Origin of the sequence: Kosakonia sp. BYX6, from assembly GCF_038449125.1 — a bacterium.
Lineage (GTDB): Bacteria > Pseudomonadota > Gammaproteobacteria > Enterobacterales > Enterobacteriaceae > Kosakonia > Kosakonia calanthes.
Map to the genome: position 1 here is coordinate 913595 of NZ_CP151800.1, position 57379 is coordinate 970973.

At 53.1% G+C, this 57379-nt stretch carries 49 protein-coding genes and 2 pseudogenes (1 of these 51 only partly in view); 25 read left to right on the forward strand and 26 right to left on the reverse strand.

The window, feature by feature from the left end; all coding sequences use genetic code 11:
- Window positions 1-108: 108 nt before the first annotated feature.
- From AAEY27_RS04315 to AAEY27_RS04335, 5 genes are all read left to right on the forward strand, one after another.
- Window positions 109-801 carry a hypothetical protein gene (locus AAEY27_RS04315; protein ID WP_342323685.1) on the forward strand — a complete coding sequence of 231 codons (693 nt, stop codon included), beginning with the start codon at window positions 109-111 and terminating at the stop codon, window positions 799-801.
- Window positions 802-1039: 238 nt separating this feature from the next.
- Window positions 1040-1519 (forward strand): Hcp family type VI secretion system effector, encoded by a 480-nt coding sequence (locus AAEY27_RS04325; RefSeq protein WP_342323687.1) that lies wholly within the window; start codon window positions 1040-1042, stop codon window positions 1517-1519.
- 557 nt (window positions 1520-2076) lie between these two features.
- Window positions 2077-2646, forward strand: coding sequence for a hypothetical protein (locus tag AAEY27_RS22400; protein WP_425294655.1), 570 nt, complete (start codon window positions 2077-2079; stop codon window positions 2644-2646).
- Between the two features lie 530 nt (window positions 2647-3176).
- A complete protein-coding gene (locus tag AAEY27_RS04330; protein ID WP_342323688.1) occupies window positions 3177-3611 on the forward strand; it encodes a Panacea domain-containing protein in 435 nt (144 codons plus the stop codon).
- Complete coding sequence (locus tag AAEY27_RS04335; protein WP_342323689.1) at window positions 3612-4220, forward strand: hypothetical protein; 609 nt, start codon at window positions 3612-3614, stop codon at window positions 4218-4220. It abuts the gene before it with no gap.
- Here the strand turns inward: AAEY27_RS04335 and AAEY27_RS04340 are convergent.
- A pseudogene (locus tag AAEY27_RS04340) lies at window positions 4175-4413 on the reverse strand (hypothetical protein); the annotation flags it as partial. The gene AAEY27_RS04335 and the pseudogene AAEY27_RS04340 sit on opposite strands and share 46 nt — an antisense overlap.
- A gap of 523 nt (window positions 4414-4936) precedes the next feature.
- Here AAEY27_RS04340 and AAEY27_RS04345 point away from each other — a divergent pair.
- Window positions 4937-5830 carry an oxidoreductase gene (locus AAEY27_RS04345; RefSeq protein ID WP_425294656.1) on the forward strand — a complete coding sequence of 298 codons (894 nt, stop codon included), beginning with the start codon at window positions 4937-4939 and terminating at the stop codon, window positions 5828-5830.
- Window positions 5831-5852: 22 nt separating this feature from the next.
- On the forward strand, window positions 5853-5981 hold the full coding sequence (locus AAEY27_RS04350) for a hypothetical protein (protein ID WP_342323690.1): 129 nt from the start codon (window positions 5853-5855) through the stop codon (window positions 5979-5981).
- 39 nt (window positions 5982-6020) lie between these two features.
- On the opposite strand, the gene AAEY27_RS04355 is transcribed toward AAEY27_RS04350, so the two are convergent.
- Together AAEY27_RS04355 and uxuA are read right to left on the reverse strand one after the other, a co-directional pair.
- On the reverse strand, window positions 6021-7355 hold the full coding sequence (locus AAEY27_RS04355) for a gluconate:H+ symporter (RefSeq protein WP_342323691.1): 1335 nt from the start codon (window positions 7353-7355) through the stop codon (window positions 6021-6023).
- 60 nt (window positions 7356-7415) lie between these two features.
- Window positions 7416-8483: a mannonate dehydratase gene (gene uxuA / locus AAEY27_RS04360; protein ID WP_342323692.1), complete on the reverse strand. Its 1068-nt coding sequence runs from the start codon at window positions 8481-8483 to the stop codon at window positions 7416-7418.
- Window positions 8484-8844: 361 nt separating this feature from the next.
- Here uxuA and cspE point away from each other — a divergent pair, with 361 nt between their 5' ends.
- Both cspE and AAEY27_RS04370 read left to right on the forward strand, forming a co-directional pair.
- Window positions 8845-9057 carry a transcription antiterminator/RNA stability regulator CspE gene (gene cspE / locus AAEY27_RS04365; protein ID WP_023480861.1) on the forward strand — a complete coding sequence of 71 codons (213 nt, stop codon included), beginning with the start codon at window positions 8845-8847 and terminating at the stop codon, window positions 9055-9057.
- Window positions 9014-9256: a cold-shock protein gene (locus tag AAEY27_RS04370; RefSeq protein ID WP_425294670.1), complete on the forward strand. Its 243-nt coding sequence runs from the start codon at window positions 9014-9016 to the stop codon at window positions 9254-9256. The genes cspE and AAEY27_RS04370 overlap by 44 nt, the downstream gene beginning before the upstream one ends.
- A 43-nt stretch (window positions 9257-9299) precedes the next feature.
- On the opposite strand, the gene AAEY27_RS04375 is transcribed toward AAEY27_RS04370, so the two are convergent.
- Entirely contained in the window at window positions 9300-10079 is a 780-nt protein-coding gene (locus AAEY27_RS04375) for a helix-turn-helix transcriptional regulator (RefSeq protein ID WP_342323693.1), read from the reverse strand.
- A gap of 108 nt (window positions 10080-10187) precedes the next feature.
- On the opposite strand from AAEY27_RS04375, the gene AAEY27_RS04380 reads away from it, so the two are divergent.
- Complete coding sequence (locus AAEY27_RS04380; RefSeq protein WP_342323694.1) at window positions 10188-10949, forward strand: class I SAM-dependent methyltransferase; 762 nt, start codon at window positions 10188-10190, stop codon at window positions 10947-10949.
- Window positions 10950-10989: 40 nt separating this feature from the next.
- On the opposite strand, the gene AAEY27_RS04385 is transcribed toward AAEY27_RS04380, so the two are convergent.
- Window positions 10990-11871 (reverse strand): alpha/beta fold hydrolase, encoded by an 882-nt coding sequence (locus AAEY27_RS04385; protein WP_342323695.1) that lies wholly within the window; start codon window positions 11869-11871, stop codon window positions 10990-10992.
- 138 nt (window positions 11872-12009) lie between these two features.
- Here AAEY27_RS04385 and AAEY27_RS04390 point away from each other — a divergent pair, with 138 nt between their 5' ends.
- Window positions 12010-12582, forward strand: a complete 573-nt coding sequence (locus tag AAEY27_RS04390) for a CGNR zinc finger domain-containing protein (RefSeq protein WP_342323696.1) — start codon at window positions 12010-12012, stop codon at window positions 12580-12582.
- A 44-nt stretch (window positions 12583-12626) separates the two neighbouring features.
- Here AAEY27_RS04390 and AAEY27_RS04395 read toward each other — a convergent pair whose 3' ends face one another.
- Window positions 12627-13694 carry an SDR family oxidoreductase gene (locus AAEY27_RS04395; protein WP_342323697.1) on the reverse strand — a complete coding sequence of 356 codons (1068 nt, stop codon included), beginning with the start codon at window positions 13692-13694 and terminating at the stop codon, window positions 12627-12629.
- 103 nt (window positions 13695-13797) lie between these two features.
- Between AAEY27_RS04395 and AAEY27_RS04400 the strand changes: the two genes are divergently transcribed.
- Entirely contained in the window at window positions 13798-14730 is a 933-nt protein-coding gene (locus tag AAEY27_RS04400) for a LysR family transcriptional regulator (RefSeq protein WP_342323698.1), read from the forward strand.
- A 65-nt stretch (window positions 14731-14795) separates the two neighbouring features.
- Window positions 14796-15917 carry a cupin domain-containing protein gene (locus AAEY27_RS04405; protein WP_342323699.1) on the forward strand — a complete coding sequence of 374 codons (1122 nt, stop codon included), beginning with the start codon at window positions 14796-14798 and terminating at the stop codon, window positions 15915-15917.
- Window positions 15918-15995: 78 nt separating this feature from the next.
- Here AAEY27_RS04405 and AAEY27_RS04410 read toward each other — a convergent pair whose 3' ends face one another.
- The 3 genes from AAEY27_RS04410 to AAEY27_RS04420 form a co-directional block, all read right to left on the reverse strand.
- On the reverse strand, window positions 15996-16712 hold the full coding sequence (locus AAEY27_RS04410) for a nitroreductase family protein (protein ID WP_342323700.1): 717 nt from the start codon (window positions 16710-16712) through the stop codon (window positions 15996-15998).
- 161 nt (window positions 16713-16873) lie between these two features.
- Entirely contained in the window at window positions 16874-17878 is a 1005-nt protein-coding gene (locus AAEY27_RS04415) for an ABC transporter substrate-binding protein (protein WP_342323701.1), read from the reverse strand.
- 9 nt (window positions 17879-17887) lie between these two features.
- Window positions 17888-20017, reverse strand: coding sequence for a TonB-dependent receptor (locus AAEY27_RS04420; RefSeq protein WP_342323702.1), 2130 nt, complete (start codon window positions 20015-20017; stop codon window positions 17888-17890).
- A gap of 485 nt (window positions 20018-20502) precedes the next feature.
- Here AAEY27_RS04420 and AAEY27_RS04425 point away from each other — a divergent pair, with 485 nt between their 5' ends.
- Window positions 20503-20955, forward strand: coding sequence for a hypothetical protein (locus AAEY27_RS04425; RefSeq protein WP_342323703.1), 453 nt, complete (start codon window positions 20503-20505; stop codon window positions 20953-20955).
- Here AAEY27_RS04425 and oxyR read toward each other — a convergent pair.
- From oxyR to AAEY27_RS04470, 9 genes are all read right to left on the reverse strand, one after another.
- A complete protein-coding gene (gene oxyR, locus AAEY27_RS04430) occupies window positions 20930-21844 on the reverse strand; it encodes a DNA-binding transcriptional regulator OxyR (RefSeq protein WP_342323704.1) in 915 nt (304 codons plus the stop codon). The genes AAEY27_RS04425 and oxyR overlap by 26 nt on opposite strands.
- 117 nt (window positions 21845-21961) lie before the next feature.
- A complete protein-coding gene (locus tag AAEY27_RS04435) occupies window positions 21962-22972 on the reverse strand; it encodes a glycosyl hydrolase family 8 (protein ID WP_342323705.1) in 1011 nt (336 codons plus the stop codon).
- Window positions 22973-23015: 43 nt separating this feature from the next.
- Entirely contained in the window at window positions 23016-23945 is a 930-nt protein-coding gene (gene galU, locus AAEY27_RS04440) for a UTP--glucose-1-phosphate uridylyltransferase GalU (RefSeq protein WP_342323706.1), read from the reverse strand.
- 38 nt (window positions 23946-23983) lie between these two features.
- Window positions 23984-24943, reverse strand: coding sequence for a sensor domain-containing diguanylate cyclase (locus AAEY27_RS04445; RefSeq protein ID WP_342323707.1), 960 nt, complete (start codon window positions 24941-24943; stop codon window positions 23984-23986).
- Between the two features lie 45 nt (window positions 24944-24988).
- The gene (gene bcsD, locus AAEY27_RS04450; RefSeq protein ID WP_200552588.1) at window positions 24989-25447 is read right to left on the reverse strand and encodes a cellulose biosynthesis protein BcsD; all 459 of its coding nucleotides are present in this window, start codon (window positions 25445-25447) and stop codon (window positions 24989-24991) included.
- 15 nt (window positions 25448-25462) lie between these two features.
- Entirely contained in the window at window positions 25463-29161 is a 3699-nt protein-coding gene (locus tag AAEY27_RS04455; RefSeq protein WP_342323708.1) for a cellulose synthase subunit BcsC-related outer membrane protein, read from the reverse strand.
- The gene (gene bcsB / locus AAEY27_RS04460) at window positions 29158-31452 is read right to left on the reverse strand and encodes a cellulose biosynthesis cyclic di-GMP-binding regulatory protein BcsB (RefSeq protein ID WP_342323709.1); all 2295 of its coding nucleotides are present in this window, start codon (window positions 31450-31452) and stop codon (window positions 29158-29160) included. The genes AAEY27_RS04455 and bcsB overlap by 4 nt, the downstream gene beginning before the upstream one ends.
- On the reverse strand, window positions 31442-33559 hold the full coding sequence (bcsA, locus tag AAEY27_RS04465) for a UDP-forming cellulose synthase catalytic subunit (RefSeq protein WP_342323710.1): 2118 nt from the start codon (window positions 33557-33559) through the stop codon (window positions 31442-31444). Before bcsA ends, bcsB begins: the two co-directional genes overlap by 11 nt.
- A gap of 163 nt (window positions 33560-33722) precedes the next feature.
- Window positions 33723-34112: a hypothetical protein gene (locus AAEY27_RS04470; RefSeq protein ID WP_342323711.1), complete on the reverse strand. Its 390-nt coding sequence runs from the start codon at window positions 34110-34112 to the stop codon at window positions 33723-33725.
- 509 nt (window positions 34113-34621) lie between these two features.
- On the opposite strand from AAEY27_RS04470, the gene AAEY27_RS04475 reads away from it, so the two are divergent.
- Together AAEY27_RS04475 and AAEY27_RS04480 are read left to right on the forward strand one after the other, a co-directional pair.
- Complete coding sequence (locus tag AAEY27_RS04475; protein WP_342323712.1) at window positions 34622-36277, forward strand: sensor domain-containing protein; 1656 nt, start codon at window positions 34622-34624, stop codon at window positions 36275-36277.
- A gap of 871 nt (window positions 36278-37148) precedes the next feature.
- Window positions 37149-38486: a GGDEF domain-containing protein gene (locus AAEY27_RS04480; RefSeq protein WP_342323713.1), complete on the forward strand. Its 1338-nt coding sequence runs from the start codon at window positions 37149-37151 to the stop codon at window positions 38484-38486.
- 114 nt (window positions 38487-38600) lie between these two features.
- Here AAEY27_RS04480 and AAEY27_RS04485 read toward each other — a convergent pair whose 3' ends face one another.
- Both AAEY27_RS04485 and AAEY27_RS04490 read right to left on the reverse strand, forming a co-directional pair.
- Window positions 38601-39743 (reverse strand): trans-sulfuration enzyme family protein, encoded by a 1143-nt coding sequence (locus AAEY27_RS04485; RefSeq protein ID WP_342323714.1) that lies wholly within the window; start codon window positions 39741-39743, stop codon window positions 38601-38603.
- A gap of 32 nt (window positions 39744-39775) precedes the next feature.
- A pseudogene (locus AAEY27_RS04490) lies at window positions 39776-40738 on the reverse strand (PLP-dependent cysteine synthase family protein); the annotation flags it as partial.
- A 393-nt stretch (window positions 40739-41131) separates the two neighbouring features.
- Here AAEY27_RS04490 and AAEY27_RS04495 point away from each other — a divergent pair.
- The 5 genes from AAEY27_RS04495 (at window position 41132) to AAEY27_RS04515 (ending at window position 46143) form a co-directional block, all read left to right on the forward strand.
- On the forward strand, window positions 41132-42154 hold the full coding sequence (locus tag AAEY27_RS04495) for a methionine ABC transporter ATP-binding protein (RefSeq protein WP_342323715.1): 1023 nt from the start codon (window positions 41132-41134) through the stop codon (window positions 42152-42154).
- The gene (locus AAEY27_RS04500; RefSeq protein ID WP_342323716.1) at window positions 42147-42815 is read left to right on the forward strand and encodes a methionine ABC transporter permease; all 669 of its coding nucleotides are present in this window, start codon (window positions 42147-42149) and stop codon (window positions 42813-42815) included. The genes AAEY27_RS04495 and AAEY27_RS04500 overlap by 8 nt, the downstream gene beginning before the upstream one ends.
- Window positions 42816-42833: 18 nt before the next feature.
- Window positions 42834-43646, forward strand: coding sequence for a MetQ/NlpA family ABC transporter substrate-binding protein (locus AAEY27_RS04505; protein WP_342323717.1), 813 nt, complete (start codon window positions 42834-42836; stop codon window positions 43644-43646).
- Window positions 43647-43800: 154 nt separating this feature from the next.
- Window positions 43801-44982 carry an acetyl-CoA C-acetyltransferase gene (locus AAEY27_RS04510; RefSeq protein ID WP_342323718.1) on the forward strand — a complete coding sequence of 394 codons (1182 nt, stop codon included), beginning with the start codon at window positions 43801-43803 and terminating at the stop codon, window positions 44980-44982.
- A 480-nt stretch (window positions 44983-45462) separates the two neighbouring features.
- Window positions 45463-46143 carry an oligogalacturonate-specific porin KdgM family protein gene (locus tag AAEY27_RS04515; protein WP_342323719.1) on the forward strand — a complete coding sequence of 227 codons (681 nt, stop codon included), beginning with the start codon at window positions 45463-45465 and terminating at the stop codon, window positions 46141-46143.
- Window positions 46144-46479: 336 nt separating this feature from the next.
- Here AAEY27_RS04515 and AAEY27_RS04520 read toward each other — a convergent pair whose 3' ends face one another.
- Window positions 46480-47655, reverse strand: a complete 1176-nt coding sequence (locus AAEY27_RS04520; RefSeq protein ID WP_342323720.1) for an oligogalacturonate lyase family protein — start codon at window positions 47653-47655, stop codon at window positions 46480-46482.
- Window positions 47656-48152: 497 nt separating this feature from the next.
- Between AAEY27_RS04520 and kduI the strand changes: the two genes are divergently transcribed.
- From kduI to araE, 3 genes are all read left to right on the forward strand, one after another.
- Window positions 48153-48989 carry a 5-dehydro-4-deoxy-D-glucuronate isomerase gene (gene kduI, locus AAEY27_RS04525; RefSeq protein WP_342323721.1) on the forward strand — a complete coding sequence of 279 codons (837 nt, stop codon included), beginning with the start codon at window positions 48153-48155 and terminating at the stop codon, window positions 48987-48989.
- Between the two features lie 60 nt (window positions 48990-49049).
- Window positions 49050-49811: a 2-dehydro-3-deoxy-D-gluconate 5-dehydrogenase KduD gene (kduD, locus tag AAEY27_RS04530; RefSeq protein ID WP_342323722.1), complete on the forward strand. Its 762-nt coding sequence runs from the start codon at window positions 49050-49052 to the stop codon at window positions 49809-49811.
- Between the two features lie 319 nt (window positions 49812-50130).
- On the forward strand, window positions 50131-51549 hold the full coding sequence (gene araE, locus AAEY27_RS04535; RefSeq protein ID WP_342323723.1) for an arabinose-proton symporter AraE: 1419 nt from the start codon (window positions 50131-50133) through the stop codon (window positions 51547-51549).
- 105 nt (window positions 51550-51654) lie between these two features.
- Here the strand turns inward: araE and AAEY27_RS04540 are convergent, their stop codons facing one another.
- From AAEY27_RS04540 to AAEY27_RS04560, 5 genes are all read right to left on the reverse strand, one after another.
- The gene (locus tag AAEY27_RS04540; RefSeq protein WP_342323724.1) at window positions 51655-52944 is read right to left on the reverse strand and encodes an ABC transporter substrate-binding protein; all 1290 of its coding nucleotides are present in this window, start codon (window positions 52942-52944) and stop codon (window positions 51655-51657) included.
- Between the two features lie 140 nt (window positions 52945-53084).
- A complete protein-coding gene (locus AAEY27_RS04545; RefSeq protein WP_342323725.1) occupies window positions 53085-54212 on the reverse strand; it encodes an ABC transporter ATP-binding protein in 1128 nt (375 codons plus the stop codon).
- 12 nt (window positions 54213-54224) lie between these two features.
- On the reverse strand, window positions 54225-55127 hold the full coding sequence (locus AAEY27_RS04550; RefSeq protein ID WP_342323726.1) for a carbohydrate ABC transporter permease: 903 nt from the start codon (window positions 55125-55127) through the stop codon (window positions 54225-54227).
- The gene (locus tag AAEY27_RS04555; RefSeq protein ID WP_342323727.1) at window positions 55120-56010 is read right to left on the reverse strand and encodes a carbohydrate ABC transporter permease; all 891 of its coding nucleotides are present in this window, start codon (window positions 56008-56010) and stop codon (window positions 55120-55122) included. Before AAEY27_RS04555 ends, AAEY27_RS04550 begins: the two co-directional genes overlap by 8 nt.
- Window positions 56011-56476: 466 nt before the next feature.
- Entirely contained in the window at window positions 56477-56803 is a 327-nt protein-coding gene (locus AAEY27_RS04560) for a cupin domain-containing protein (protein ID WP_342323728.1), read from the reverse strand.
- Window positions 56804-56952: 149 nt separating this feature from the next.
- Here AAEY27_RS04560 and AAEY27_RS04565 point away from each other — a divergent pair, with 149 nt between their 5' ends.
- Window positions 56953-57379, forward strand: the 5' portion of a protein-coding gene (locus tag AAEY27_RS04565; protein ID WP_342323729.1) for an aspartate/glutamate racemase. The gene runs 266 nt beyond the window's last position; only the first 427 of its 693 coding nucleotides appear in the window; the start codon lies at window positions 56953-56955; its stop codon lies off the right edge, out of view.

Below are 57379 nucleotides of genomic sequence, written 5' to 3' on the forward strand. Positions count from 1 at the left end.
AAACTTTGATCTCCAGCGTGACTCTAAATGCGTGGCATTTACTCACCAGCTCGGAACGTCTACCATTTAGCCGCAACAGGGACTTAATGGAAATTCACAAGGAGCGTTATGTATTACAGCAATGAAGTTATCAGTTATTTGCAGGCTAATAAAATCCTCGCATTGAAACTCGATCATGCATTAACTGGCGTTGGAAAGGCGGTATCAGACCAGATTGGCACAATAAGCGCTGGAGCAAAACGTGCGTTGTATTACACATCCTGTTTTACTTATGAATATCAGGACGTCTGCCAGCAACAAAAGACCGAGGATATTCGATTTGCTAAAGGGGTTTACCATCTTCTACAGCATGAAGATGTTGTATATGAAATGCTTAAAATCTATTTTGAAGAAATATTTAAATATAAAACATCCGATCAATTAGAGTATATCAAACAAAGGCTAATGGCTGTGAATGTACATATTGCCGCCAATTCTTTCACCAGTCATGGGTTTGCCTTAGCAACAGCCATGTCGGTAGCTGTTGGCCTGAACCTGAGCCTTAACATGAGCGCTTTAGCTGGACGTGCGGCAAATACGGTTACGGTGGGTGCTGGACTGTATGGCGTCGTCCAGAAGGCAGCGGATAGTGCCCATCGACTTCATTTTGCTTATCCTGCTTACTATTCTGCTCTATACGCTCAAGAGCTGGAAATGATGTATTTTCTGATAGCTCCATTATTTGAGCGGGCCGAAGCGTTTAAAGCTCAATGGGCATCGGATAGTGATATTGCAGACATCATTACCAGGATGACCCGATAAAAATGATGAATTTGATCAGAAGGTTTTTTAAGAGATTGTTCAGGTCATTATTTTCGACATACGCTCCCGCATTACTAACACTTTTGTTCGCTGTTGTCTTGGTACAATTTTTCCCAGATGGCCCGATCTGGCCGGTAGGTGTTTTCTTCATATTCATGGTGTATGTATTTGCCCGTTACGTGAAATAGTAAACACCTGGCTATTACCGCTATAGAAATCTCACTGATAAGGAAATTACATGTCTACTCCCGCTCATTTATGGCTTGAAGATGAAAACGGCTCCCCTATTGTTGGCAGTTGTTTAATGCCACTGCGTTTAGGCTCCATCGAATTAAAATCATTTTCGCACGGTGTCACCATTCCTGTTGACCCCAGTTGGGGCAAACTCACCGGAACGCGTGTCCACAGCCCCATAACGATAGTGAAAGAATTCGATCAGACAACACCACTTCTGTATCGCGCTGTATGCGAAGGCCGCACGCTGAAAAAAGCAACGATCAAGATGTACCGTATTCTGGAGGCAGGCATTGAGTCTGAGTATTTCAATATCATCCTGGAAAACGTCAAGATAACGACTGTTGCGCCGCACCTATCACCTAACGGTATGAGCAGCACCCATCTGGAAACGCTTGAAATGCGCTATCAGGCGATCACCTGGAAGTATATAGATGGAAATATTATCTACCGCGATTCATGGAATGATCGCTGCGTTGCCTGATACGCTTCCCGACGAGGGACGAAAGTCCCTTAAATTTTTCTCCGAAGACAGGCTGCGAAAGCCGCTCAAGAACAGGCGATCCCATCTCCAATACATCCCGACCATCTGGAGCAAATTAGCGAATAGTGGAAAATTCCCCCATATTTTTCGGTGAAGGATACGCATTGCGCAGACTTTGCACCTACCCCATGAGATGCTTAGAAATGCTAAGATCTGGTACGTAGTTTCACCAACTACGCAACTTATTCGCAGTTGTGTACCAGCTTCAACGCCTTGTCATGACTGGTTTTTGCGAAAAGCACGCAGTACGCACATCAAAAATTCGCAGATACGAAACCCGAAAATTGTGAATTGCGCAGTTCGTAAAATGACTGCGCAGAACGAAACAGATAAACGGCCCGTAGCACTCGCCATCACTGGTGTTTGCCAGTGCTGATTTGCAAAATTCTCGCGCAATTTGCAGTTAAATACGCATATTATTTCGTATTCATTTTTGCGCAGCTGTGAGCAAAAGTCTGTACAGGAATGTACAGGCTGCGCATTAGAGAGGGCAGCCGGTGAGAAACAGAACTCGCAGTTATACAACTGACTTACCCCGCATTGGCCTGCAATTCCTTGCGCACATCCGTAGCGAGCTGGTGGACGCTGTACCGGGTACGCAGCTTTACTGCCAGACAGAGAGCGGAACCCTGTACACACTCCGGCAGGCCGATGGTTACGCCATGACAATAAACGGCATTACGCGGGTTATTCGAACTGACACAACGCGGGCAGGCTACGGTGTGCGGCAATGGTATGTCTGCCCTCACTGTGTAAAGCGGGTGGCTAAGTTGTATATCGGTTCAAAAGATATTGCCTGCCGGGAGTGCTGGAAACTTCACTACAAAAGTCAGAGTGGGGATAAGTTGGATCGGATGCGCATGAGTATTCGCCGCCAGCGGTACGCCATTTGGGGAGACGGTGAGCAGTTTCGTAACCTGTTTAACCACCCGAACACCTTCCCTAAACCAAAGGGTATGCGATGGGATACGTTCGAGCGAAAGTTATCTAGGCTTATACAGTACGAGGCTGCTTACTGGCGGGCATTCAGTCCGGTTGTGGACAGGATAACCGGGCGTGTGCGGTAGTAATTCGCCGAACTGCTAATACAATGACCGAACACCACCAGCCAAGAATAGTTTCCATGACACCACGCGAGATCGCTTTGTTAACTGTCGCCAAATTGGAGCATGGAGGCCACCAGATTACCCCGACAGATCAACGGGAGATAGAACGTTCAGTTAATGCCTACGGCGTGACAGGTTCCGCGAAATGATGCGATCACCCGACTACCAGTGGAAGAAGCCAATGCTGCGTGGTAGATGCGTATTAACTAAATTACCTTTATCCGCCTTTGCATATTCGAACAACAAAACCCATCACAGGTCGCGCCAGTAAAGAGATATAGCAGTAACCATGCTGCCGAATGGTAAAGCTACGATGCAAGTCGCTGGTTTCTAGGACGGTATCAGCCAAACGCCCCGGATATCTTGCTCGGAGATAGTGAGCTATCACGCAGAATCTCTAAATGGTATTTTAAGATGGGCAATACCCGTGGTTATATGCGATTATTAAAGTTAGTAGACGTTTATAGACTGAGAAGCAAAGGGAGTTATCTATGGCAAGCGTAATAGACGCCGCAAAGTACATACTTGAAAAAACTGGCGAAATTACAGCAATGAAGCTCCAGAAGCTTACCTATTACAGCCAGGCTTGGGCTTTGGTATGGGACGAAGAAGAATTATTCCCAGAAGATTTTGAAGCGTGGGCAAATGGGCCTGTAAACAAGTGTCTGTATGCTAGGCATCGTGGCTTGTTTAAAGTTGATCAATCTATTTTTAGCGATGGTGATACGTCGAAATTAAGCGAAAATCAACAAGACACTATAGACAAAGTTCTGGATTTTTATGGCGATAAGACTGCACAGTGGCTTAGTAACTTAACGCATAAAGAAGCACCGTGGCTTGAAGCCAGAGGCGAATCAAAGCCAATGGCTTCTTGTTCTACAGCCATAACCAAAGCATCCATGGCTGAATATTATTCATCTCTGTAAATGACCAAAAAACTAACACGTGAAGAAAGAAAGCAAGCCAGGGCTGATAAAAAAAAGCAAAAATCAGTAAGGCTTGCTACCGCCCATCAAGAGTCTTTTATTCCCACTACACCTAAAATTGCTTTCCTTCCTGATTTACAAAAAACGCCGATTATTGGCTCTGCTATCGGTTCACTTGAAGTCCCCAAACAACCAGTAACAAATCATACTGGTTCTCGCTATGGTTTAAAGATGACTTGGTGCGCAAGGCATGCTGATTGCGATGGTCACTGGGGCTGGCGTTCAGGTAATGATTTGAAAGAGCCTAGAGCATGGGGAGGTGATGAATGGTTAGATCCAATTACTAATAACATGAATCACCTTGAAGGGATGGACTGGGCAGAAATTGAAAACATGATCTCTGACTCAGGTCTCCGCATGCACCATGGGCATGATATAACTGATTTATGTAATGATGCTATTGATAGATGGATTAGCCTAGGCTATGAACAATTTGAAACGATATTTCGATTTAGGTTAGGTAATACTAAAAGAGCTTGGGGTATTGAGCTGCATGGACACTTTTATCTAATTTGGTACGAAAGAGAGCATAATATATACCCTGTATAGCTATGCTTCGCGCGCGTGTCTCCCTGACGCTTCCACGCGCTATAGATATCCTATCCCATGCTTTTCCCGCCTTTGTCTGAAACCTGGCTGCGTGGATCCGTTTTGCGATGATTCGGCCATTGTCGAAGCCGTCTTTAATCGTCTGAACCACGACAGCTAACACAGCCGTTTCATTGTAGGGGTGAGGAGGGACGGGTAGATTCGAGCTGGTGGCGTGGACATATCGAACGGCAGCGCACCGATCTCACCCGTTACCCAATCGCGGCTATCCGGTTCAAAATAGCTGAGTATCTCTTTTTTGCGGCTGGTCATTCCCATGGCTGGCAGGTTCCTTATTGTGGGATAGAGGTATCATACAATAAGATGTGCGGCGGCAGGATTGTGGCCGTGAAGTTTAAGCCATCAATGGAGAGGGAAAGCGCCTACGAACAGCCCTAGCGAGAGATAAATGTGTATAGGAATGTGTATAGGCGTGAAAATAAAAACTCATGAAATGGCTTGAAGTATGGCTTTGTTTTGGTTTGTTCTACTCCCTTCGCCTCCAAAAATTTCTTCTTTCTACCTCTTACCCAAACTCCCAAACCATTCCTGTTGTTTATAGCCTTCTAATATTTCGACCTTACCATTGCTGGGTTCTATTGCCTGGGATTCATACAAAGAGCATATTGCTTATGATTTCATCATCAAAATGGTAAATGATTATCAGGAGCGTGTTCATGGTGTTAGAGAATCCCCGCATTGCGCTTGTTGGCCCCGGCGCCATTGGAACTACCATTGCGGCTGCGTTACATGAAGTTGGGCGTACGCCAACCGTTTGTGGCCGCACCGCGCACCCGCAACTGATATTGCGCCACGACGAGGGGCGGATTGTAGTGCCTGGCCCGGTATTGACCGATCCCGCCGACATCAAACAGCCGTTCGACCTGGTCTTTGTGGCGGTCAAAACAACCCAACTGGATGATAGCGCTGCGTGGCTGGCGGCATTATGTGACGAAAATACCGTCGTGTGTGCCCTGCAAAACGGGGTGGAGCAGAAAACGCAGTTCGCGCCGTATGTTTCCGGGGCGACGGTGTTGCCGTCGGTGGTGTGGTTTCCGGCACAGCGTGAACCCGATGCGTCTGTCTGGCTGCGTGGTAAACCACGCCTGACGTTGCCCGACACCCCGGAAACCAGCCGGGTGCTGGCCGCGTTGCAGGGCACGCGCTGCGAGGTTGATCTCTCTGCCGATTTTCTCTCTGTCGCCTGGCGCAAGCTGTTGCAGAACGCGGTCGCCGGTTTGATGGTGCTCACCGGGCGTCGCGCGGGCATGTTCAGACGTGCCGATATCAGCGAACTGGCCTTGGTTTATCTGCGGGAATGTCTTGCTGTTGCCCGTGCCGAAGGGGCGACGTTAAGCGATGACGTGCCGCAAGAAATTGTCAATCATTTTCAACGCTATCCCATCGATTTAGGGACCTCTATTCTCGCGGATCGGCAGGCCGGACGACCGATGGAGTGGGACATTCGTAATGGGGTGGTGCAGCGCTATGGCCGCAAACAGGGTATTGCAACGCCGCTTAGCGATTTGATCGTGCCGCTGCTTGCCGCGGGCAGTGATGGGCCGGGCTGAAAGGATCATTAAGGCGCGAAGGGTGAATGACTATTCGTCTGGCAGCGCTGTGCTGAGCGAGGACAGCTGGCTGAATTTACAACACGAATACCCACTGAGCGCTAAGCACGAATTTGATAACACTCGTGAATACGACGATATCCGCGCATAAAAAAAGCACCGGTTTACACCGGTGCTTCATCTTGCTGGCTTAAGAGATAAACAGACTCAGCAGCAGCACCATACCTAAGCCGACAACCGAGTTAATCAATTCCAGCAAACCCCATGTCTTGAAGGTGTCTTTCATTGAAATCCCGAATGTCTCTTTGAAAAGCAGGAAGCCACCGTCATACATCAATGTGATCGTGTTACTGCCGCAGGCGACCGCCAGGCACATCAGCGCCGGGTTGAGGTTGAAAGCGCTAACCATCGGCGCAACGATACCCGCGGAAGTGATTGCTGCGACAGCACCTTGTCCGGTCAGAATGCGGATAATCGCCGTGATTATCCACGCCACAATAAAGGGTGATAAGGGAACATCACTCATAATCGTTACGATATGATCGCCGACCCCGGAAACCACAATAACCTGCTTCAGGATGCCGCCGGCGCTGATAACGAATAACACGTTGGCGATTTTCGCAATCGCGTCACTGGCGCAATGGGTCACGCCTTCCGGCGTCATGCCGCGTTTCACACCGAGGAACCAGACGGCGGCAAGGGTCGCCAGCAGCATGCTGATCTCTGCGCTACCGAAAAATGCGCAGACTTTTACCAGTTCAGATCCCGCAGGCATGAAGCCTTTCACGATGGAGGCCAGAATCATCAGCACGGCGGGAATTAACGGAATTAAGATGCTGATGCCAAAGGAAGGCAAATCCTGTGAGGACTTTTCTTCAACCGGTTTAAGCAATGAATTCAGGGGAATAGCTTTAATCCCCGGCAGATATTTCGGCAATAAAATGCCTGCGCAAAACAGCGCCGGGATAATTACCAGAATGCCGTACAGATAAACCTGCACAATATCGGCGTTAAACGCGCTGATCAGCGCGACCGGACCGGGCTGCGGCGGGAACAAACTGTGTCCCATCGTGGCGCCGACGACCGTTGGCACAACTAATTTCATATACGGAATATTGGCTTTTTTCGCGATATTCAATACCAGCGGCATGGCAATCAAAAACGCCACTTCGTAGAACATCGCGATACCAAAAATAACGCCAATAAACATTAAACCGACGGAAAGAAAACGCGTACCACAGCGTTCAATAACGGTGTCAGCGATTCGCTGGCTGGCACCGGATTCTGTCATAAATTTCCCGATAATCGCGCCAAATATAATAATCAGCGCAAGGTGACCGAGAATGCCGCCCAGTCCGTCCTGAATCACGGTCACTATTTTGTCGAGCGGAATTCCTTCCATAATTGCGACAAAAATACCCGCAATCAGTAAGGCGAAAATATTATGAAATTTATATTTGAGGTTCATGACAACTAAGAGCGCAATACCTACCAGCACCCAGAATAATGCTAACAGCGGGGACATAGAGAATACCTTACGGATTTGTCATCAAGAAAAGCCGGTGGAACCACCGGCCATAAAATATTAGTTTTGTTTTTCGAGGGCTTCCCAGAGCCCGTGTAAATAGGTAACGCCAAGCGCACGATCGTAAAGGCCGTAACCGGGACGCCCGGTTTCACCCCAGATAAAGCGCCCATGATCCGGGCGGATGTAGCCCTCAAAGCCATTGTCGTACAACGCCTTCATGACTTTGTGCATATCCAGCGAACCGTAGCGGGATAAATGCGCTGATTCGTAGAAATCTTTATCTTTAATCAGTTTGATATTACGCACGTGCGCAAAATGAATGCGCTTGCGCCGGGTGAATTCGGCGAGGATCTGATAAACGTCATTATCCGGATCTTCGGCAATCGAACCGGTACACAATGTAATTCCATTGGCTTCAGAATTTACTGCATTACAAATCCAGTCGAGATCGTCGCGGTTTTTAACAATGCGCGGTAAACCGAAAATAGAATACGGTGGATCATCCGGGTGAATTGCCATTTTAACACCGACTTCTTCACATACCGGAATAACACGCTCAAGGAAGTACACTAGGTTTTCCCGCAACTTCGCATCATCGACATCTTTATATTTGGCAAACAGTTCCTGCACTTTCGCCAGACGTTCTGGCTCCCAGCCTGGCAGGGCGAAGCCGTTGGAGTTTTCCAGCACTTCTTTTACGACTTCGTCGAGGGTTTTATCGATGCCTTTTTTCTCAAACGCCATCGTTAATGAACCATCCGGCAGAACGTAGTTCATGTCCGTTTTCATCCAGTCGAAGACCGGCATGAAGTTGTAGCAGATGACTTTAACGCCGATTTCCGCCAGGTTGCGGATGGTTTGTTGGTAATTCGCAATCAGCTGATCTCGGCTAGGAAGGCCGATTTTAATATCATCATGAATGTTTACACTTTCAATAACTTCCATTGTCAGGCCAGCGTTGTGAACCTGGTCGGCAAGCGCGCGGATTTTCTCTTTGGGCCACACATCGCCAACCGGCACGTCGTACAGCGCGCCTACAACGCCCTCAACGCCTGGAACCTGGCGGATGTGTTCCAGCGGAATCTTGTCTTCAACTGGTCCAAACCAGCGCATTGTCATTTGCATGCTCATTACCACCTTTAAAAGTAAACAAACTCAACTGCCATACTAGTATTGATAATAACGTGCGTCCCGGCAACTTTTTGCGATCTGCTTCACACAACGTTGTTTTGCGAGTGACGTTGCTTATCTTGGGTTTACACATCGCTGACAAAACTTTTTGAATTAAAACTTGCTTCGTGAGGCACAACCATGCGTTAATGCGTCGTCGGTTTGATAATTCATTATCTCCAGTAGTTCACTAAAGTCTCTCTCATCTCTAAGTACCTCGTTGTTACTTCTTTTTGGGTCTTCTTTACACTCTGATAAAAATAATGTCTCAGACCATTGCTGCCAAAAATGGCTAACAAAATAGAAGGTAACAAACATGTCTAATAAAATGACTGGTATCGTAAAATGGTTCAACGCTGAGAAAGGCTTCGGTTTCATCACTCCTAAAGACGGCAGCAAAGATGTATTCGTACATTTCTCTGCAATCCAGAGCGATAACTACCGTACTCTTGATGAAAATCAAGAAGTTGAATTCACCATTGAAAATGGTGCAAAAGGCCCGGCTGCCGCAAACGTGGTACCGCGCTAAGGATAACGAAATTAGTAACCGTATCCATTTTCGCTGCCCGTGCTGTCACGGGTCGCAATACAGAATTTCCAGTTTTGATGTTACTGAGAAAAATCCGGTTGGTGCCAAGTGTATTTTTTGCAAATCAGCAATGATGACATTTGATAATATCGCCGCGCTTTTCCAGTCATCCCATGTAGCACTGGATTTCCGTAAATAATAAAAAAAGGCCAGTTTTCTGGCCTTTTTTTATGCCTGCAATATCACCCCGCCATTAACATAATCATTTTGACCGAGCGATTGCTGGTCAGTTGCCAGGTCATCTGCCGGTAGTGCAATTCTCCCTGTTGCGGATGCAGAAAAACGCGCTCACCGCCTTCACGAACAACCACTTGCTGACGCGACCAAAACGCCCGAAACAGCTCACTATCGTTACTCAAACTCTGCACAAAACTGTTCAGCCCATGATCGTGCGGATAGTGCATCGCATCGGCGCGCAACTCGGCGACAATCCGGCTGGCACGGGTTTCCCAGTCAGCAACCAGCGTCCGCGCAAGCGGGTGACGAAACATAAAACTCATCATATTCGGTTGCGAATCATCCCCCAACCAGCCGCTAAACAACACTTCGGCAGCCTTATTCCACGCCAGCATATTCCAGGTGAGATCTAGCAAATAGCAGGGGCAATCCACTTGATGCACGGCCGCCAGCGCTTCATTTTCTACCGTGGCTACCTGCTCTTCCTGAGGATCGTTTTGCCGCGCCAGATGGAATAAATAGTTGCGTTCCGTTGGCTTCATTCTCAGCACCGTGGCGATGTTCGACAGCGTTTGCGGCGACACCACAATGTCGCGCCCCTGTTCAATCCACGTATACCAGGTGGTGCTGATCCCACTCAGTTGCGCGACCTCTTCGCGCCGCAATCCACGCGTGCGCCGCCGTCCTTGCGCCGGGAGGCCAATATCCGCGGGCGCAGTATTTTCGCGCTGCGATCGCAAAAAATCGCCGAGCGTTTTCGGCCCGGCAAATAAAGTGTTTTCCATGGTGGTACTCGTTAATACCAGTATAAGTGCCAATATTGTACCCCTATAAGGAGGGTCGTATAGTCGGCAAAGAGCAGCTTTTTGTCGTGTTAACAAAGGAAAAAGAGAATGGCGGTCAATCATCACGAATTAACGAAGCAGCAATTTGGCGATCAGGCGCAGGCTTACTTGAACAGCGCGGTGCATGCGCAGGGCGCGGATTTAGTGCGTCTGGCGCAGTGGCTTAGTGAAGATGCCGCCGCATCCGTGCTGGATTTAGGCTGCGGAGCAGGGCATGCCAGCTTTGTTGCCGCAGGCGTTGTGCGCGAAGTGACGGCGTACGATCTCTCGGAAAAAATGCTTGCGGTGGTGCGCCAGGCGGCGAGCGATCGCCAACTGAACAATATCAGCACTGTGCACGGCGCGGCGGAAAAACTGCCATTTACCGATGACACCTTCGATGTCGTCATCAGCCGCTACTCAGCCCATCACTGGCATGATGTGGCGCTGGCCCTGCGCGAGGTGAAACGTGTACTGAAACCGGGCGGTAAATTTATTTTGATGGATATCGCCTCGCCCGGTCAGCCGGTGCTCGATATCTGGCTGCAAACCATCGAAGTGCTGCGCGATCCCTCTCACGTGCGCAATTACTCCGCTGCCGAGTGGCTGCAAATGACACAGCAGAGCGGCATGCTGGTACAAAAGCTGGTGACCGATCGTCTGGCGCTGGAATACGGTTCCTGGGTTGAGCGCATGAAAACGCCGGACGTGCTGCGCGCGGCGATCCGCCATCTGCAAGGCATCACGTCCGAGGAAGTGAAGCAGCATTTTTGCCTGACAGACGATGGTTCATTTACCTCCGACACCATCATGTTCCAGACCCAGGCGTGATGAAATCTGTGCGCCGACGAACAGCGGGCGCACAGTCTTTTCAGGAAAGCGCGTTGCCAATCACATCCCGGATTCGCCCGGCGATATACGCCACATGGGTTTCCAGTGCAAAATGGCCGGTATCAAGCAACTCAACCACTGCATTCGGATTATCACGCTTATACGCTTCGGCTCCTGGTGGAATAAAGAACGGATCGTGTTTCCCCCAGATGATCAACGCCGGAGGCTGAACATCGCGGAAGAAGGCCTGAAATTCCGGATAGCGCGTCAGGTTATTGGCGTAATCCAAAAACAGATCCAACTGGATCGCTTTATTCCCCGGGCGTTCCATTAACAGCGCATCCAGCTGGTAACCCTCCGGCGCGACAGTCGTGGGATCGCTGACACCATGCAAATATTGCCACTTCGTCCCTTCTAAATTGAGAATCGCATCGTTAACCACCTGGCGATTCGCTGGCGTTGGCGCATCCCAATACGCGCGTACCGGCGCCCACGCATCGCCCAAACCTTCCAGGTAGGCATTGCCGTTTTGCGAAATAAAACCGCTCACCCGCTCCGGGTAATGCAGCGCCAGCCGCAGGCCGGTGGGCGCGCCATAATCAAAGACATACATCGTAAAGCGTTGCAGATTCAGTTCATCCACAAAGGCGATCAGCGTTTGTGCCAGCGCATCAAAGCAATAAACATAGTCCCGCTCGGCAGGCACTTCGGTGAAACCAAAGCCCGGCAAATCGGGCGCAATAATGTGGAACTTGTCCGCCAGCAGCGGGATCAACTCGCGAAACTGGTGAGAAGAACTCGGGAACCCGTGCAGCAGCAGTAAAACCGGGTTTTTCGGATCGCCCGCTTCGCGATAAAACACTCGTACGCCATCGGCGTCTGCAAACTGATAACGAACAGGGAAATGCGTGTTGCCAGCCATATCAATACCTCTTTTGAAACCGTTAAAGTGTGTTTTATAGGGTTACATCTAAATCGAGTATGGCGAAAGAATGTAACTGTGTAAAACTTATTTTATAGGTTACAATGCGCCAGCGATGCAAAGTAAGAGGGGGAAATCATGGCGACAACAGCATCAACAAACCCGGACGGCCCGTGGTTTATCGCGGAACATAGCGCGCTGGACTTTATCAATACGCTGGCCAGGGCGGAAAAAGGCCAGCATGACTTTTTGCAGTCCGACGAGGATGTTATGCAGTGGCTGCGCCATCTCGGGTTGCAGGTAAACGTGCCGGGAAAACCGGGCGAACTCCTTGCATCTGCGCGCAAACTGCGCGAAATCATCCGCGAAGTTGTGGAAGAGAAAAAGCAGGGCAAAGCGGTATCATTGGTAAAGCTCAACGCATGGCTGGTGCAGGCGCAAAGCCATCTGCAATTGACGCAAGATGATGATGGCGTGGTGAAAATCCAACGTATTTTCCAGGTGGATACACCGCAGCGGGCGCTGGCGCCGGTCGCGGAAATGGCGGCAGAACTTATCGCGCAAGGGCAGTTTGAATACATCCGCCAATGCGAACACCCGGATTGCACGCTGTGGTTTTACGATAAAACCAAAGCGCATCGCCGCCGTTGGTGCAGCATGGCGCTGTGCGGCAACCGGGCAAAAGTCGCCCGCTTCCGGGCAAAAAGCTGACATAAATGTGCCCGAAAGCAGTGCGCCTCCGGGCATTTTCTCGATTAACGCGGGATGATATTTTCCTGTTTCAACCGATCGAACAGCGCGGTAAAGGAATCCGGCGAGTAGCGATAACCGGTAAAGCCCGCTTTGCGGCTCTTGCTCATATCCGTAAAGGCTTCCATCGGGCGACCGAGATCCGCATCGGTGTGCCACCAGGAGGCCAGTTTGCTGATGTCCGCCTCGCGCAAATTGTACTTCTGCGCAATTTCCGTCCATGCGGCCTGCGCGTCCTGCATCCGGCCTTCCAACGGCATCATGCTTGCCGGGAATGCCGCCGCTTCAATGCCGAAATACGCCGCAATGCGCGGCCACAACCAGTTCCAGCGGAAAACATCGCCATTCACCGCGTTGAAGTCTTCATTGGCCGCATTGTCACTTTGCGTCGCCCAGCTCAGTTGTTCCGCCAGCAAATTTGCGTCGGTGACATCACACACGCCGTTCCACTGCTCGGGTGAGCCGGGGAAAATAAACGGCCAGCCTTTTTCACGGCACAGCGTGGCGTAGACCGCCAGCGTCTGACCCATGTTCATGGCGTTGCCGAGCGCGTAACCAATAATGGTGTGCGGGCGATGAACGCTCCAGCGGTAGCCATATTTTTTCGCCCCGGCGAACACTTCATCTTCCTGCGCGTAATAGAAGTTATCGACCGGCTGGCGACCCTGTTCTTCACGAAACGGCGTCACCGGCACCGCGCCTTTACCGTACGCTTCGAACGGGCCGAGGTAATGTTTCAAGCCGGTGACCAGCGCGACATGCGCGCCCGTCAGCCGCTCGCCCAGCGCGTCAATCACGTTTTTCACGATGGCGCCGTTAACGCGAATATTGGCTTTTTCATTTTCCTGGCGCGACCAAACGCTAAAAAACAGCGCATCGACGTTGACGTCTTTTAGCGCCTCGGTCACCGCCGCCGCGTCGGTCAGATCCGCCGTCAGACTGGTGCAACCTTCCGGGATGGCACCGCGCCCGCGCGACAGGCCGCTAACATCCCAGCCTTCACTTTTCAGTTTTTCCGCCAGCGCGCGGCCAATGACGCCGCTGATACCGACAATTAATGCGCGTTTTTGCATGAGAGAGACCTCCTGTGATCAGATGAGACACAGACTAATAGAGAATTTATTTCTTATCTCTGGTATTAATTCACATCATTCTCAACCTCAATTCATGAATGCTATGAGCGATCAACGCCTGAAAGACATCGTCCCTTTTGTTGCAAGTGTAGAAGAGGGGAGCTTTACTGCGGCGGCGGAGCGTCTGCATCTTACCGGTTCGGCGATCAGCAAAAGCATCAGCCGCCTTGAATCGCGGCTGGGATCGCGCTTGCTGGAGCGCACCACGCGCCGCCTGGAATTGACCGACGCCGGAAAGGCGTACTACCAAACCTGTATCCGTATCCTTGAAGAGTTGGCGGAAGCCGAATCGGTGCTCGCCGCGCACCGCACGATCCCTTCCGGACGCTTGCGGCTGGCGGTGCCCAACACCTATGGGCGGCTGGGCGTGATGCCGCTGCTGATCCCTTTTTGTCAGCATCATCCGGAAATCGATCTGAGCCTCACCTTTTCCGATCGGTTTGTTGACCTGTTTGAAGAGGGGATCGATGTTGCCGTGCGCATCGGGCAGCCCGCCGATCTGCCTGCTTCGCTGGGATGTCGACATATTGGCCGCGAGAAGATGGTCTTTTGCGCCTCGCCGGAATACCTGAAACGTGAAGGGACGCCGCAAGACGAAGCGCAACTGATGCAACACCAGGCCATTCTCTACGAGCGGGTCGATGGCAGCAGCAAACCCTGGCTGTTGACCACCGCTGACGGCCATCCCGACTGGCGAAACGTGCCATACCGCATGGCGCTGGGCGATGTCGATGCGCAAGTGCAGGCGATTTGCGCCGGGTTGGGCGTCGGGCAAATGCCGACCTGGCTGGTGCATGCGCAGTTGCAGCGCGGTGAACTGGCGGTCATTTTGCCGCAGCACCAGCCAGAAGGGCTGGCGTTGACGCTGGTCTGGCCGAGGCGCAAACAGTTGCTGCCCAAGGTCGATGCACTACTGAACGCGCTCAGCCAATTGACGATTTCGCCGCCGCTCGCAGCACGCGCCCTTGACCAATGACAAGGCGGGCAGGTTCGCATCCTCTTTATAATCTGCCCCGTTTCCCTTCTCACTGGTGTGGACCTATGGCTTACCAACTCAACCTCAACTGGCCGGAATTTTTTGAAAAGTACTGGCAAAAGCAACCCGTTGTTCTGAAAGGCGCATTTCCAAATTTTGTTGACCCGATAACTCCCGACGAACTGGCTGGCCTGGCGATGGAGCCGGAAGTCGACAGCCGTATTGTCAGCCATGTGAATGGCCAATGGCAGGCGTGGAATGGTCCGTTTGAAGCGTTTGATCACTTAGGCGAAAGCAACTGGTCGCTGCTGGCACAGGCGGTTAACCACTGGCATGCGCCGTCCGCCGAACTGGTGAAGCCGTTTCGCGTGCTGCCAGAGTGGCGTTTTGACGACCTGATGATCTCTTACTCGGTACCGGGCGGCGGCGTTGGTCCGCATATCGATCAATACGATGTGTTTATTATTCAGGGCATGGGCAGCCGCCGCTGGCGCGTGGGCGATAAGCTGCCGATGCGTCAGTTCTGCCCGCATCCGGCGTTGCTGCATGTCGATCCATTCCCGCCGATCATTGATGAAGATCTGGAACCGGGCGACATTCTCTATATTCCGCCAGGATTTCCGCACGACGGTTTTACCCATAAAGAAGCGTTCAACTACTCGATCGGTTTCCGTGGGCCAAACGGCCGCGATTTGATCAGCAGCTTTGCCGATTACGCGCTGGAAAACGATCTGGGCGGCGAGCATTACAGCGATCCGGATTTGACCTGCCGCGAGCATCCGGGCCGGGTGGAAGAGTATGAGCTGGAGCGCGTACGCAACATGATGATCGAGATGATAAGCAAGCCAGAGCATTTCACGCAGTGGTTTGGCAGCTTTATCACCACGCCGCGCCACGAGTTGGACATTGCACCGGAGCCGGATGATTACCAGGTCGAAGACATTGTGGATGCGCTAAAAGAGGGGCAAGTGTTGACCCGCCTTAGCGGGCTGCGCGTGCTGCATATTGGCGACAGCTTCTTTATTAACAGCGAATGTCTGGAAACCGCCGATCCGCAAGCCGCCGACGCGCTGTGTCGCTACACCATTATTGGTCATAAAGAACTGGGCAACGCGCTGGATAACCCGGCCTTTGCGCAGGAGCTGACCGACCTGGTTAACCAGGGTTATTGGTATTTTAACGAGTAAAAATTGTTGGCCGGGTGGTGATCGCCGGATGGCGCTGACGCTTATCCGGCCTACGTTCTGATCGGGCCTACGTTCGAATTACCTGGCGACAATAAACCGCTTATCGTCGTCAATGAACGTCTTCTCATCGGCGGCGGCGATGAGATTGCCGAAATTCATCTCCGCGCGCAGCTTCCAGCTTTCCGGGATATTCCACGTCGCGCGTACATCCAGATCAATCAACGGATTGTAATGTTGCAGGTTCGCGCCAATGTGCTTCTCCGCCAGCGCCAGCCACACGGCGTACTGGGCGATGCCGCTACTTTGTTCTGACCAAATCGGGAAATTATCGGCATAAGCGATGTACTGGCGTTGTAAGTGCGTGACCACTTCCTGATCTTCAAAAAACAACACCGATCCGGCCGCGGCGGCAAAGCCATCCAGCTTATCGGCGGTGGCATGAAAATTCTCCGCCGGGATCACTTTACGCAGTTGCTCGCGCACCAGTTCCCAAAAACGATCGTGCTCTTTACCGAGCAGGATCAGCGCGCGCGAGCTTTGCGAATTAAACGCCGACGGTGCCTGGCGGATCGCTTCTTTGATGGTCGCAATCACCTCCTCTTCGCCAACCGGCAGATCTTTACCGAGCGTATAAATGGTGCGCCGCGCTTTAGCGAGGGAAAGAAAATCGTCTGCGACAACGGTGGGTAGCTGCGGCTGTAACGCGGTTTCCAGCAACGTCTGCGGTACGGCGGCTTGCGGCGCGGCATCCGTGCGGGCGAGGGTGGACTTCAATATTTGCTGAAAAGGATCCATGAATACTGTTCCTGTCGTGTGCGACAACGTTGTGGGTACAGGCGTTATCAGAACACAGCCAGCGCAAACGCGATCCCTCAAATAGATGAAATAAAACACGGTATTTGCTCGCAAAAAAACGCCCTCTCGGGGGAGGGCGTTGCTTATCTTGGGGAGAAAAATCAGGCGGGCGGCTGGCCGTGCAGAATGCGCCCGGCGTCGTTGCGATTCAGCGGGTAATCGAAAAAGCGGCGGTAAAAATCGCGCGTCAGCGTCACCATATCCGTGTCGCCAAACAGTTCCGGGTGCAGCATGTGCGCCGCCCACTGGATCTGCAACGCGCTTTCAGTACCGTAACGATCCCACGGGAACACACCCGCCGGGTTTTGCCACACGTTGCCCGCTTTAACCGCTTTCAGCCCGCTAAAGAGCTGCCCATAGCGCGACTGCGCGAGATCGCCGCAGCCCTGGCCGAGAATAATCACATCCGGCTGCCACGCCAGTACCCTCTCCGGCGATACCTCTTTCATATTGCCTTTGATACTGCCAGCGGCGTTTTTACCGCCCGCCAGCCGAATCCATGTATCGATAAGCGTGTTACTGCCATCGACTTTCAACGGGTTAAGCGACTGGATATGCAGCACTGACGGGCGTTGCTGCTCGCTGAGCGATGCCGTTTTACTCTGCACCGCCGCCACGTTCTCTTCCAGGTAACGGATATACTCCGCCGCCCGTTTTTGCGCCTGCGCTGTGCCCAGCACATCGGCGGTGGCCTTGACCGAATGTTCCAGCGACGGATAGTCGGTAAACGCCATCTCCAGCACCGGAATATTTGCCTGGCGATAGGCCGCCACATCCGGGTTGCCTTTCGAAACGAAAATCACATCGGTCTGGCGCACCAGCAACGCTTCGCTATTAAACGAGATGCCCTTGATTTGCAGCGCCTTGTTGAGCGCCGGGTTTATCTTGAACATCCACGGGCGATCGGCCGGATGATTAACGGTGGCGATAATATTGCTTCCCGCGCCGAGCGTCATCAGCACCGAATGGTGCGCAAACCAGGCATCGGCGATGCGTGTCACCTGATCGGGCACCGCGACCGGGTTTCCGGCATCGTCCACCACCTGGCGTGCCGCCAGCGCCGGAAAGGCCAGCCAGGCACAGAGCAACAGAACACGGGCTTTCATGCGGGCTCCTTAAAAGTCAATTTGCATAGTGAGTTGCGCTTCACGCGGCGCGCCGAGCTGTGCGCTGGCGTAACCCGCGCCGGTGTAACCGTTCAGGCCGCCGGGCACAATGTTGGTCCAGTAATGGCGATCGGTCAGGTTGGTGACCGCCAGGCGGAAGGTGGTGCCGGTTCCGAACATCCGCGTGTGATAGCTGCTGCCAACATCGACAGTGGTATAGCCGCTAACCCAACCCTCGTTGGTGTTATCGGTGGCGCGACGTCCGGCGTAGTGCACACCTGCGTCAACATCCAAACCCGGCAACTGGCGAATGCTGTAAATCGCCAGCATGTTGGCGGTAAAGCGCGACAAACCGACAATCTGCTTGCTGTCGGTGGTCGAGCTTGCCGTGTCATGCAGACGCGGATCCAACCAGACTGCGCCGCCGAGCAGGCGCAAATCGTCCGTCACGTGTCCGTCGGCCATCAGTTCGATACCGCGGTTTTTCTGCGTGCCATCCTGCGCGTAAACCCCATCGTCATTGGTGTAAGCGAACGGACGTTTGGCCTCGAACAGCGCTGCCGTTAACAGCAGATCGCGGGTCGGGGCGTATTTCGCGCCCACTTCAATCTGCTTGCTGCGATACGGCGACAGGATCGCGCCCGCATTACTGGCGCCGCTCGGCGCGGTGTCACCCTGTTGCAGGCTGTTGGCCCAGGTGGTGTAAAGCGTGACGTTCTCCAGCGGCTTGTACATCAGGCTGGCAGAACCGCTGGCGCCGCTATCCTCGCTGCTGCTGGTCTGCGCGCCCGCTTTGCTGTAGTTATCGACCGTCAGCAGGTTTTCACTGCCGGAAAGCAACATGCTCCATTGCGGCGTGAAGGTCAGCGTATCGCTCAGCAGAAACGCGTGCTGAGTGGCACTGGCGGAGTGGTAACGGTGGATGTAATCCGGGTAATCCGGTTTGGCGAAAGTTTGCGGGTTATCCAGCGACGCGGAGCCCAGCGTCTGCGTGCCGCCGTTTACCGGGTTGTAGTTCTTCCACACAAACCCGCGCACACCCGCCGTGAGATCGTGACCCAGCCAGCCGGTATCAACATGGCCGGTCAGGTTCGCCAGATAGCTGGTGATGGTAAAACGGCTGGCGGTGGAGTTCGAGGTGGTGGTGGTGTAATGACCTTGATTGTCGGTCAGCGTATTGGTCACCGCTGTCGATTCGCGATCGGCAATCTGGCGCAACACGCCAAGATCCAACAGCCAGTTGCCGTCGAAATCATGCTTCAGATGCAGGCTGGCGGTGGTGGTGTGATCATCATTGCCCGCATAGCTTTGGCCGTATTTGCTGTTGGTCGGATCGACTGCGGCGGGGAAAGATGTGCCTTTCGCCAGCGCAAACGTGCCCGGCAAGCCTTTGGCGTAGTAATGGTAGTAACTGATATTGCTTTCCAGCACCGTGCGATCGGTCAACTGAAAATCCATCCCCAGCCCGGCGTACTGGCGGCGGTTGCGGCTGCCGTGGGTGTAGTTGTGCCCCTCTTCATTGAGCAGGTTGAGGCGGTATTTTACCCGGTCGCCGCTATCCAGCGGGCCGCTGAAATCCATCGACGTCAACGCGCCGCTGCCGGTGCCAGCGCCCACGGTTACGCGGTGTAACGGCACATCGGTCGGGCGTTTCGACACAAGGTTAAACATGCCTGCCGGGTTAGCGGGGCCGTACAGTGAACCCGCCAGTCCATCAAGCACTTCGACACGTTCGACCTGCTCTGCCGGATACTCGGTGGTTGACACCGCGTTCAGGCCGTCGAGCAGATGGTTTTGTACCACGCTGCCTTGCATCCCGCGCGTTTGCGGGCGCGCGCCATCGCCCTGAACGGCAGGCAAATAGCGGTAAACATCTTTGATGCTGCTTAATTGCTGGTGGTTAATCACGCTGCTGGAAACGGTCTGCATGGAAACCGGCGTATCCAAAACGGCGCGTTTGCCGAGGTTGCCAACCGTCGCCTGCTGCTGCCCGGCGGGCGGGTTTTGATCCAGCGTCTGTTTTTGCGGCGCGGCGGTGACCACCACGGTATCTTCAGCGTGCGCCAGCGGCGCGGTCAGTAAAGACGAAAAGGTGAGCATCCCCATGGTCAGGGGCAGAACTTTTTTATCGGTGAACATGATTATGATTTGAATCGTAGCCAGTGAAAAAGAGACGGGCTGTTATGGGCCGCCATCGAGGCAGGGGACAGTTATCTTTTTAATTTGTATGACAATAAAACATACATTCGTTGTATAAATCAATATACATCGACTTGGCTATTTGTGCGCTTTAGCGCACGGTGTGATTCCATGCTGGGCGAATTTCCCCCATAAGGCGTCGTTTTCGCGAGAGTGGTTAATTTACGGGAAAATATATTTAACAATATTCTTCTGAAGGTTAGTTTAATTTATAAAATAAATGAAAAACGCTAATTTAGATCGATATCATCAATAATTGAACATGAAATAACCTTTTGCTTTATAAGAAAAATTTGAACATTTCAGACATTCTTTATGGATCGTTTTCAGTTTATTCTCTATTTTAAATAATATTGCTAAAGGATTTTTCAGACCAGTCGATAAATATAACTCAGCACCCCGGACCTCAGTCATTAAGGAACAAAATGAAAGCAGATGCGTACAATAACGGTCTTCCTGTGCACCCGGACCCGTTGTTGGAACAACCCGCCGCGATCCCGCCGTTTGTGAAAACCATGGCCGTCCGTTTATCCTGGGCATCTGCGGTTGGCGAACCATACGCGTATCACCTGCTTTCTGCGCCGTATCACCACGGTGTTGTCACGTCTGAAGATAAGCAGCAACTGCTGGCGCACTTCCCCTTTATGGCCGAGTTACCTGAAGAGATTGCCGATTACACCATTATGCTGGTGACGCTCTGGCTGAATATTGAAGAGTTGTACCATCGCGGCACGGTTTTGCCGGAGGGGATTATGCAGGCGCTGATGAAAAAAACGGCAACCATGCCGCTGCATGATTGCCGTGAAAAGGGAAAGACTTCCGCGACCTGTCTTTGTGCACCGCGCGGGGAAATTACGCCATCGCGTTATAGTCGATAAGATAACGCTCCATATAACGGGAGATGGTGTTACGCAGAATTTCATATTTCTTACGCATCGGATCGCTGCGATGAAATATCAACACCACTTTGCGCTTCGGCTCCGGGCTTACGCAGCGAATATAACGAATATTGTCATTACCGCCTTGCTGTGTTGAAAGCAACGGGAAGAATGAAACACCGCGATTAAACGCCACACCACGGCGCAACGTTTCAAGGTGCATCGCCACAAAACGCGAGTCTGGTTCCAGTTCAAACTGGTAGCAATAACGCAGCACCTGGCTGTGCAGACAGTTACCGTCATCCAACATCAATATTTTGTTGTTCTTCAGATGCCCCATATCGATTTCGTTCATGCGCGAATAGGGGTGCTGGTGGCTGACGCCCAGTACCAGCGGCTCATCGAACAGCGGCAGTTCAACATATTTACTGGTGTCTTTATTGGAGGTGACAATCGCGCATTTAATCGCGTCGGACTCCAGCATATTCAGTAACTGATTCGTTTGCGCTTCGTGAATTTCCAGTTCGATTTCCGGGAAGTTCTCGCGGCATACCGTGTTGAGATGGGAAAAAATATAGGGTGCCAGCGTCGGAATAATACCGATATCCAGCGTTTGCATCAGGCTCTGATAATGGCTGCTGCTGGCCATATTTTTCAGCGCTTCAATTTCCCGCAGCACCACCTGAGTTTGCTCTACCAGCCGAAGCCCGGTTTGCGTAAAGCGGATCTTGCGCGTGGTTCGCTCCAGCAACTGTAAACCAAGCTCGTTTTCCAGCTTGCGTAATTGGGCGCTGAGCGTTGGCTGGCTGACATTACAGGCTTCGGCTGCACGCTGAAAATGCCGGTGCTTTGCCAGGGCGACAAGATACTCAAGATTACGGATGTTCATTGTGTTCCCCCTCATGCCTGCACATGAGATTTGATGGTTTTTATTATTTATTACCCTATCAGGGCTTCCTGCCAGACACCTGCGCCATCCCGCGCCGGTCACTACTGTGTAGAACCCCTAATGCGTTTTTAACGACACCGCAAATAACGACAACATGTGCAACGCGGACAAATAATAACCTTCGCCCGGTCGCAACGCGGTCTCCATTTGCTGATAATCACCCATCGTTAAATCACGCACCGCCAGGATGCCGTCGGACATGGCGTAACTCGCTTGTCCATCATTTAAAACATCCACCCACGCGGGCGTATTGCTGCGGGCGTAATTCGCCCAAAAGTGACGGAAATTATCCATCGAATGTGGCTGCGCATCGCTAAGGCTTAAATAAAGCGGAATACGAATTGCGTCATAACTAAATCGCGCCGGCCAATTTTCGGCAGGCATGACTTCACCATTATTCTTAACAAAAATCCAGTCACTGGGCAGCTGGCGGCGACCGAAACGCGCTTTATTGAGCAATTCGAGGCTCGATTTCTTAAGTTTCAACCAAATAGCGTTATGTCGCTGCTGCCAGAAACTGTCCCAGGCCGGGAAAACAAAATAAGAGGGGTTGATAATATAACCGTCATCTTTGGTAAAACCGCGCAAGCCTGGTAACAGTAACGTGGTGGAATCTTGTTCAATAATCAGGCAATTAATTAACGCGTCCTGAATATTGCCCGACGCGGTGAGATAACTCTGATCGTGCCATTTATTTCCGGCCAGTAATAAAGCCCACGCAATAAGCGTATCGCCATCGCTGGCATTATTATCGTCGGTCACTTTGTGTTCCTTCGGATCATAACGCCAGGCAAATAGCCAGAGTGACGGGCGTAATAAGGTATTACGCGTCCAGCGCCACATTTTCTCAAATGTGGCGGGATCGTCATTCATCACCGCCAGTAACATGCCATATCCCTGACCTTCCGAATGGCTGATATCGCCATTTTCATGGTCAACAATGCGGCCATCCTGGCTCAGGTAATTCTGTTTAAACAGCACCCAGTTAGGGTCCTGACTGCGGGCTGAAAACGTACTCATTGCCAGCGACAGCAGCAGGCATGGCATGAGCCAGGTGGTTCTTAACATGAGTTTTCCTGTTGTAAAGATAAGGCAGTGGCGCTGTCAGGTGTTAAACGGTTTCAGCAATACGCAAAGCGGCTTGCTGCGCAGGCGATTTCACCAATTCGTATTGCAGCCATTGGCGGAACGCTTCGCCGGTCGCGGCATGGCGCAGGCCATATTCGACAAACGCTTTCATATAGCCAATCTTGTCGCCGCAGTCGTGAGACTTGCCGGTCAGGGCATAGGCTTCAACCGGCGAACGCGCCAGCAGCATGGCGATGGCGTCGGTCAGTTGGATTTCCCCCCCGGCACCGATCGGCGTTTTACGCAGCAAAGGCCAAATCTCTTTCGACAGCACATACCGCCCAACCACCGCCATGTCTGACGGCGCGTCATCAACGGCCGGTTTTTCCACCATGCCCAGCACGTTGCCAAAACCACCGGCAGGCAGGTTGTCGCCGCCGCAATCGACCACGCCATAACGGGAAACGTCTTCGTGGTTAACGCGCTCAATCATCAACTGGCTGGCGCCGGTGGTGGTGAAGCGGTTGATCATCGCCGCCAGGTTATCCTGCGCCAGGTCGCACTGGCTGTCGTCGATCAGCACGTCCGGCAGCAGCACCACAAAATCGTTGTCGCCGATCAGCGGCTCTGCGCACAGCACCGCGTGACCGAGGCCTTTGGAGTGGCCCTGGCGCACGTGCATAATTTTCATGCCCGCCGGGCAGATGGTGCGCACTTCTTCCAGCAACTGGTTTTTCACGCGGGACTCCAGCAGTGACTCCAGTTCGAAAGAGGTATCGAAGTGGTTTTCGATCGCGTTTTTAGACGAGTGCGTTACCAGCACGATTTCACGGATCCCGCAGGCGTAACACTCCTGCACGATATATTGAATCAGCGGCTTATCGACAATTGGTAACATCTCTTTGGGGATCGCTTTCGTTGCCGGGAGCATACGCGTACCGAGACCCGCTACGGGAATTACAGCCTTTAACATACCTATATTCCTGTTATTGATTTATTGCTGTTTAAATATCAACAAACAACGCTGTTGATGACGCTACCCGATTCATTAAGGCCAGGAACCTGGTAGTTAATATAATTATCACCGCCGCGCGCCTTCACTTTATAAAGGGCGGTATCGGCCGCTTTCAAAATGGATGAAAAATTCGTTCCGTGTTCGGGATAACTGGCCACGCCAATACTGACCGATAACGCCACGGTTTGTTGTAAATAGTGCAAATACATCGGCTGGCGGGTGGCTTCAACAATCAATTGCAATACGCCCCGGCCCGCCGTTTCGTCGACGCCGTCTATATAGGTGAGGGCGAACTCATCGCCGCCGAGTCGTCCCAGTAAGGTCGTGCGGGAAATACACTGCTTAACCCGGCTGATAAAACACCGCAACACCTCATCGCCTGCGGCATGCCCCAGATCGTCATTAATATTTTTGAAGTTATCGAGATCGAGAATCGCCACCACAATCTGTGCGTCGCGCGCGTTGGCGGCACGGATTTTTTTTCGGCTGCGAATGTAGTAACCCTGGCGGTTAAGGGTTTTGGTTAATGCATCATTGTGGGCGCGAAAATGTAATTTCTCGCGGATCGCCATATGCCGGGTAATATCAAAGCCCAACAAAATAAAGGCAAAAATTTCCCCATTGTCATCCCGCTTCGGCATTAAGCGGGTGTCGAGCCAGATAACATCACCATTTTTTTTGCGTTGCGATATTTCTCCTTGCCAATTATCGCCGGAACTTTTCGCGCTATTTATCGCCATCAATAACGAAATAGAAACGCTTTCATCGGGCGACTGAAATAAGACCTGGCCTGCTACCTCATCCGGCGTGAAGCCGGTGAGTTGGTAGAAAAACGGGCTGGCGTGAATAAGCCGCCCGGACGTGTCGAGAACCAGGGAAACAAAGGCATTATCCTCCATATAATTAACGGCTTCGATTTCAAGTTTCCTTCCTGAAACCATGATTTCATTAAGCATTATGGTCACCTGATCGTAGATATAGAGAAGTCATGCCTTTGCGAATTACTCGCCGATGGCGTAACGGAAAATCAATACATCTTCTGTCGCGTTATCTTTCCAGCGGACCGGCACCTGGTTGCCTGCGCCCTGTGAAACCAGCCACTGGGAATACGCGCCTTCCAGCACATAAGCACTGGCGCGACGCCAACCCGCTTCATCGCGGTACTCCGGCGCGTGCGGCCAGGCGCAGTGCAGCAAAATCAGCTCGCGCTGGGCGGGCGCCATTTTCACAAAGCCCCAGTTGAACAACTCCAGCACCCGGTTGATGCTCGCTTCCAGTTCGCTGACGGTGGCAGCGCTATCAATGGGATACCACTGGGCCATCATCTGGCCGATACGTCTTAAGGCATCGGGATCTTTATCGCCCCGGCCTTCGGTGTATTCGTTAAAAAACAGATACACCAGGTCATGCCAGCCAGCCTGATAATTGCGTTGTAAGTAAGTGTCCTGATTGCTAAACATCTTGTATCCCACGGGTTATTTGTCTTGATCGACGTAATATTTGAAATAAAACAACGCTTTGCCTTCGTTATAACTGCCGAAGGTGTCATAGCCCAGGTTTGCGCCCAGAGCCAGGTTGTCGCTGAGGTGGTAACGCGCATCCACGCCCAGCGTGTAGCCAATGCCGTTTTTCGAGGTGGCTTTGTAGACCGCGTCCACATCGTCATCGTCGCTGGCGTAACTGTCTAACTGCGATTGCAGGCTGGCGTGGCCAGGGAAGTAATCGCTCTTATCTTGTTTATAAGACTGGTAACCCACCGCGCCATTCAGCGTCAGATCCCAGTCGTTAAGATGGCGCGTCAACGTCACCGGCAGCGACACCGCCATAAAATCCTGCGGGCTGAAATAGCCACCCTGGCCGACGGTGTAGTAGCTCAGGTTGCGGTCGAAGTTCATGTAGTTGACGTTGACGCCCACTTTCAATTCGCTGTCGGCGGTTTTCCACGGACGCAGATAACTGCCCGCCTGCGCCGAAACCGAATGGTTGGTCGGCACATTCGTTCCGATAAAGGTGTCAAAACCGAGGCGGGTGTACAGACCGACCAACTCGTTATCCCACGCTAACTGCGCCGACACGCCGTTGCGCGTCACGCCACCCCAGCTTTCGCCGGTGCTTTTATCTTTTACGCCGACGTATGAGAGCAGGCTGTCGGTGACCGCGCGGCGCTCCGCTTTCAGGTTCAACGAGCTGTTCTGTGTCAGTTGCGGGCTCCATTCAACACCGCCGACCAGGCGGGTGAACTCGCCGCCGGTCGGCGTACTGCCAACATCCAGCTTGTAGTGATCACCGCTCAGGCTGAGGCTTGCCGCCACGCCGTTCGCCTGCTGGCCGCCCTGCGAATCCGCATTGGTCGAGGTGGTTGTCGTGCTGGTGCTGGCGGCGGCTTCAGCCAGTTTCGCCGCATGATCCAGCGCCCCGGAACCAAAGCGATTCGCTGCTTCGCCGGACATTTCACCCGCATTCAGCGACACCGGCGTCACGTTCAGGCTCAAACGCGCGCTGTCGCCAATCGCGCCGGAGAGGATCAGCGGCGCCTGCACTTCATCCAACGCGCCGAGGCCAGACTCGCCATTGCGGCTGCGCAGCGACACCCCCGCGCGGGTCCAGGTGGCGCTCTTTTCCTGCAAGTCGCGCATCAGGGTGTTGATACCGCTCATCGCCGTCAGTTGCGCCTGGCGCGTCGGCGACGGCAGCGATATGACGGAACTCAGCTCGTCGTTGTCGCTGTCATCCCCCTGTTGCACGCGCCACTGCGCGGTGCGCAGCAGCGACATTGCGCGCTGGTTTTCACCATTGGCGGCGGCAACGCGAGCTGCCAGCAGCATGTAATCCGCGTCCTGGCTGGTTTCCAGCGAGGAGAACGCCCGGCGCGCGGCGTCATTATCACCGCGTGCCAGCGCAAGGTTGACGATGCCGGTCAGCGCTTGTTTATCGCGCGGGGATTTGCGCAGCACGTACTGGTAGATTTCGGTGGCTTTCTCATCCATATGATCGGCCTGGTAAACGCGACCCACCGCCAGCAGCAGATCGGTATTGGTCGGGTTGCTCTGCAACTCCGGCATCAGCAGGCTCCACGCTCTGCCGATTTGCCCCTTCTCGCGCAGGCGATCGGCGCGGGCAATCAGGTTGCCGGTACGAATGGCGTTGACCTCTTGCTGGCTGGTGCCGTTTTGCAGCGTCGGCGCATTCAGCAGGCTTTCCGCTTCGGCAAACTGCCCGGCCTGGTTGAACACGCGGATCTGCCCGGCGTAATCCACCAGGGAACCGTGCAGTCCCTGCGCCTGGTTTTCACGCACCAGTTGCAATGCGCCCATGCTGTCGCCGCTTTGCATTAACAGTTCGGCGAGGCGGCCGACATCCACCGGCGTTTGCGGCGGGGTGCGTTGCAGCGCCAGCAGCGAGTTACGCGCGGCGGGAATATTACCGAGGCGCAAATAGTTGCGGGCGATATCCATTTGCTGGTTATTCTGCACGCGGGTGTTTAACGCGGTCATATCGGCGCTGTGCTGGCTGCGCGGCGCGCGGGCTAACAGGCTTTGCGCGCGCGACCAGTCGTTGTCTTCTGCGGCGAACACCGCGGCGGCGTACAGCGCTTCTTTGTTGTTTTCGCCACGCTGCGCCACGTTCGACATGACGGTAACGGCCTGCTGTTTCTGCCCGGCTTTACGCAGTGCGCGGGCATAGTCGAGTTGTAGCCAGACGTTCTGCGGATATTTTCCCGACGCCGCCTGCAAAATCTGCATCGCACGTGAGTTGTTACCCGCCTGCATCGCGGCCTGCGCGTTTTTGCGTTCGTTATCGCCGTTATCGCCGACGGAGGCATAACGGGTACGCAGGCTGGCGGGCAGGGTACGCAGCATGGCGTCCGCTTCCGCCTGTTTATTCTGCTGTTTGAGCACCCACCACAGCGCGGTGCGGATATCGGTGTTCTGCGGGCGCTGCGCCAGTAGTTGACGATAAACCTCTTCCGATTGCGGCAGTTTTCCCTGGCGGCGCAAAATATCGGCGCGCAGCATATCCGCCGCTTGCTGTTGGCTGTCATCGTTGCCGGTGCTGCCTTCAAGGCTCGCCAGCGCCTGATCGTAACTGCCTTTTTGGCTCAGGCTACGGGCTTGGTTCAGCGTGCCGTAGAAGTGGGCGTTATCGGCATCTTTTGCCCACTGCACGCTATTCGGGTTGTTGGTGTCTTCCTGCGACGCGCGGCGCAGAAACTTTTCCGCGTCGCTGAAGTTGTTCTGACGCAGTGCGACATACCCCATTCCGGCAAGCGCATTGCCGTTGTTGGCGCGGGTTTGTAGCGCTTCGGAAAACTTATCTTTCGCGCCGCCCAAATCCCCGCCGTTTAAGGCATCAAACCCGGCTTTGGTCGCATCGCCTTCAACACTTTTGCGGTAATGATCCATCGGCGCACTATCTTCCGGGTGGCGCTGAGCGTAGGCGCTATACGCCGGAAGATCGGAGGCTTTTGCATCCAGCCACAGCAGCGCTTGTTGCAGCGCTTTGTCGGCGCTTTTATCGTCCGGCGCGAGTTCGCTCAGTGCGGCGATCCCTTCCCGGCGCGTCGGCTCCTGGTAAGTCAGCGCCATGGCCAGCGCCTGTTTGGTCGGCACATCATCCGGCATCACGCTGGCCCGCTGGCGCATGGCCGCCACCGCTTCCGACCAGCTTGCGCTGTCGCCGGCCATCGTCTGGTAATACTCCAGCGCGACGTCGTCCGGCGGCGGATTGCCGTTAAACAGCGCACGCCAGGCGGCGATCGCCGCTTTAATCTGCCCACGGCTCGCCAACTGACGCGCGGTGTTGAGCTTGTCCTGCGGAATATTGCGCAGCGTATTGGCACTGTTTAACGCGCTAAGGCGCGGGTCTTGCGGCGAGATGTCCGCAATCTTTTTCCGCCAGATTTCTGATTGCGGAATATTGCCCTGCTGAAGCTGGTAGAGCGCCATCAGATACAGGGCGTCGATGTTTTTATCATCCGCCGCCAGCACTTTTTGCAGCGCTTCCATTGCCATCTCGTCGTGGGCTTTGCTGTGCCAATAGCTGGCCTGCGCCAGCAGCTTTTTCACGGCGGCATCGTTGCCGTTGGCATCCACGCTGTCGGCCGCCGCCGCCGGGTGGCAAACACCCGCCAGACAGAGCAAAAAGGCCTGCGTCAGTTGTTTACGCGTCGTCATTTCTTGGTTTTATCCTGCAAGCGTTGATGGGCATGGCGCTGTAGCACGTTAAACAACATCGGGCCGGAGACCGCGGCAATCAGGCAGGCGAGGACAACCAGCCATAAAATGTGCTCGCTGGCGAACCACAACACTTTCATATAACCGGGCAGGTTGCCGCTGGTGAACTGCTCACCCACGCGCCAACTGCGCACATCGCCCGCGTTGCTAACGGCGGTGAAATCGCCGCTGGCGGTCGATAAAAATGCCGGTTTCGTCATATCCGCAGGCAGTAATGCCAGCTGGTGGCTGTCGGTGGCGGTCGCCACAACCACCACACGCTGCGCGTTCCACGGCGAGCGCATGCTCAGCAGACCGCGCCACTGATTGTTGTCGCTGAGGTATTCCGCCGCGTCCATATCCGTGCGCGCCTGGTCGCCGCTGAGCAGCGACAACATGCGGCTCACGACGCTGGCGGTGGTCACTTCTAGCGTGTTTTCGTTAAGTGAAAAGGCGCTGTTTTGCATGAGTGGGTTGAGTAACTCGCCGTTGCCCAGGCTGCCAATTGCCAGCACATCGTTATCCGCCAATTGGCTTTCATCCGGCATGCCGGTGAAAAGATGCAGATAATTGGCGGCGACGCCGGTATCGTGCCCGGCTTGCGCCATCAGGTTCAGCAGCACCGAAATATCGTCTGATGTTGGGTGTGCTGGCATCAGCACCGCGGTGTGGGCGAGGTCGGCATGGCGAGTGAACGGGAACATCGCGCCGCTAAACCAGGCCAGATTCGGCAGCTTGCCAAAGTGCCACGCGCGGCTGAAATCGAGGGTCGAATCACCGTCGATGCGGCTTTGAATGTTTTCATCCGCCATGGCGTTACACGGGGCGTTTTTCTGCGCTTTCAGGCCAAACCAGAAACCCAGCTGATTACTGCCGAGAATGGCGCGCGGGTCGATATTCACCACCGCGCTCTGCTGGCGATGAGATAACCCCAGCGTCGCCAGCAGCGGGGCAATCAAACCTTCTTTGCTCACCGGCAAACGTTTGAGGAACTCGCTGTTTAAGCTGACGTTGAGGAACGACTCTTGATCGTCAATCCAGTTTTTCTGCGCGAAGCTGTAGTTGAGGTGCAGCGGAACAGACGAACCGTCCCACAAAAACAGATCCGGCGCGGTACGAAACGGCAAGCGGTTTTCGCCATGCCAGACGCCGTGCGCCACCAGCGCGCCGTCATCGGCCAGCAGCGAACGCACCGTGACTGGGCGCTCGGTGTTGATCCAGCGCGGCGCATCGTACGCGTTGCGTTGGGCCACTTTCAGCGCGGGAACATCCAGGGTGTCGCTGTCCGGCAGCGCCGGTAATGTCAGACGCCACGCCGCCTGGCGCAATTGCGCGTCGTTATGCCCGCTGATAATCAGCAGCTTGTAGGCCGGGTTTTGCGGGTTGTCGATAACCTGCAATGCCGCACCGTTGCCTGGCGGAATGGTCACACCGCCCACGCTCTGGCCGGGCTTGCCAATCACAATGCCGTTACCCACGGGCAGGGTGTTGTACTGCACATCAAAACGGCTCGGATTACCGCTACTCAGCGTGCCGAATTGCGACGCGACAATCGCGGACGCGGTCAGCACATCGGCATCCGGGTTTTCCGGGTAGGCGATGCTCAACGCCTGATCTTTGGTCTGGCGCGTGTCGAAGAACGGGCGCGGGAAAGTCCCCAGCGTTTTACGCACGTTCAGCCATAACCCTTCGTAATTGAGCGACGATTCCGGCTGCAAAGTCACCTTGTAATCGGCGGGCAGCGCGCGCTGGCAACTCCAGGCGTTATTGATGATGTCGTCGCCGGTTTTCAACTGGAAGCTGAGGTTATTGCTGGAGGCGACCATTGAGGCGGGCACATCCAGGTTCCAGGCGCCTTTATCCTGCTGGAGTTGATCGAGCGGCACCGCACCCAGTGGCTGACCGTTAAGCATCAGTTGCAGATTTTCTCCGCTAACATCGCCGCGGTTGACCTGCACGTTCAGGCTGATATGCGCGTTCGTTATCACCAGATCGCCTGGCAAATTAAACGACACGCCGTTTTGCAACTGCTGGCCGGAGAGCGTTAACCCACCGGCGGCACCCATATCGGCAAAACTCAGCGTGTTGGCAATATTTTGATTGCTGGCGTTGACCGTTGCAGGCTGCGGCTGCGCGGGTGTTGTCCCTTGCAGCGTCACCGGCAGCGGGAGTTCCGGCAGCGCGTCGTTATCTGCCGATGCGGCAAACGAACAGGCCAGCAGCGTGGCCAGCGCGAGGGGGTTAAAGCGCATTGTTAACCTCTTGCGTTTTTTTCGCGACCACGGCCATTTTGCTGTTGAAACCATTGGCGGGTTTTTTGCGGCCAAAGAACAGCTCGTACACGCATTGCAAAATACCCATAAACGACGCCAGCGGGCGATCCGGCGCATGCGGCGGGCGATACCAGGCATCCGCGCGAGAGAGCACCACGCGCACCAGTTTGCGGCGCTCGCCGAGCGGCAAGGTGTCGAACTCAAGGCGGAGATCGCCAACGCCCGTTCCCGCCGCGCGAATCGGCACATGGGCAATTTCACCGCCCAGCCCCAGATCTATCTGCACCGGGGTTTTGTGGCTGAGATCTTCGCCTTTCACCAGCGCTACGCGCGCGCCGCCCATGGAAATATCAAAAGTACGGGTCTGCATGGTCGAACCATCCGAGAACAGCACAGTGACCGGTAAGCGGGCATAAATACGGATGGTTTTGCGGATCTGTTTGGTCTCTTTCGCCACGGCAATCGAGGCCAGCAGAATAATGGTACTGAACGTCCCCCAGGCGATATTGAACAGGATGACGCGCGGGTCGATACCGGCGTAATCCTGCATAAAGTAGCGCACGCCCACCCAAATCATGCTGCCAACCATCAATACGGTGGTGATGATCAACGGGCGCACGGTGTGGGAATCAAAATAGTCCCGGTCGGTCAGATCGCCTTTATCGGTGACGTTGAATTTGCCAAGGCGCGGTGAAATCAGGCTCAGCAGCGTTGGCAAAATCAGGTGGAAAGCCATCACCGTTTCGTAAATTTCGCCCCAGAACGCATAACGGTAACGCCCGGTGATGCGCGAGTTGACCATGGTGGAGAGCACCAGGTGCGGCAGGACATAGGCGAAAATCAGCGTTGCGGAAGAGGAAATAATGTTGAGATTGAACAACATAAACACCAGCGGCGAGGTAAGAAACACCACGCGCGGCAAACCGTACTGGAAGTGCAGCATCGCATTGAGGTAGCAAATGCGCTGCGTGAACTTGAGGCCGCGTCCGAGCAGCGGATTATCAATACGGAAAATCTGCGTCATGCCGCGCGCCCAGCGAATACGCTGGTTAACGTGCAGCGCCAGGCGTTCGGTCGCCAGGCCCGCCGCCAGCGGGATATCCAGAAACGCCGTGTTCCAGCCGCGACGTTGCAATTTCAGCGCGGTATGGGCATCTTCGGTGACGGTTTCCACCGCAAAGCCGCCGACTTCATTCAATGCGCTGCGACGGATCACCGCGCAGGAGCCACAGAAGAACGTCGCGTTCCAGTTATCGTTGCCTTGTTGCACCGGGCCATAGAACAGCGCGCCTTCGTGCGGCACGCGTTTCGCCGCCGTCAGGTTGCGCTCAAACGGATCTAAAGAATAGAAGTGGTGCGGCGTCTGGATCAGCGCCAGTTTGTCATCACGGAAAAACTCGCCGATGGTCGCCTGCAAAAAGACGCGGGTCGCCACGTGATCGCAATCAAACACGCAGATCAGTTCACCCTGGGTGACGGTCATTGCGTGGTTGAGATTACCGGCTTTGGCGTGGTTGTTGTCCGGGCGCGTGATATAGCCGACGCCCGCTTCGGCGGCAAAATCGCGGAATTCATCGCGTTTGCCATCGTCGAGAATATAGACTTTGACTTTATCCTGCGGATATTCAATGCACTGCGCCGCCAGTACCGTATCACGCACGACGTCGAGGCTTTCATTATAAGAAGGGACATAAATATCCACCGTCGGCCAGGTGGATTGATCCGTGGGTAAGGGTGCAATTGGGCGCTCTAGTGGCCACGCCATTTGAATATAACCAAGTAGCAAAATGGTCCATGAATAAATTTCTGCCGCAAACAGTAAACTGCCGAGCAGCATTTCCACCGTCGAATCAAAATGCAGCGTCGTTGTCGCGCGCCACCAGATATAACGCGTGGACATCAACACGGAAAGCGACAGCATCGCCAGCACGGCTTTTTTATTTTTTAACCGACCAAGAATAAATACCGCTGCCATCACGCTAAGGCCAAAGAGGTATTGTTTATCGCTACTCATCGGGGTAATAACCACCAACAACGATAATAAAAGCAGCATCAACGTGAATAAAATTCCGATGACTTTTTTCATGTTTATATCATCTTGCACAGAAAAGAATAACGGCATACCGGCATGACAGAATCTGTCCCGGTTACCAATTAAAATTCATGACGCGAAAAACATACCCATGGGCAGGTCATGAGAAGTCGTGCTTATTAATGACCCGGTGAGCGTCTCACATGGCGCAACAGGATTATTTGCCGATGACCGTAAATAATTGATCCAGACGTACCGGGTTACGCTCGCGGATTTCAATTTCCGCCGGGCGCGTGATCGCCGCGACGCTGTCGAGGATGCCGTTCGCCGGTGTGTTGAACGCTTGGGGCGCAGGCTCCGGCGTCGGTCTGTTTTTCGGCCAGGCGAGGGTGTTCGTCGGCACACTTGCCGGCGCGCTGGCGTGGCTGCTGGCGTCTTTACGGCTTGCCACGGAAATCGCGGCTTCTGTCACCACGTCACTGATTTCGGTGGTCACGGGTGTTGTGGTTACTGCTTGCATGGTTGCACCCTCTTCTTCATTCATTTCCAGGAAAGAGACACCGGACATTTTCAATTTTTCAGCCAAAGAACCTAAATCATCGTACATAATCATTACCCGGCTCTGATATGTTGAATACGCGCTGTGATAACAGCGGAGAATACTCAGTCAATAAAAAATCTCAGGTATCCGCTTTAAATGAGAATTTCCTCATATACTGTCGGTGGCGGCGTGTTAAGGTCAAGTGACGTTAACAATAAATGAGAATCTACTTATTAAGGGTATCTATAAATGCGGGGTTTATTTATAACTGAGAACCGAGTTAAACCCGGTCATTGCGCGGTGTGGCGCGGATAGAAGAAGAAAAAATTATCTGCAAACTTTACGTCAGACTTTTTATTAATAAATATATGCGATCAAAATCTTCATAGTCTGTCCATAATTCTTCACTTTTCGACCATTTTTAATTTATCGGCACGCTTTTTTGTTTGTTTAACGATAAATGAAAACGTATATATTGAATCTCTCTATAAATTCACCTGGCTATTAACCTAATATTGAACCGGTTAATACTTTCAATTAGGATGTCGCCGAATCCTTCTTTAAGAAAAAAGATTATGCATTCTGAAAATGATATTTTCGGCTCTGAGAATATGCTGGCCGCACTCGAGAATGTTCACGATGCTGTCGTGCTGTTGGATAGTGCAGAAACCGTGTTTTTCTTTAATCGCGCGGCGGAGAAATTATGGGGCTATCCCCGGATTTCGGTTCTCGGTTGTAAAGCGTCAGCCATTCCGTTGTTCACCTCAATTGATGTGCAACCCGGCGATGCGCACAGCGAACAGGCGCTGACGGTGATTTCCGCCACCGGTGAAGAGACCTCACTGGCCGCGACAATCAATTATGAAGAGACGGCGGCGGGCGGTTCACCTTGCCGGATCGTGGTGCATATCGATCAAGAGCGCATCACCAAACTTTCGACCTTTGATAGCCTGACCGGGCTGCCTAACCGCAGCGCGCTACATCAGTTTATCGATCAGATGATGGCCAGCGGCGATAACCCGCGCGCGGCGTTTTTCTTCCTCGATCTCGACCATTTTAAAGACGTTAACGATGCCCTCGGCTATGCCGCCGGGGACAGCGTGCTGGCGGCCATCGCCCAGCGTCTGACCAGCGAGTTTTCGCGGCAGGGCTTTGTCAGCCACGCCGATAGCGATGCCTTTGTGTTGGTGATCCCCGATTGCGATGACACCCGCGCCACCAGCATCGCGCAGAAGATTCAGGCGCTGTTTCGCATGCCGTTTAACGTTGCCGACCTGGCGCTGAATGTCACGGTCAGTACCGGCATCAGCTTATTCCCGGATCACGGCGTTTCGCGCGACGGGTTGCTGAAACATGCCAACCACGCTTCGCATCTGGCGAAAGCGGCGGCGTCCGGCGGTTACCTGTTTTTCAGCCCGGAGATGAACCAGGTTGATCAGGAACGCTTAAAACTGGCGGCGGCGTTGAAGCTCGCCATCGCCAGCAATTTGCTGCATTTGCATTATCAACCGCAAATATGGCTGAAGAATGGCGAGCTTTATGGTGTGGAGGCGCTGGCGCGCTGGACCGACCCGGTATTGGGCGATATTCCCCCAGGAAAATTTATCGCTCTGGCCGAAGAGACCGGCGAGATTGAGGCCATTGGCCGCTGGACACTCCATGAAGCTTGCCGCCAGATGGCGGAATGGCGCCATAACGGCATCCATGTGCCGGTGGTGTCGGTCAACTTGTCACCGATTAACTTCTATAACAGCAGCCTGCCGAGCTACATCTCCTACCTGCTGCGTCAGTACCGTATTCCGGCGAGCAGTTTGACCATTGAGATCACCGAAGGGGTGATGATGGATAAACGCCCGGAAACCATGGAAGTGATTTGCGCGGTACGTGAACTGGGAGTTGGTTTGTCGATGGATGATTTCGGCACCGGTTTCTCGTGCTTGTCGCGCCTGGCGCATTTGCCGATGACCGAGTTGAAAATCGACCAGAGCTTTATGCGCGATCTGAGCGAAGGCAGCAAAATGAAAGCCATCGCCACTACGGTGGTGAAAATCGGCCAAAGCCTGCACCAGACGGTGGTTGCCGAAGGGGTGGAAACCGAGCAGCAGCGTAATCAACTGCGCGACCTGCAATGCGATATTGCGCAGGGGTATCTTTACTCCCGCGCGTTAAACGCATCGGCACTGGCGGGGTGGTTGCAAAGCCGGGCGCATCCGGCACTGAATTATGATTGAGTTTGCGCGCTAAGTTGCCCAGCCTGAAAGGGTATTCGGGCCGGAATACCCCCCATTTATTGGGGGGCTATTTCTCATTTCTTCTATTAATTCGAATTTCCCCGCCGCTTCATCCGAAGAATTTTAATATCACCAGAAATAAGCAGAAAAATAGCATTCCCCAGGACATTTGACGGTGCGCTTGTCGGGCCGGGTTGGTACTGGTGGTTTTATTTTTGCTGTGGTCTATGTTCATATTTTTATATTACCCAGTGTCGATAATAAAAACCTGTCACGCCTTGCGGTACGGGCGTTTGTGAAGGGGTTCAGCGATGGTGTAGCCAACCGTTATGAACCCGGTTAGCTTTACTTTCTTTTATAGATAATATTAATTAATTCGCGTAAATATATAGTTATGCCGCTCGGAAATAATAGATGATATGCGAGCGATAACCTGCGATGAAAATTATCTTACCCGGAATATATTAAAAATCCACGCGTAAATTTGCCTTTGGGATGATTAATTTATTAAGATAGTCGCTCTCTATAATTAACAAGCAACTGCCGGCGGTTAATAAATAAATAGTGGTCATCGAGGGGATGATTTGTCTGTAACACATCGACAACGAAAAAGCCTGACGCAATATTGTGTGGTCAGGCTATTATTACCACTCGTGATAGATGAAGGCGTATGCACGGCCGCAATGGACCCGCAGGATCGGGAGTCACTCAATATGCACGTACAAATTGGGTGTAAATCTGATTCACTTTCACAGAGTTAGCGTGCAGCGTAAGTATCACGGTTAAGTATATTTGTGGTGAATAGTTCGCGCCTTCACCACCCTTACCAGGCAGTTGTTTAGCGCATAGCGGGTCATGCGGAACAGATATCATGAATAATGAAAAAAAACGGCACGATCACCATGATGAAGATGCCAGGCATCTCTTTGAATTACTGCATAATAATTCAGATTGGGTATGGGAAGTCGACGCGCAGGGGCGTTATACCTGGTCGTCGGATGTGGTAACGGAATTACTCGGCGTACCGCCGGAAGAGGTCATTGGTAAAACGCCTTTCGATTTTATGCCGCCCGGCGAAGCCGAGCGCGTGGCGTGCGCCTTCGGTGCCATCGTCACGGAAAAGCGCGCCTTTTCTGGGCTGGTGAATCGCAATCAGCGTGCCGATGGCAGCATTGTGGTGCTGGAAACCAGCGGCATTCCACTGTTTGACGAACACGGCGAGCTGCGCGGTTATCGCGGCATCGACAGGAATATCTCCAATCTGGGCGAGCGCGTCCTGCAACTGGAAACCATCTACGAAACCACGCCGGTGGCGCTGTGCATGATCGACAGGGAAGGGCGGCTGGTGATGTTCAACAAAGCGATGGCGAAATTGCTGGGCGACAACGCGCCGCTGGAAACCGAGCGGCGTTTTCAGCAGTTAATCCCCGATTACTGGCCCTTTTTCCTCACCGATTTCGCGCTGGCGGAAAGCAATGAAGAACTGCCATCGCGCGAGCTTGGCTGGCGCGACCGCTGTTACGATATTCAATCCGTGCCGGTGCGCGATGCGATGGATGGGGTCATCGGTCTGTCAGTGACATGGGTGGACATCACCGAGCGTCGCCAGGCGGAGCACAAACTGGCGAGCGCCAACAAAGTGCTGCAACAGTACGCGCAGCACGATCATCTGACCGGCTTGTTCAACCGCCGTTATATGGATGAGCGGTTGCTCAATGAAATTGCCCGCGCCTTGCAGGATGATTTCCCGCTGTCGGTCTGCCTGGCCGACATCGACTACTTCAAACATTACAACGATACCCAGGGCCACCAGGCCGGGGATGACTGCTTGCGCCTTGTCGCCCGCACGCTCACTTCCGCGCGCCTGCGCAGCAGCGATAATGTCAGCCGTTACGGCGGCGAAGAGTTTTTGATTATTTTGCCGGGCGCGAACCTGGCGCAGGCGATGAATGTCGCCGAAGGCGTGCGCAATGATATCAGCGCGCTGAAACGGCCGCACTCCGCCAGCCCGACGGGGTTCTTAACCATCAGTATTGGCGTGGCGACATTGCAACACGGGCAGTTGCGGTTTGAAGAGAAACCGCTACATATGATTGCCAGCGGTTTGATTCACCGGGCAGATACCGCGCTCTACGCCGCGAAAAAGCAGGGGCGCAACCAGGTTGTCTCCGCGCGCGATGGTCACGCCTCTACGGAATCGACGCCCTAATCTTGCGTGGCTGTGCAACGTTTCGGCGATAAGTCACGAAGTCATGCGAATGGCATACTGACGCCTTTTCGATTTACGGGCAGTGCGAAACGGGAGCCAGCATGCCGGGCGGGTTTAGGCCAGCGCGTGCCGCCAGTCGGCAATTAAATCTTTCTCATCTTCAATACCGACCGACAGGCGAATCAACTGTGGGGTAATGCCGTTCGCCAGCCGCTGTTCCAGCGGAATTGAGGCGTGCGTCATGCTGAACGGCTGGCTAACGAGGCTTTCCACACCGCCGAGGCTTTCCGCCAGCGTAAACAGTTTCAGCTTATTGATGATCTCCGTCGCGCGCAGGTCATCACCTTTCACCACCACCGAAATCATGCCGCCCGGCAGCGCCATCTGTTTGCGCGCCAGCTGGTAATGCGGGTGCGACTCCAGCCACGGAAACCACACTTTTTCCACCTGCGGCTGCTGCTCCAGCCAGCGGGCCAGCGCCAGCGCATTGCTGCTGTGGCGTTCCATGCGCAGCGACAGCGTGCGAATACCGCGCAAGGTCAGAAAGCTGCTGAACGGATCGAGCACGCCACCGACCGCGTTGTGCAGATACGCGAGTTTCTCGGCAAGCGGTGGGTTATCGCCGACCACCGCCAGACCGGCCACCACATCGGAATGGCCGTTCAGGTATTTGGTGGCGGAGTGCACCACGATATCGAAACCCAGCTCCAGCGGGCGATGGATAATCGGCGAGGCGAAAGTGTTGTCCGCCACGCTCAGCACATTGTGGCGTTTGGCGATGGCGGCAATTGCTTCCAGATCCGCCAGTTTTAGCAGCGGGTTGGTGGGCGTTTCTACCCAAATCATCCGCGTTTGCGGGCGAATCGCGGCTTCCAGCCCGGCGAGATCGTCCGGCTTCACCCAACTCACCTGTAACCCCGCAGTGCGGCGGCGCACGTTTTCGATCAGGCGATAGGTGCCGCCATACACATCATCGATGGCGACTAAGTGGCTCTCTTTATCAAGCAGTTCGAGCACCGTGGCGATGCCCGCCAGACCAGAGGCAAAGGCGTAACCACGCGTGCCGCCTTCCAGTTCGGCGATTGCCGTTTCCAGTGCGTGGCGCGTCGGGTTGCCGCTGCGCGAGTATTCATACCCGGTGTGCTGGCCCGGTGCCGGTTGCGCGAAGGTAGAGGTGGCGTAAATCGGCGGCATCACCGCGCCGTGTTGATCCGTGAACGCGCCGCTGTGGACGCTCTGCGTTGCCAGGGTTTTCATGCTGTTTTCCTTATTGTTCGGGACGATTACGCCAGGCCTTGCTCGCGCAGCCAGTCATCGTTAAACATTTTCGACAGGTATTTGTTGCCGGTGTCGCAGGCGAAGGTGGCGACCCGTTTCGGTGTGGTTTGTGACTGGCAGTAGCGCAGTGCGGCGCACAGCAGCGTGCCGGTTGACGAGCCTGCCAGAATGCCCTCTCGTTGCAGCAGCAGGCGGGCGGTGGCAAACGCCTCTTTGTCGGTGACGCGAAACGCTTTCGTGACGCCGTCGATGTGTGCCAGCGGCGGGATAAAATCTTCGCCAATGCCTTCGACCCGCCAGGAACCCGGTTCGCCGTAGCTGCCAGTTTCCACCTGATCGGCGAGGATAGAACCCGCCGGATCGGCCAGCACAAATTCGGTGTGCGGGGCGTGTTCGGCAAACCAGGCTTGCAGCCCGCCGAGTGTGCCGCCGGAACCGACGCCAACGACGATGGCATCGATTTTCTTATCCAGTTGCGCGAAGAGTTCCGGCGCAGTCGTCGTGAAGTGCGCCAGTGGGTTGGCTTCGTTATTGAACTGGTCAATATAGAACGCGCCCGGCATTTCCTGCGCCAGCCGACGGGCGACATCCTGATAATAATCCGGGTGGCCTTTGTTGACGTCGGAGCGGGTGAGCACCACTTTCGCGCCCAGCGCCCGCAGGTGGAAAATCTTCTCGCGGCTCATTTTGTCCGGTACCACCAGCACCAGCGAGTACCCTTTTTGTGCGGCGATCAGCGCCAGCCCCAACCCTGTGTTGCCCGCCGTGGCTTCAATAATGGTGCCGCCGGGAGCCAGCTGTCCGAGCCGTTCGGCTTCGCTAACCATCGACAGCGCCACGCGGTCTTTTATCGAGCCGCCGGGGTTTTGGTTTTCTAGCTTGAGAAATAATTCACACGGCCCGCTGTCCAGTTTGTGTAACTGCAGCAGCGGCGTATTGCCGATCAATTCGGTTACTGAATGAAAGACTGACATAAGGTATTTATCCGTCACCAGAGTAGTGAGTGGATGATAGGTCTGCCGATTTGCGCTTTTAAAGATCCTTTGTGCTGTGTTTATAACGAACTGAAATATAAAGCTCTATTTAGCCATCAGGAAGGCGAGCCATTTAGTCGTCCGGATGTGTAAACAGCCAAAAACTGCCATTTTGCGCTGATTTTATGCATTTTTATCGGCGCATTCGCCGCAGTTATGCGTTTTTTGGCAATGCATCTTCAAATAAATCCTAATCACTTGAAGCCGCATTCCGGCTTGATTAGTCAAAAATGTTATAAGCAATGTCTATTTGGTTATTTGAATTATCACTGAAGCTGATTATTATCGTCCGGACATCCATACTGCTAAACCGCCAAACGGAAACACCAACGAATGATCGTCCTTAGGAATATTTCCAAGATTTTCGACCAGGGAAAGGCATCGATTACCGCCGTCGACAGCGTCAATCTGACGGTTGAGCAGGGGCAAATTTACGGAATTATTGGCTACAGCGGCGCCGGAAAAAGTACGCTGATCCGCTTGCTGAATGGGCTGGAAAAACCGACGTCCGGCACCGTAGTGATCAATGGCCAGGACATTGCCGCCGCGAAAGGCGAAGCGCTGCGCCAGGCACGCCTGAAAATCAGTATGGTTTTCCAGCACTTCAACTTATTGTGGTCGCGCACGGTGAGCGAAAACATCGCCTTTTCGATGCAAATTGCCGGTGCGCCCAAAGCGAAAATCGCCGCTCGCGTGGCGGAACTGATTGAACTGGTGGGGCTGAAAGGCCGTGAAAACGCTTATCCGTCGCAACTGAGCGGTGGCCAAAAACAGCGTGTCGGCATTGCCCGCGCGCTGGCGAATAACCCGGATGTGCTGCTGTGCGATGAAGCGACATCGGCACTTGATCCGCAAACTACCGACCAGATCCTCGATTTACTGCTCGATATTAACCGCCGTTTCAAACTGACCATCGTGCTGATCACCCATGAAATGCATGTGGTGCGCAAAATTTGTGACCGCGTGGCGGTGATGGAAAACGGCAAAGTGGTGGAAGAGGGCGATGTGCTGAACGTCTTTACCCATCCGCAGCAGCCGATCACGCAGCAGTTTGTGCGCCAGGTGAGCCAGTATAAAGAAGAAGAGGCGTTTAACCCGGAGTTAAACAGTGAGCTGGGCGGCGCCGTTATCAAGCTGACCTTTACCGGGCACAGCACGCACCAGCCGATCGTCGGCGAACTGACCCTGCGCTACGGCCTGCCGTTCAATATTCTGCACGGCAAAATGTCGCAAACGGCGCACGGGGTATTTGGACAATTATGGGTGCACGTGGTGGCGACCCCGGAACAACTGAACAATATCCTCGCCGATTTAGGCAAGACCGATATTGAAAGCGAGGTCGTAACACATGGCTGAATCCTTTTTCCCGCACCTGAAATGGGAACAACTTTGGGCGGCAACGCAAGAGACGTTATATATGACAGCGTTGTCCGGCGCGGCGACCTTTGTGCTGGGGATTTTGCTCGGCCTGGCGCTGTTTCTTACGGCGCGTGGCGGGCTGTTCCAGAATCGCACGCTGTATAGCGTCATTTCGATTGTGGTGAACGTGTTCCGCTCCATTCCGTTCATCATTTTGATTGTGCTGTTAATCCCGTTCACGAAAGCCATTGTCGGCTCGATTCTTGGCGCGAACGCGGCGCTGCCGGCGCTGATTGTCGGTGCGGCACCGTTTTACGCTCGCCTGGTGGAGATTGCACTGCGCGAAGTGGACAAAGGGGTGATTGAGGCGACGCGTTCGATGGGCGCTCGCTTGAGCACGCTGGTATTTCGGGTGTTACTGCCTGAATCATCACCGGCGCTGGTGTCCGGTATTACCGTGACGCTGATTGCGCTGGTGAGCTACAGCGCCATGGCCGGGGTTATCGGCGCGGGCGGGTTGGGCAATCTTGCTTATCTGGAAGGATTCCAGCGGAACCACAACGACGTCACGCTGGTGGCGACGGTGACCATTCTTATCATCGTCTTCATCATCCAGTTCTGCGGCGACGTGATTACTTCACTGTTAGATAAACGATAATTATTGGAAACCCACATCATGAAAAAAACACTGACACTGATTGCCGCAGCGACCCTCAGCGTGCTGAGCTTCTCTTCCTGGGCCGATACGCTGACCGTGGGCGCGTCCAACGTTCCGCACGCTGAAATTCTTGAGCAGGCGAAACCAATTCTGGCGAAGCAGGGCATCGATCTCGAGATCAAACCGTTCCAGGATTACATTCTGCCGAACACCGCGCTGGCCAGCCGTGAACTGGATGCCAACTACTTCCAGCACATTCCGTACCTGAACAGCGTGCTGAAAGATCACGCGGGCGACAAAACCTATGATTTCGTCAGCGCGGGCGCGATCCATATCGAGCCGATTGGTATTTACTCTAAAAAATACAAATCCCTGAAAGACTTGCCGCAGGGCGGCAAAATCATCATGCGTGACGCGGTTTCCGAAGAAGGCCGTATCCTCTCTATCTTTGAGAAAGAGGGCGTGATCAAGCTGAAACCGGGCATCGACAAAGTAACCGCGCGTATCGACGATATTGTTGAGAACCCGAAAAAACTGGTCTTCCTGCCGAACGTTGAAGCTGCGCTGCTGCCGCAGATGTACAACAACGATGAAGGTGACGCGGTAGTGATCAACGCCAACTACGCGATTGATGCAGGCCTCGATCCGGTACACGATCCGATCGCCGTTGAGAGCGGTGAAAACAACCCGTATGCCAACATCATTACCGTGCACCGTGGCGACGAGAAGAAAAAAGATATCGTTGCGCTGGTGAACGTGCTGCACTCGAAAGAGATTCAGGAGTGGATCCGCACCAAATATAAAGGCGCGGTGATCCCGGTAAACAACTAAGTTACCCGATGCGCGGTCGCCCTGGCCGCGCATGTTTTTCCCGCTTTTCTGCTTCGCACTTTTCGTTGTGATTGAACTCACCAATTTTAAACATCTGCGTTAACACTTTTTAACAATGCTCTACTATTGCCGGGTTTAGCCACCGGGGGTAGAGATGAAAGATGTCGTGATTGTGGGCGCGGTTCGCACGCCGATCGGCTGTTTTCAGGGAGCACTGTCGCGCCACTCGGCGGTCGAGCTGGGCAGCGAAGTCGTGCGGGCGTTAATCGAACGCAGCGGCGTGCAGCCGCAAGAAATCGATGAAGTAATTTTAGGCCAGGTGCTGACCGCAGGCGCCGGGCAAAATCCTGCGCGCCAGTCTGCCATCAAAGGCGGCCTGCCGAACACGGTTTCCGCTATTACCATCAACGACGTTTGCGGTTCCGGCTTAAAGGCGCTGCATTTGGCCTCGCAGGCCATTCAGTGCGGCGAGGCGGATGTGGTGATTGCTGGCGGGCAGGAAAACATGAGCCGCGCGCCGCATGTGCTGACCGACAGCCGTACCGGCGCGCAACTTGGCAACAGCCAGTTGATAGACAGTCTGGTGCATGACGGTTTGTGGGACGCGTTCAACGATTACCATATGGGCGTGACGGCGGAAAATCTGGCGCGTGAATATGGCATCAGCCGCGAGCGTCAGGATGAATGGGCGCTCAGTTCCCAGCACAAAGCCCGCGCCGCGATTGATTCCGGGCGTTTTCGCGATGAGATTGTGCCAGTCAGCGCGCTGAGCGCGGACGGCGCAGCGTTCATTATCGATACCGATGAGCAACCGCGTACTGATGCAAGCGCTGAAGCGCTGGCGAAACTCACCCCGTCGTTTGAGCAAAGCGGTTCGGTCACTGCCGGGAACGCATCGCCATTGAATGATGGCGCGGCGGCAGTGCTGATGATGAGCGCCGGCAAAGCGCAGGAACTCAACTTGCCGGTGCTGGCGCGGATTCGCGCGTTTGCCAGCGTCGGAGTCGATCCCGCGCTGATGGGTATCGCGCCGGTGTATGCCATGCGCCGTTGCCTGGAGCGCGCAGGCTGGCAGCTTAATGATGTTGATCTGATTGAAGCCAATGAAGCCTACGCCGCGCAGGCGCTGTCGGTGGGCAAAATCCTCGAATGGGATGAGAAGCGGGTTAACGTCAACGGCGGCGCGATTGCGCTCGGCCACCCGATTGGCGCATCGGGCTGCCGGATTCTGGTGTCGCTGGTGCATGAAATGCAAAAGCGCAATGCCCGTAAAGGGCTGGCGACGTTATGTATCGGTGGGGGGCAGGGCGTCGCATTAGCCATCGAGCGCGATTAACGGTGACTTCCATTACGTTAATTAAAGCCTTCCTCCCGGAAGGCTTTATTGTTTGTGATATTCGTCGCAGGTTTTGTTTCAATTAAAATAAAACTTTAATGTCTTCCGCTAATAATATTCCTGGTTTATTCATAAATACTTACCTTGCTTTGTAAATTCATATTATCGCCACCGTTACAATTTGAAATGTGAGAAATAAGCCTGCTTATTATTAGCGGATTGCTTATGTATAAGTATGTTTTGCTTTGTGTTTTTTATTTGTATTTCAATATGTAACAGTTCAGTTAATAAAAAATAGGGTGTGATCTTTATCTGTTTTTTAAAGCCTTAAACAGGTTTTTTATTGATATTCATCACGCCGTTAGACATAGTTCCGTTCCATACAAATATTTACGATCATGATCACTAAAATAAAGTTACGAAAAAAATAAAATAGAATTCCATAAAAATGGAACATAATTTTAATTATTGAGGTGACTCATGTTTAAGAAAACTCTGGCCCTTGCTTCACTCCTTGGCGCGACCTTCGCTTCACAAGCGGTTACCGTTGATTTGCGTCACGAATACATCGACAGCGGCTCCAACGCCGACCGTGTGGCGGTTTCTCACCGTTTCGCGAATGGCGTGGGTTTCGGTGTTGAAGCTAAATGGAAATCTGGTGGCGATGATGCCGACAAACCTTTAACGGAAATTGTTGGTAACGGTCACGAAGAATCGATTAACTACCGTTGGGCAGTGACCAAGAATTTTGCACTGAACCCCGGCTTTAATATCGAAAGTAAAGATTCCAACTCCATCTATAAACCGTATCTTCACGTGCAATATAGCTTTGATAACGGGATTTATATTGCTGGCCGTTATCGTTATGAATACACCCGCTACCCGAATTCCAACTCTGTCGATAATAAAGTCAATAAATTCGATACCTGGGTGGGTTGGGCAATGGGCGACTTCCGCGCTGAGCTGAATTACGTTTACGCAAAAAGCACCGAAGGCGTTTTACGTGATAACGACAAAACGTATTCCAACGAATATAACGCCAAGCTGGCGTATAAACTCGACCAGTTCTGGTCACCGTATGTTGAAGTCGGCAACGTGGGTGTAACGGGTAGCGACGAACGTCAAACTCGCTTCCGCCTGGGCGTGGCCTATTCTTTCTGATTGTCTGCATTACCCTCAAAAGAACCCGGTGCAGTTTGGCCGGGTTATTTTATGCCCGTCATACTTCGTGCCGCAGCGATCGTCATATCACCAGGTATTTTTGCCGGATGGCGCTTGCGCTTCCGGCCTACAAACACAATCACCTTTTACCCTAAATAATTCGCGTCGCAGACCTGTAGGTCGGATAAGCGTCAGCGCCATCCGACGATTATCGCATCATTGGGCATTTCGCCGGATGGCGGCTTCGCCTTATCCGGCCTACGTGATCATGCCGGTAAATAAAAAAAGCCCTCCGCAAGGGGAGGGCAAGGCCAGTTACAGAAACACTAACTCAAATCATGATTGCAACATCACTCGTTGCTCGGGAAGTTTCGCGATATAGAGGGCCGGTTTGCCGTCTTTATCCGAACTAAACAAAATCGCACTGTCATCGGGGGTAAATGATGGGTGCGGATGGGTGACCTGGCGGCTGTTGGCGAATGTCGCCCAGGACGTGTCGTGGCGCGCAACGCGGAAATAGTTTTTCTGCGCCACGTCGAACACATACAAATAGGGATCGTTATCAATGGTGTAGCCGCCGGTATCTTTCACATCCACTGGCGTGCCGGAACCATCACCGACCAGCAAAGTACCGTCGAAATTGCTCATCAAGTGCGAACAAGCCGGTATCGGCATAATCGCTTCGTTCACCCTGGTCTCTGGGTTGAAGCTGTAAACCACGCGACCCTGGTGACCTTTAAGATAAGAGACATACACCAGCGCGGAGCCGTTCGGTACCCAGAACTCGTGCGTACAACTTTCGCCTTCCGCGTGATCTTTCACTTTGCGCACGTTGCTGCCATCTTCGTTCACCAGCCACATGCGCGCATCCACCAGGTCATGCGGGCCTTCATGGCAAAACGCCACGGTATTGTCATCAAACGGGCGGTAGATCGGGTGGCCGAGCCAGATTTTCTCTTCATGAACGACGCGGCTTGCGCCCGTTTGCAGATCCACGCGCAACAGGCGGCAATGGGGACCTTTATGGAAGAAATCGTGGAACAGTTGCCAGTCGTTCAGCGGCGTCCAGTCGCTGGCGGCAATTTCGATGCCGACCAATTTACTGCAATCGCTGTTTGCCACCCATGTGCCGTAACCGACCCATTCGTCCGGCACGCGGTAAATTTCGCGCTCGGCAAGGGTATGCAAATTCACTTCGCGCAGGGTGCGATCGTTCTTCACATAATATAAAGCGCTGTCATCCGGCGAGAGAAAACCGCCAAACGTGTTATCCCCCGCGCCTTCGGTTAACTGCACCGCTTCGGCGTTGGCAATATCCAGCAGGTAATAATTCCAGTGGCCATCAAATTCCCCGGCAAATAACAGATGGCTGCCATCATTAAAGAAGCACTTTTGATAAAAGTAGTTCCGGTGGCAGGTCACTTCCGGCGGTGTTAAGCGGGTGATTTCCGCGCCGGTATCCGGATCGCGGCTGACGTCATAATTGAGTTTTACCCGCATGCCTTTCGCCATTTCTCGCTCCTTTGGGGGTCCGGTGGGAAAGTCACGTCCCAATGATGACCACACTTTTATTTAAGTTTAAAAATAGAGTGTCAATTTATCAAAACGTCGTTTCAATATGTGTGATTGCTGACGCACTTTATAAGAAAATTGTTACGACTAACGTCAAAAACAGTGAAAACATCGGCGCTGTGCGAGGGGCCTTTGATTTTAAACAGGAAAACTGCGCTTTGGCTGTCAAAACTCAAAGACGCGCTTAACTTCTTGTTTGCTATGCTGAATTTAAACCAAATCTCTTCGCGAAATTCTTCCGGCAATATTGTCAACGCCAAACAATCGTGATCCTTCTTGCAGATCTCAAAATAAGTAACAGAAAAAGTGAAACGTTGTTTTATTTACGATTGAAAACATGTTTTAGCCGGGATAAGATGCACTAATACAAGAAACGGAACGCTGTTTCTACGCTTCGTTTTAGGGCATTTCGGTCAAAATTTACTTCGGAGGTTATTGTGGAAGTCAGACAAAGCATCCACAGTGCGCACGCAAAAACACTGGACACCCAGGGCCTGCGCAATGAGTTTTTAGTCGAAAAAGTGTTCGTTGATGACGAATACACCATGGTTTACAGCCACATTGACCGCATCATCATCGGCGGCATTAAGCCGGTGAAAAACACCGTTTCTGTTGGCGGTGAAGTGGGCAAACAACTGGGCGTGACCTATTTCCTCGAACGCCGCGAACTGGGCGTCATTAATATCGGCGGGCCGGGCACCATTACGGTGAACGGCCAATGTTACGAAATCGGCCACCGCGATGCGTTGTATGTCGGCAAGGGCGCGAAAGAGGTGATTTTCGCCAGCGTCGACAGCGCCAAACCGGCCAAGTTTTACTACAACTGCGCACCGGCGCACATGACATTCCCGACCAAAAAAGTGACGCCTGCGGATGTCTCGCCTGTCACGCTTGGCGACCCGTTAACCAGCAATCGTCGCACCATCAATAAATATTTCGTGCCGGACGTGCTGGAAACCTGCCAGTTAAGCATGGGGCTGACCGAGCTGGAGCCGGGCAATCTGTGGAACACCATGCCGTGCCACACCCACGAACGCCGCATGGAAGTCTACTTCTACTTCAATATGGAAGAGGATGCCTGCGTATTCCATATGATGGGCCAACCGCAGGAAACGCGTCATCTGGTGATGCATAACGAACAAGCTGTCATTTCTCCAAGCTGGTCAATCCATTCAGGTGTCGGTACGCGTGCGTACACTTTCATCTGGGGGATGGTGGGCGAGAACCAGGTCTTTGATGACATGGACCACGTCGCGGTAAAAGATCTGCGCTAATTACGGGCAGCGCAACACGATGCCTGTCCGGTACAGGCGCTGATAGATTAAGGAACAAACATGATTCTGGATGCATTTTCTCTTCAAGGTAAAGTTGCGGTAGTGAGCGGTTGCGATACCGGTCTGGGCCAGGGTATGGCGCTGGGGTTGGCGGAAGCGGGCTGCGACATCGTTGGTATCAACATTGTTGAACCAACGGAAACTATCGAGCGCGTTACCGCGCTGGGCCGTCGTTTTCTTAGCCTGACCGCCGATCTGCGTAAGATCGATGGCATTCCGGCGCTGCTGGAGCGCGCAGTCGCGGAATTCGGCAAGATCGATATTCTGGTCAACAACGCGGGTCTGATTCGCCGCGAAGACGCGATCAACTTCAGCGAGCAGGATTGGGATGACGTCATGAACCTGAACATCAAGAGCGTGTTCTTCATGTCCCAGGCGGCGGCGAAACACTTTATCGCGCAGGGTAACGGCGGCAAAATCATCAACATCGCTTCCATGCTCTCCTTCCAGGGAGGCATCCGTGTGCCGTCTTACACCGCGTCGAAGAGCGGCGTGATGGGCGTGACCCGTCTGCTGGCGAACGAGTGGGCGAAGCACAATATCAACGTTAACGCGATTGCGCCGGGCTACATGGCGACCAACAACACCCAGCAACTGCGTGCCGATGAGCAACGCAGCGCCGAGATCCTCGACCGCATTCCGGCGGGCCGCTGGGGTCTGCCAAGCGATCTGATGGGGCCGGTGGTGTTCCTGGCGTCAAAAGCGTCCGATTACATCAGCGGTTACACCATTGCTGTCGACGGTGGCTGGCTGGCGCGTTAATTTGCTCTCACTTTGCGTGAAATAAAAAACCTGCCGCGTGCAGGTTTTTTTATATCTGCATATTATTTGTCCATATGTGATTAATAGAAATATCCATATCCATTTGTCTTAATTACATGCCTTTAATTAAAAAAGTCTTAAAAATAAGCGAATTAAAAATAGTTTATGGCTTAAACGTTATTTTCAAAATTGTAAACTCCATCACAAAACAGTATGCGATAGCTCATTTATCCATATCTTCGCGTTTTCCTGCCTGACTCTTATTCCCGCCGCTGACTTACTTTCTTATAACGTCTTATTCTGTGCAGGCAGGAAAAAAATGGCTTCTCTCAGTAATGACTCTGTAGTTTTACCGCGCGCGCTGCGTGATACCCGGCGCATGAACCTGTTTGTCTCCGTTTCAGCCGCCGTCGCCGGCCTGCTGTTTGGTCTGGACATCGGCGTGATTGCCGGTGCGCTGCCGTTTATCACCGATCACTTCACCTTAAGCAACCGCTTGCAGGAGTGGGTTGTGAGCAGCATGATGCTCGGCGCGGCGCTCGGTGCGTTGTTCAACGGCTGGCTCTCTTTCCGGCTTGGGCGCAAATATAGCCTGATGGTCGGTGCAGTGTTGTTTGTCGCCGGTTCGCTGGGGTCGGCGTTTGCCGCAAGCATTGAAGTGCTGCTGATTTCCCGCGTACTGCTTGGCGTCGCGGTTGGCATTGCGTCTTATACCGCGCCGCTTTATCTCTCTGAAATGGCGAGTGAAAACGTGCGCGGCAAGATGATCAGCATGTACCAGTTGATGGTGACGCTAGGGATTGTGCTGGCGTTTTTGTCGGATACGGCATTTAGCTACTCTGGCAACTGGCGGGCGATGCTCGGCGTGCTGGCGCTACCGGCGGTGTTGCTGATTATTCTGGTGGTGTTCCTGCCCAACAGCCCGCGCTGGCTGGCGCAAAAAGGGCGGCATATTGAAGCGGAAGAAGTATTGCGTATGCTGCGTGATACCTCGGAAAAAGCGCGTGAAGAGTTAAATGAAATCCGCGAAAGCCTGAAGCTCAAGCAGGGCGGTTTTCAGTTGTTCAAAGCGAACCGCAATGTGCGCCGCGCCGTGTTCCTCGGCATGTTGTTGCAGGCGATGCAGCAGTTTACCGGGATGAACATCATCATGTATTACGCGCCGCGCATTTTTAAAATGGCCGGGTTTACCACCACCGAACAGCAGATGATCGCCACGTTAGTCGTCGGCTTGACTTTTATGTTCGCCACCTTTATTGCCGTTTTTACGGTGGATAAAGCCGGACGCAAACCGGCGTTGAAAATCGGTTTTAGCGTGATGGCGCTTGGCACGTTGATCCTCGGTTACTGCCTGATGCAGTTCGATAACGGCACCGCCTCGAACGGTTTGTCCTGGCTTTCTGTGGGCATGACGATGATCTGTATCGCGGGCTACGCGATGAGCGCCGCGCCGGTGGTGTGGATTTTGTGCTCGGAGATCCAGCCGCTGAAATGCCGCGATTTTGGCATTACCTGTTCCACCACCACCAACTGGGTGTCGAACATGATTATCGGCGCGACCTTCCTGACCTTGCTGGACGCCATTGGTGCGGCGGGCACGTTCTGGCTTTATACGGCGTTGAACCTGGCGTTTGTCGGTGTGACGTTCTGGCTGATCCCGGAAACGAAAAACGTCACGCTGGAACATATTGAACGTCGGTTAATGGCAGGGGAGAAATTGCGGGATATTGGGGTTTGATAAGTTGCCGGATGGCGCGTAAACGCTTATCCGGCCTACAGGTTGATATCCTTTTGTAGGCCGGATAAGGCAGCAGCCGCCATCCGGCAATTTAAACGAACATTATTAGCGCATTGCGCGTTTCAAAATACGCTCAGCCTGGCGCTGGAAATCCGTCGCGGTTTCTTCCACGGTTTTCTGACCATAGTCGATGTACTGAATCGCGGTGCCGAACTGCGCCACAATCTGCGGATCGTCAAAGTACGGCGACACCGACAGTTTCGCCGGCAGGGATTGCGCCAGGCGCAGACCCGCAACAGCCGGGTCGTCTTCTTTAATCGCGCCACTCGCCGTCAGCGTTTGCACCGCCGCTTTACTCAGCGGTACGCCACGCTCCAGACCCAATGTTTCCACGCCCTCTTTGCTGTTCAGCAGGAAGTTAATCACCTGCGCGGCTTCTTTCGGGTGCTGGGTGGATTTACCAATCGACAGCATTTGCGCCGGTTTGAAGAACAGCCCGGCGTCTTTCGCGTCTGGCAGCATCGGGTAGTCGCCCAGCACCAGTTTGGCTGGCGGCTTCAGGTTGTCGGAATATTTGGTGATGGTGGAGTTCCACATATAAGTCCCGGCCCATTCACCTTCGATCCACGGTTTCATCTCATACATGTTGCTCTTACCGAACGATGCGTAATATTTTGCGTCCGGCATCACATGGCTATCGACCAGTTTTTTATACATCTGGAAGAATTCCACCCACTGCTCTTTGCTGTAGCTGAACTTCTTCGCTTTCTCGTCCACAGCCGGAATATTGTATTTCTGCACCATGTACGAGTTCAGCAGCGCCAGCGTATCCTGGTGCTCCAGCACCACCGGGTAATACTGCTTGCCGAGTTTGCTCTCGAAGGTTTTGCCCGCGGCGAACAGCTCATCCCAGGTTTTCGGGAACGCGACGCCGGCTTTTTTCCACTGCTCATCGTTAAAGTAGAAAACGCGCGCCGTTACTGAAATCGGGATGCCGTTCAGCTTGCCGTCAACGGTTACGGATTGCAGCTCTTTGGCATCGAACTGGCTTAAATCGATAATGTCTTTTACTTGGTTGAGATCGTAAAAACCTTCACCGGTTTTGGAGAAAATCGGCAGCCAGTTCCAGTTGGTCTGCATCACGTCCGGTTCCGTGCCGCCGGCGATTTGCGTGGTCAAACGGGAAAGATGGCCGTCCCAACCGGTGTATTCCGATTTAACGGTAATATCCGGGTGCTGTTTGTGAAACTCTTCCAGCGCTTTTAATGTCACCTGATGACGACCGTTGCCTCCCCACCAGGACATACGCAGGTCGACATTATCAGCGGCGGTTGCGGGTACAGCGCACATGCCCAGAGTTGCGGAGATGACTGCGCCTATAAGCACTTTTTTCATTTTTATACTCCAGTTTTAAACTTCATTCTTCAAGCTGCCTCTTTGTTGGCTGCGTCTGCGTACCCCAGTCACTTACTTTTGTAAGCGCCTGGGGATACACCGACTTGCCGCCTCGACGCATCTCGAATTATTTTGTTTATTTATAAGGAAATGTTCTGTTCAGTTTTTGCGTCAAAAATATGGCACTTATTCATGTCAAACTTAAAATACACCTTCCGGTGAAGCCCCTTTGCAATCATTGGCTTAGCTTCATCAGAAGGAATTCGGGCGGTCAGCTCGTAGTCGGCGACTTTCAGGTAAATAAAGAACTCGTGACCCATGTTCTCTACGCGTACCAGCTCGCCTGAGCCGCAATCTTCGCCAAACGGTTCATCAGCGACGGAGACAAACTCCGGACGCACGCCAAAGAACACCTCTTTGTCCGCGTAATCCGCGACTTTTTCTTGCTGGCGAGCATTCAGCGCCAGCGTTTCCTGACCGAGCGTGATATGCAAACGCTCGTCTTTTTGCACAATTTTCGCCGGTTTGATGTTCATTTCTGGCGCGCCGATAAAGCCCGCCACGAACATATTTTTCGGGAAGTGGTAGAGATTGTCCGGCGTATCCACTTGCATGATATGGCCGAGCTTCATCACGCAAATGCGGTCGCCCATGGTCATCGCTTCGGTCTGATCGTGGGTAACGTAAACCGTGGTGGCCGGTTTGCCGGATTTCTTCAATTGCTTATGCAGGTCGGAAATACGGATGCGCATCGAGGCGCGCAGTTTGGCATCCAGGTTGGAAAGCGGTTCGTCGAACAGGAACACATCCGGTTTTTTCACAATCGCACGGCCTACTGCCACGCGCTGCGCCTGGCCGCCGGAAAGCTGGCGCGGCAGCCTGTCCATTAACTCTTCCAGTTCGAGGATTTTTGCCGCTTCGTCCACCTGTTTGGTGATCTCATCTTTCGGCAGCTTGCTGAGCTTCAGGCCGAAGGCGAGGTTTTCCCGCACCGTCATATGCGGATAAAGCGCGTAGTTCTGAAACACCATCGCGATGCCGCGCGCTTTCGGCGCAAGATTGTTGACAATCTTTTCGCCAATGCGCACTTCGCCGCCGCTGATGGTTTCCAGGCCTGCCAGCATGCGAAGGGTGGTGGATTTCGCGCAACCAGAAGGGCCGACGATCACCATAAATTCGCCGTCGGCAATTTTCAGGTCGATACCATGTACCGCTTTGAAGCCGTTGGAGTACACCTTTTCCAGTTTGTTGAAAATCACTTCAGCCATGATACTTCCCTCTTAACCTTTAATTCCGCTGCTGGTCACGCCCTGTACGAAGTAGCGTTGTGCCAGGAAGAAGACAATGATGGACGGCAGAATGGAGATACTCGCCATTGCCAGAATTTCGTTCCACGGCGCGCCTTCGGTCACGTCGATAGACATTTTTAGCGCCAGGGCGATGGGGTATTTATCCACGCTGTAGACATAAATCAGTGGGCCGATAAAGTCGTTCATCGACCACATAAACTGGAACAGCGCCACGGAGATAATGGCCGGTTTCAGAATCGGCACCACCACATACCAGAGCACTTGCCATGAGTTGCAGCCGTCGATTTGCGCCGCTTCTTCCATGTCGCGCGGCACACCGCGTAAAAACTGAATCAACATAAAGACGAAGAAGCCCTGCGTGGCGAACGCCAGCGGCAGATAAAGCGGCATATAGCTGTTGAGCATGCCCATTTCGCGGAACATCAGGTATTGCGGGATCAGCAGCACGGTGCTGGGCAGCAGCATGGTGGCGATGAGCGTACCGAACCAGAAGTTTTTCCACGGGATCTCAAAGCGGGCGAAACCGTAGGCCACCACCGTAGAAGAGATAATGGTCAGGATCACTTTTGGGATCACATACTTAAAGGTGTTCAGCATGTAATGACCGAAAGTGTATTCGGTGCCGGTTTTCCAGCCATTGATAAAACCATCCCAGGTAGCGTGGGTCGGCCACAGGCCCAGCGTGGTGAAGATTTCGTGGTTCGGTTTGAATGATGCCGAGAACATCCACGCTAGCGGGTAGAGCATTAACAGGCCGACAAACAGCAGGATGATATAGCGAATCCACGCACTGACTTTTTCGCGACGCAATGTCCGCGCCACTTCACGTTCGGCGTCTTTCATACCCGGCGTAAGGTGTTGGATATCAGCCATTTTTGCCTCCCTTATCGGCAGAGTAGAACACCCAATATTTCGATGATTTAAAGGCGATGGAGGCAAAGATCGCCACGACCAGGAACAGCACCCAGGCCAGCGCGGCGCCGTAGCCCATGTCGAAATATTTGAACGCGGTATCGTAGATATAGAGCGAGAACAGGTAGGTGTAATAGGTCGGGCCGCCGCCGGTAATCACGTACGGGCCGGTAAACTCCTGGAACGCCTGGGTGGTTTGCATGATGAAGTTGAAGAAAATCACCGGCGTAATCAGCGGCACGGTCACTTTCATAAACATTTGCCATTTGCTGGCGCCATCGATCATCGCTGCTTCATATTGGGATTGCGGGACGTTTTGCAACGCGGCGAGGAAAATCACCATCGCGGAACCAAACTGCCACACACGCAGCAGCGTAACGGACATCAGCGCCAGCGAGGGTTCGCCCAGCCAGTTGATCGGATCAAGACCGAACACGCCGATAAAGCTGTTCAGCAAACCATCAATGGCAAACAGCGCGCGCCACAGCACAGCGATAGCGACAGAACTGCCAAGAATCGACGGAATATAGTAAGCGGTACGGAAAAAGCCGATGCCGCGTAATTTAAAATTCAGTACAAACGCAATACCCAGCGCAAAAGCGAGTTTGAGTGGGATCGTTAAAAAGACATACGCAAAAGTGACGCCCATTGATTTCCAGAAGAGAGTGTCTTCGGTAAACATGTAGCGATAGTTTTCAATGCCATTAAATACCGGCGGGCTCATCAGATCATACTCAGTAAAACTGAGAAAGAAGGATGAGATGAAGGGGAAAGCCGTAAAGACAATCAGCCCTATTATGTAGGGCGATATCCAGGCCAATCCCAGTAGTCTGTTTTCATTCATACATACCTACCTGGCGAACAATGAGTAATACGGATTCGGAGAGTCATTTTCCCCGTCGCTGAGCGTCAGGGTGCGCTTGATCACAAAAATGAGTGTTATCAATGCGTTTTAGAACTTTAACTAACGGAAACTATTGATATTGTTGCGGGTTTTAAAATCCGCTGAACTTGTGTTCTTGAATTGTAAAACATCGTTTTAAAATATTTTATTGTGTTTAATTTTGCCGTCATTCTATTAATCACTGAAATGTGATCGAAGTCGAAACGATGTTTCAATAAAGTGAGTTGGGTGTCATTTTTATCGAAAAAACACGGGCTTTGCAGGGAATAAAAGAATGTGAAAAGCGCAATGAATCGCGAAATGAAATGATTCAAAATTAAAACGATTATCCGGCGAATTATCGCGTTAAGGTGAGTAAATAAAAAAGACCCCCAAATATTGGGGGCCTTAAATTATGTGGCGGCGATCAAGGTTTCAGGAAATCTTCGCGCACTGGCGTAAAGGTATCGAGCAAGGTACCTGCTTTCAGGCACACACAGCCGTGCATAATGTGCGGTCGCTTATAAAGTGTATCGCCTGCGGTGACGATATGTTTCTCATCACCAATGGTAAATTCGAACTCACCGGATAAAACATAAGTGAGTTGTTCGTGAGGATGGTTGTGCATTGGGCCGATGGCACCTTGCTCGAACATCACTTCGACCGCCATCATTTTGCCATCATGAGCAAGAATACGGCGGGTTACACCGTTGCCCAGGTCGTCAAGTTGCGTGTCTTTATGAAAGATAAACATCGGGCTGTCCTGTAGTGGTTATTGAATGATGAAACGTTGTTTCAAAATAACTTATCTCAGTGTTGCGCAAAAATAAACGCGCGGCCAGAGAAGTTGAAAGTCGATCACAACTTTGCTTGACTGAGTACTAAACCAGACGGAGAGAGACGATGAAAACGATTGGACTGCTGGGCGGCATGAGCTGGGAATCGACCATTCCCTACTATCGCCTGATCAATGAGGGCGTCAAAGACCGCCTGGGCGGTTTGCACTCCGCCAGTTTGCTTTTACACAGCCTGGATTTTCATGAAATAGAAACCTGTCAGGCAACCGCGCAGTGGCACAAAGCCGGGGAAATCCTCGCCCAGGCGGCAGCCGGTCTTGAACAATCTGGCGCCCAGGCGATTGTGCTGTGTACCAACACCATGCACAAAGTGGCCAGCCAAATTGAAGAGCGCTGTCATATTCCGTTCCTGCACATTGCCGATGCCACTGGCCGGGCGATTGAAAGCGCCGGTCTGCGTAATGTCGCGCTGCTCGGCACGCGCTACACCATGGAGCAGGATTTTTACCGCGGTCGTCTGGAAAAACAGTTCG

What these genes read in the sequence shown, in the direction of transcription:
- AAEY27_RS04315 (WP_342323685.1), top strand. Translation starts at nt 109, where the DNA reads ATGTATTACAGCAATGAAGTTATCAGTTATTTGCAGGCTAATAAAATC.
- AAEY27_RS04325 (WP_342323687.1), top strand. Translation starts at nt 1,040, where the DNA reads ATGTCTACTCCCGCTCATTTATGGCTTGAAGATGAAAACGGCTCCCCT.
- AAEY27_RS04330 (WP_342323688.1), top strand. Translation starts at nt 3,177, where the DNA reads ATGGCAAGCGTAATAGACGCCGCAAAGTACATACTTGAAAAAACTGGC.
- AAEY27_RS04335 (WP_342323689.1), top strand. Translation starts at nt 3,612, where the DNA reads ATGACCAAAAAACTAACACGTGAAGAAAGAAAGCAAGCCAGGGCTGAT.
- AAEY27_RS04345 (WP_425294656.1), top strand. Translation starts at nt 4,937, where the DNA reads ATGGTGTTAGAGAATCCCCGCATTGCGCTTGTTGGCCCCGGCGCCATT.
- AAEY27_RS04355 (WP_342323691.1), bottom strand. Translation starts at nt 7,355, where the DNA reads ATGTCCCCGCTGTTAGCATTATTCTGGGTGCTGGTAGGTATTGCGCTC.
- uxuA (WP_342323692.1), bottom strand. Translation starts at nt 8,483, where the DNA reads ATGCAAATGACAATGCGCTGGTTTGGACCAGTTGAAGACAAGATTCCG.
- cspE (WP_023480861.1), top strand. Translation starts at nt 8,845, where the DNA reads ATGTCTAATAAAATGACTGGTATCGTAAAATGGTTCAACGCTGAGAAA.
- AAEY27_RS04370 (WP_425294670.1), top strand. Translation starts at nt 9,014, where the DNA reads ATGGTGCAAAAGGCCCGGCTGCCGCAAACGTGGTACCGCGCTAAGGAT.
- AAEY27_RS04375 (WP_342323693.1), bottom strand. Translation starts at nt 10,079, where the DNA reads ATGGAAAACACTTTATTTGCCGGGCCGAAAACGCTCGGCGATTTTTTG.
- AAEY27_RS04380 (WP_342323694.1), top strand. Translation starts at nt 10,188, where the DNA reads ATGGCGGTCAATCATCACGAATTAACGAAGCAGCAATTTGGCGATCAG.
- AAEY27_RS04385 (WP_342323695.1), bottom strand. Translation starts at nt 11,871, where the DNA reads ATGGCTGGCAACACGCATTTCCCTGTTCGTTATCAGTTTGCAGACGCC.
- AAEY27_RS04390 (WP_342323696.1), top strand. Translation starts at nt 12,010, where the DNA reads ATGGCGACAACAGCATCAACAAACCCGGACGGCCCGTGGTTTATCGCG.
- AAEY27_RS04395 (WP_342323697.1), bottom strand. Translation starts at nt 13,694, where the DNA reads ATGCAAAAACGCGCATTAATTGTCGGTATCAGCGGCGTCATTGGCCGC.
- AAEY27_RS04400 (WP_342323698.1), top strand. Translation starts at nt 13,798, where the DNA reads ATGAGCGATCAACGCCTGAAAGACATCGTCCCTTTTGTTGCAAGTGTA.
- AAEY27_RS04405 (WP_342323699.1), top strand. Translation starts at nt 14,796, where the DNA reads ATGGCTTACCAACTCAACCTCAACTGGCCGGAATTTTTTGAAAAGTAC.
- AAEY27_RS04410 (WP_342323700.1), bottom strand. Translation starts at nt 16,712, where the DNA reads ATGGATCCTTTTCAGCAAATATTGAAGTCCACCCTCGCCCGCACGGAT.
- AAEY27_RS04415 (WP_342323701.1), bottom strand. Translation starts at nt 17,878, where the DNA reads ATGAAAGCCCGTGTTCTGTTGCTCTGTGCCTGGCTGGCCTTTCCGGCG.
- AAEY27_RS04420 (WP_342323702.1), bottom strand. Translation starts at nt 20,017, where the DNA reads ATGTTCACCGATAAAAAAGTTCTGCCCCTGACCATGGGGATGCTCACC.
- AAEY27_RS04425 (WP_342323703.1), top strand. Translation starts at nt 20,503, where the DNA reads ATGAAAGCAGATGCGTACAATAACGGTCTTCCTGTGCACCCGGACCCG.
- oxyR (WP_342323704.1), bottom strand. Translation starts at nt 21,844, where the DNA reads ATGAACATCCGTAATCTTGAGTATCTTGTCGCCCTGGCAAAGCACCGG.
- AAEY27_RS04435 (WP_342323705.1), bottom strand. Translation starts at nt 22,972, where the DNA reads ATGTTAAGAACCACCTGGCTCATGCCATGCCTGCTGCTGTCGCTGGCA.
- galU (WP_342323706.1), bottom strand. Translation starts at nt 23,945, where the DNA reads ATGTTAAAGGCTGTAATTCCCGTAGCGGGTCTCGGTACGCGTATGCTC.
- AAEY27_RS04445 (WP_342323707.1), bottom strand. Translation starts at nt 24,943, where the DNA reads ATGCTTAATGAAATCATGGTTTCAGGAAGGAAACTTGAAATCGAAGCC.
- bcsD (WP_200552588.1), bottom strand. Translation starts at nt 25,447, where the DNA reads ATGTTTAGCAATCAGGACACTTACTTACAACGCAATTATCAGGCTGGC.
- AAEY27_RS04455 (WP_342323708.1), bottom strand. Translation starts at nt 29,161, where the DNA reads ATGACGACGCGTAAACAACTGACGCAGGCCTTTTTGCTCTGTCTGGCG.
- bcsB (WP_342323709.1), bottom strand. Translation starts at nt 31,452, where the DNA reads ATGCGCTTTAACCCCCTCGCGCTGGCCACGCTGCTGGCCTGTTCGTTT.
- bcsA (WP_342323710.1), bottom strand. Translation starts at nt 33,559, where the DNA reads ATGAAAAAAGTCATCGGAATTTTATTCACGTTGATGCTGCTTTTATTA.
- AAEY27_RS04470 (WP_342323711.1), bottom strand. Translation starts at nt 34,112, where the DNA reads ATGTACGATGATTTAGGTTCTTTGGCTGAAAAATTGAAAATGTCCGGT.
- AAEY27_RS04475 (WP_342323712.1), top strand. Translation starts at nt 34,622, where the DNA reads ATGCATTCTGAAAATGATATTTTCGGCTCTGAGAATATGCTGGCCGCA.
- AAEY27_RS04480 (WP_342323713.1), top strand. Translation starts at nt 37,149, where the DNA reads ATGAATAATGAAAAAAAACGGCACGATCACCATGATGAAGATGCCAGG.
- AAEY27_RS04485 (WP_342323714.1), bottom strand. Translation starts at nt 39,743, where the DNA reads ATGAAAACCCTGGCAACGCAGAGCGTCCACAGCGGCGCGTTCACGGAT.
- AAEY27_RS04495 (WP_342323715.1), top strand. Translation starts at nt 41,132, where the DNA reads ATGATCGTCCTTAGGAATATTTCCAAGATTTTCGACCAGGGAAAGGCA.
- AAEY27_RS04500 (WP_342323716.1), top strand. Translation starts at nt 42,147, where the DNA reads ATGGCTGAATCCTTTTTCCCGCACCTGAAATGGGAACAACTTTGGGCG.
- AAEY27_RS04505 (WP_342323717.1), top strand. Translation starts at nt 42,834, where the DNA reads ATGAAAAAAACACTGACACTGATTGCCGCAGCGACCCTCAGCGTGCTG.
- AAEY27_RS04510 (WP_342323718.1), top strand. Translation starts at nt 43,801, where the DNA reads ATGAAAGATGTCGTGATTGTGGGCGCGGTTCGCACGCCGATCGGCTGT.
- AAEY27_RS04515 (WP_342323719.1), top strand. Translation starts at nt 45,463, where the DNA reads ATGTTTAAGAAAACTCTGGCCCTTGCTTCACTCCTTGGCGCGACCTTC.
- AAEY27_RS04520 (WP_342323720.1), bottom strand. Translation starts at nt 47,655, where the DNA reads ATGGCGAAAGGCATGCGGGTAAAACTCAATTATGACGTCAGCCGCGAT.
- kduD (WP_342323722.1), top strand. Translation starts at nt 49,050, where the DNA reads ATGATTCTGGATGCATTTTCTCTTCAAGGTAAAGTTGCGGTAGTGAGC.
- araE (WP_342323723.1), top strand. Translation starts at nt 50,131, where the DNA reads ATGGCTTCTCTCAGTAATGACTCTGTAGTTTTACCGCGCGCGCTGCGT.
- AAEY27_RS04540 (WP_342323724.1), bottom strand. Translation starts at nt 52,944, where the DNA reads ATGAAAAAAGTGCTTATAGGCGCAGTCATCTCCGCAACTCTGGGCATG.
- AAEY27_RS04545 (WP_342323725.1), bottom strand. Translation starts at nt 54,212, where the DNA reads ATGGCTGAAGTGATTTTCAACAAACTGGAAAAGGTGTACTCCAACGGC.
- AAEY27_RS04550 (WP_342323726.1), bottom strand. Translation starts at nt 55,127, where the DNA reads ATGGCTGATATCCAACACCTTACGCCGGGTATGAAAGACGCCGAACGT.
- AAEY27_RS04555 (WP_342323727.1), bottom strand. Translation starts at nt 56,010, where the DNA reads ATGAATGAAAACAGACTACTGGGATTGGCCTGGATATCGCCCTACATA.
- AAEY27_RS04560 (WP_342323728.1), bottom strand. Translation starts at nt 56,803, where the DNA reads ATGTTTATCTTTCATAAAGACACGCAACTTGACGACCTGGGCAACGGT.